Below are 57,671 nucleotides of genomic sequence, written 5' to 3' on the forward strand. Positions count from 1 at the left end.
TTGCTCCTTTCCCTTCTTCTCCTTTCGGAATAGCTACCTTTCCTAAATTTTCTTTATTTTCGATTAAAATAGGAAGATTCATGTAGCAAATTAGAGGGTCCATTCCCGAACTTTTTCCGTGGAAATAACTTTCCATTTCACCAAAAACAGCTTTAATGTTTTTAAGATTTTCTTTAGAAATAGTTTCCGGATTGTGTTTTGTGAAACAGTATTTTTCGAAAATAGCAGCAACCAAAGCTCCTGAACTTCCCACACCATAACCTTGTGGAATGTTTGAATCGAAGAAAAGTCTGTTTTCTATATCTTTTTTGAAACGCTCAACATCCAATTTAAAATTCTCAGGAAGAACTAAATTAGTAAGAAAGTCGGCATATTTGTGTAAATGTTGGTTCGATTTTTTCTCAAACTCAGATTGAGAATCTGAAGTTGAAAACTTCAAAGTACCTTTATAAAAACTGTAGGGAACTACTAAACCTTGACCGTCTTCGATCATTCCGTATTCTCCAAACAGGATTATTTTAGCGTAAAATAAAGGGTTCGTCATTTTGTGTTGCAAATGTTATTGCAAATTTACTATAATTCTAGAGAATATTAACAAATTTTAAGCCAATCTACCGTTTTATATTTTAGATTTCAAAAATCTAATCAATATTGCACCCGCTGCAAAAAACGCAGACATCGTGATAAACGCATACTGCATATTGTGAAATTTCTGAATAAATACACTAAAAATAAGCATTCCGCAAATGATAGCAATCTTTTCTAAAACATCATAAAAACTAAAATATGTAGTATTTTCCATAGAGTTTTCAGGTAAAAGTTTAGAGTATGTAGATCTAGACATTGCCTGAAGACCGCCCATTACCAAACCTATTAAAGCTGCTAAACCGTAAAATTGTAACTGTAAATTCGGGTTTTCTTTGTTTAAAGAATAGGCAGAAAGACAACAAACAATCCAAATAATAACAGCGATTGTAATCACGTTTTTGTTTCCTATCTTTTTAGATAATTTTGAGAACAAAAATGCTCCGAAAATTGCAATGATCTGAATCACTAAAATCGTAATAATCAACTTATATTTATCTGCTTCTTTCGGGAAAATTACCGTACTTCCAAACGGAACCGCCATTAAGAAAATAGTTTGCATTCCTACACTATAAAAGAAAAAACTCGATAAGAAAAATTTCAATCCGCGGTCTGCAAAAAGCTTTCTTCCTACGCTAAACAATTCTTTGAAACTTTCTTTTGCAATATCATTATAGAAACTAATATTATCTTTTAAAACCTCGAAGAAACCGCCTTGCTCCTCATGTTTTTTAAAGATGTTTTTGTAGTTTAAAAGTACTAAATCTTTTGGAAGTTTTTCTTTAACATCACCAAATTGAGGCAGGTGTTTGAAAGTATATTGTGAAAAACCAAACCACCAAGCTCCTGTTAATAAAAAACTAATTCTGGTTAAAATCTTTTTAATGTCAGGGTCTTTAGTAATTCCCTGTATTAAAAAAAGACAAATAATCAGAAGGACTACAGAACCAATGTATCCGTAAATAAATCCTTTGGCAGATAAAGAATCCTGTTTATCAGGAGTGGCAATATCCGGTAAAAATGAGTTGTAAAAAACTAAACTTCCCCAGAAACCGACACTCGCTGTAATGCTGAAAAGTAATCCTAGAAATACAGTATTCATTCCTGTAAACATGGCTAATCCCATACAAGAAGTTGCACCCAGATAACAGAAAAATTGCAGAAATGATTTTTTATTGCCAATAGTATCTGCTAGAGAAGATAAAACCGGCGATAAGAGAACTACCAAGAAAAATGATATTGCGTATGAAAAGCTAAGCACTGCATCTGGTTCGTATGTCTCACCGAAAACCGTAATCATATTCCTAATCGGAACTTCCTGAAACTCTTTAGCCTCTGGTATATATACTTTTTTGTTGCTAGCTGTTGTAAGACCTGTATAATAAATTGGGAAAATTGCCGAAGTTATTACCAACGAGTATACCGAATTTGCCCAGTCGTACACCGCCCAAGCTTTCATAATTTTGGGGTTATTTTTTATATGCTGAGTCGGTTGAATATCTGTTTGCGACATTTTTTAATAATATTAGTTTCACAAAAATAGAAAAACCGCTGAATATTCGGAGGTTTTTATTTTTTTAGGATCGAATTTTATTGATTTGTTAAAGTGAAATAGACTTTGAAAAGTATTTTTGATGTAAAGGTTACGCTCCTACGGAGCTTCCTAAGAACTGCGAAATATCCGGTTACAAAGTTTTAGCTCCTACAGAGCTTTAAATCATCAAATTGGTGCTAAAGATTTATAAATAAAAAATCCGGAAACATGAAGCTTCCGGATTTTAAAGATTTATCTAAAAAACAATATTTTACATGTTTTCAATAACGATTGCAGAAGCTCCGCCACCACCGTTACAGATTGCTGCAGCACCGTATTTACCGTTATTTTGCTTCAAAACGTTAATCAAAGTAACAATAATTCTAGAACCAGAACTTCCAAGTGGATGTCCTAAAGCAACTGCTCCACCATTTACATTTACTTTCGCTGCATCTAGACCTAAAATTTTATTATTCGCTAAACCAACTACTGAGAACGCTTCATTAAATTCAAAAAAGTCGATATCTGAAACTTCTAAGCCAGCCTTTTTAAGAGCAATTGGTAACGCTTTTGCAGGAGCTGTTGTAAAGTTTTCTGGCTCTTGCGCCGCATCTGCGTAAGAAACGATTTTAGCCAAAGGTTTTAAACCTAATTCTTCCATTTTTTCTTTAGAAACAAGAATCAATGCAGAAGCACCATCATTTAAAGTTGATGCATTTGCAGCCGTTACTGTACCTTCTTCTTTTTTGAAAACTGTTGGAAGAGTTGGCAATCTATCAAAGTTTACTGCTTTATATTCTTCATCTTCAGCGAAAATTACTGGCTCTCCTTTTCTTTGAGGAATAGAAACAGGAACTATTTCATCGGCAAATTTCCCTTCGCTCCAAGCTTTTGCTGATCTTTTATAAGATTCAATCGCAAAATTATCCTGTTCTTCTCTTGTAATATTGTAATCTGTAGCACATTTTTCTGCGCAAACTCCCATGTGAACTTTGTTGTAAACATCTGTAAGACCGTCTAAAACCATCCCATCTTGCATTTTTACATCACCAAGTTTCGTTGCATTTCTTGCGTTGTAATAATGTGGAACCATAGACATATTTTCCATACCTCCTGCAACAATTACATCCATATCTCCAGCTTTGATGGATTGTGCAGCCATCATTACCGCTTTCATTCCTGAAGCACAAACTTTATTAATTGTAGTAGAAGGTGTTTCGTTTGATAAACCCGCTCCCATCGCAACTTGTCTTGCCGGAGCTTGACCTTCACCTGCCTGTAAAACGTTCCCCATGTAAATTTCCTGAACGTTTTTAGGGTCTAAATTAATTTTATCTAAAGCTCCTTTTACTGCAGTAGCACCCAATTTGGTAGCTGGAACGGTTGATAAACTTCCCATAAAACTTCCCATTGGAGTTCTAACGGCAGAAACGATGAATACCTCTTTCATATTTTTTAATTTTTTATATTTTTAATTTTATTTAAATGATTACTTCCTTCTTTTTACAAAAAGCATTATTAAAGCTCCTAGAAACTCAATAATCCAGCCCCATTGTAATTGTACTGTTCCTGCCAAAGCTTTTGTCCAAGAACTGAAAGGCAAAAAACTGAAGTACTGCAACGCTTGATATTTTACTGCAAACAGCGTAAAAACAAACAGAATAAGCAGAAAAACAGCAAATGTATTGACTAATTTCGAGCGATTATTAAGCATTCCAAACAGGGCAAAACCACAAAATAACCAACAGAAAATAGCCAAAGAATGGTCGAGTTGCCAATAGTTCCAATTTCCAATCACAGGAATGTGCACAAGAGGCAAAAAACTTCCCACAACGACAAGAACCAATCCTAAAAGCTGTAAATTTTTCATTCTTTTAAATACATTTTAAAACGAATCTCCGATTGCCAAAATACAAAAAAAAACATACTTTTTATAAGTATGTTTTAAAATCATTTAATTGATAATGATGATGTTATTTAGATAAAAACAAGGTTTAAAAATTATCAAATAATTAACATTAAATTAATTTTATTGAATTTTTAAAAAGTAAGACTTACTAATTCCAAACCAATTTGTAGTCCATATTTCTTCGTAAGCATCGCATCATTATTAAAAGTTGGCGTAAAATCTTTTTGAATATACAATGCAACAGCTCCATAACCGATTCCAAATTTACCTCCGAAAATAAAGTCATTCAAACCTTTCGTTACCGTCTCTCTTTCAACAATTCTTTTTGAATACTCTGTAGAATATTTATTATAAATAGTACTACCAACTCTTACACCGCCATACAAACCGCCTAAGATGTAAAATTGAGTCTGCCTATTATCAACATATTTCACGCCTTCATATTCGGTATATTTACGGTTAAGAACCCATCTTAACTCAACCGGAAGCATAATATAGGTGCTATAAAGGCTTCTACTTTTCAAACTTCCTTTTGTAAAATCTTGGATAAATAAACTATGGTTATCTTGAGCAAAGACTTTCCCATATTTTGGGGCAAAATTATCCGATCGCATACCAATTCCTATTCTGTAAAAAAGAGGACTCGTGAAATTTCCCAATTGATTTTCATATCTTAAAGCAAAATTCGCAGCATTATATACTCTACTTTTCACATCAGAATCCTTGCTATTAAATCTAAATGGTTCATCTTTAGAGGTTAAACCAGCACTTAAGAAGGCCATCGATAATTTTACAGAATGTAAATAATCTTTGGGCAATTTTACTCTTCTACCTGAAAATCCGATTTTTCCAGAATGTGGCTCAAATGTAAACCTGTACTTAGCATCAGGATTTAAAACCAAGTCTTTAACCATTTCTTTGGTAGCATCTTCTAAAACACCTTTTTCGTTTTCTATCTTTTCATTAATGGTTTTTTCATACTTTTCAGCAATTTCAGTTTTCCTTTTGTGCTTTTCATCGGAAGCTGTTTTTCCTTTAAAATCTTCATCCAATTTATCCAGCTCAATATTCATTTTCCTTTTTTCAGAGAAAATGATGCTGTCTATTTTTCTGCTGTATTGATACACTTCTGAATGCGCTGTTTTATGCTCTTGCCCAAAAGCCCAAAGAGAAAAAAATAAGGCAGAAAACAAGGTAATTTTCTTTTTCATGATAATTATTATTAAGTCGTAGTTTTATATTCTGTCTAAAATTTCAAACAGTTTTTATATTTTTTTTCGTGATTATTTTGATGATTATTTTGAAGCTGTTGAATCGGAATACACCGTTACTCCTAAAATATTTAATAAATGCGGTCGCCTAATTTTTAGCTTTGAAACATCCAAAACACCAAACTGTTTATCGCTTCTCGCCTCTTCTCTCGTTTTATCGAATTCTCGCCCTAATAGCAATTCATTAGCACTGATGTATGAAACTTTTTTACGTTCTGGCGTTTGCGTTTTTACAGCCGAAACTTCGTTTGTTTGAGCGTAAACTGGAGCAATCTGTTCGATTTTAATTTCTTTCTGTTTTAAATCTAAATCAACCTCACTTACATTACTTGTTTCTTTCAGTTTTCTATTCGAAACATTATTTTTTGAGACTTTATCATCTTTTAAGTCGGAAATAGCAATTATTTTTTCGGGAGACTCAACAACTAAATTATGAATAGAATCTTTTTCAAAAGTCATTTCAGATTGCTTTCCAGAATGAGAAACAACCGTTTTTGTAGCAGTTGAAGGTTGATTCGAATTCAAATAAAACAAACCGGAAATAGATGCCAACAAAATGACAACTGCTGCATACTTCCACCAAATAAAAGGTCGTTTTCTGGATGTTTCTACAGAAGAATCCAAACCATCTTCAATCTGACTCCAAAGATGTATTGAAGGATTTATTTCGAGCTTTTCGTACTCAGTTTTTAATTGTTTCTGTATGTTTTTGTCCATTTTCTTTAGCTTTTAAATAATCAGCAATCCATTTTTTTGCTTTACTGAGTTGGCTCTTACTTGTTCCTTCAGAAATATTTAGAATTTCTGCAATTTCCTGATGTTTCCGTTCTTCAAACACGTATAAATTAAAAATTAAACGATAGCCAGTTGGCATTTCAGAAAATATTTCTTCTATATTAATGTTTGTTATATTTCCCGCTTCTTCATCCACGTAATCATCAGCAATTTCAATATCTGCGTAAAGAATATTTTTGTTTTTCCGCACGAAACTAATCGAATCATTCACTACAATTTTCCTCAACCAAAACGGAAATGCTTTCCATTCTTTACAGTCATTAATTTTATTAAAACACTTTAGAAAAGCATTCATCAAAACATCTTCTGCATCGTGAATATTATTGGTGTAAGAATGTGCAATTGCAAGCATTTTCGCCGAAAACATTTCATAAAGTGCCTTCTGTGCTTTACGGTCTTGTTTTTTTGCCAGCTTAAAATTCTCTTCTAATTGCTTCATTGATTAGTTTCTATAGTAAAGACAACCGAATGTAGAAATAGTTGCCTGAATGGATAAAAAAAATTGCACTTTTTATAAAAAAGTGCAATTTACTACTATATAAGAAAAATGTCTATTGAGCGAAAGAATATCTTGGCCCTCCTGATTGGAAGACAGCAAGCATTCTGCTTTTTTGGTCTGCAGAGAACATAAACATTGCTCTGTCGTCTACATAATCCATATAATTCATGGTCATTTCTACAGGAGATCCTGAACATGTACTGTAATGAGGATAAGCCGGAGCTCCGTAATTAGCTGTGTTGTGAGAAGGAGTATCATTACAATAGTCGTTTCCGCAAGTTGTATCTCCCCAAATATGACGAAGGTTCATCCAGTGACCTACTTCGTGAGTTGCAGTTCTTCCCAAATTAAATGGATAGGTTGCAGTACCTGTATTTCCAAAATATTTAGAATCTATTACAACACCATCTGTTGCCGTAGAACCTCCAGGAAACTGTGCATACCCCAAAATACCACCACCAATAGTACAAACCCAAAGATTAAGCTTTGTAGTAGGCGATGTAGGATCTAGCCCACCCTGTTTTGTTTTTTTCATGGCATCTCTGGTTCCCCAAGATGTCTTACTTGTAGATTTTCTATTCACCTGATCTAAAACAAACCTTATCCCCACATTTGCTTTCACTCCCGCAAATAATGTCGGAACACTGCTATAATCGCTGTTTGTAGCATTAAAATCTGCATTTAAAACATCAATTTGCGATTGAATTTGAGCCTGAGAGATATTTTCCGACGTTGTTTTATATAATACATTTACTACGACTGGTATTTCGATAACTCCATTAACCAATCTTGATTCAAAATTTTCAAGAAGTTTTCTTTGTGTAAAAGCTTCGATATCTGCCATTCTTTGTGCAAGTGCAGGATCTTCTGACATCTGATTTTTCAAAACTTCATCGGCAGCACATTTTCTTGCTCCCGAAACGTTTGAAATTTCATTTTCAGGAAGCTGTGTTTGCATTTTTTCGTCAGATTCACAACCTATAAAAATAGCACTTGCTATTCCTAGCATAAAAATTGATTTTTTCATAGTAATTCCATATTAATTAACATTAAACACTTGTTTATTTTCAAAGAAATAACAAATCTTTAACAAATATAATAATTCTACCTTATCATCAAACACTTTATTAAAAAAAAATTAAATAAAACTTAACAAAACTTTAAAATTAGCATACAACTATATAATTAACAATATCATACTACATTTAAGACAAAAAAAATACACTTCAAAAATGAAGTGTATTTATATTTTTTAACTTAATTAATTCTAATGCTGAATTTCTTTCAACTCATTTGGGTCGTGTTTGTGTTTGAAGAAAATACCAAAAAGAATGGTAATAATCAATGCATACCCTGCAAAATACAGCCATATTTCATGCCACATTTTATCTCCATTTGGAAGTGTAAAATAGTTTTGAATTACCCATCCACTCAATAAACTTCCGCCCATAGCACCAAAACCGTTGGTCATCATCATAAATAATCCCTGTGCTGAAGAACGTATCTTGAAGTCTGTATTCGTCTCAACAAATAGCGATCCCGAAATGTTAAAGAAATCGAAAGCCATCCCATAAACAATACATGATAAAATAATAAGAACCAAACCAAATCCATCCGGAACACCATATGCGAAGAATCCAAATCTTAAAACCCATGCAAACATTGAAATGAGCATCACGTTTTTAATACCAAATTTTTTAAGAAAAAATGGTATTGCAAGGATAAATAAAGTTTCGGATACTTGCGAAATAGACATAATTAAAGTAGATCTTTTCACAACAATACTTTCTGCGTACTGTTCCATTTTTCCAAAATCTGAAAGAAATGCATCACCATACATATTGGTAAGCTGTAATGCCGCCCCTAAAAACATAGAAAAGATAAAAAACAAAGCCATTTTACCATTCCCGAATAATGAAAGAGAGTTTAAACCCAATTTTTCTAATACGGTTGCATTTTTTGAAATTGTATTCTGCGGAGGACATTTAGGTAAAGTAAATGCATAAATCCCTAAAACAATAGCGAAAACCGCCGCAATATAGAACTGATTTCCTGATTCTTTATTACCAGTAAGATTGGTAATCCACATCGCAATAATAAACCCTACAGTACCCCAAACTCTAATGGGTGGAAAAACCTTCACCACATCATAATTATTGTTTTTAAGCACATAATAAGCAATTGAATTGGATAAAGAAATTGTGGGCATGTAAAAAAACATGGCAATTAGCATAATCCAAAAAAACTGGTTAGGATCCGCAATTTGAGGAAGGAAAAAAAGAGTTATTCCGTAAAGGATATGCAAAATACCGTAAAGTTTTTCTGCATTCATCCAGCGGTCTGCAATAATACCTGTTAAAGCAGGCATAATAACCGAAGATATCCCTAAAGTTGAAAACACGGCGCCAAACTCTGCACCGCCCCACTTTTTCGTTCCAAACCAATACACCCCGATGGTAATGAGCCATGCTCCCCAAACAAAAAACTGCAGAAAACTGAGTACCGTTAAGCGTAATTTTAAATTCATCTGTAATATAATAGTCTTAATCTATTTTCTTTTTTCTTCTGTTGATTTCTTCCTGAACTTCCAAAGCCGTGTCAAAATCTTCTTCTTTTACCGCATCATCAAGAAGTTTTTGAAGATCTTCCATGGTAAGCGATTTCAGATTATCTTCTTCTGAAATTGTTTCGGAAAATGGCTGATCTTCCTTAGAAACCTCTTCAAGTTCCAGCAAAATACCTGCTTCATTTAGTACTTGCTGAGTTGTAAAAATTGGCGCATCAAATCTTACCGCCATTGCAACAGCATCTGAAGTACGTGCATCCAGAATTAATTCTTCTTGGGTTTCTTTATTTTTGAAATTGATGTTGGAAAAAAATACACCGTCTACAATTTGATAAATGATTACTGAAACCAACTCGAAATTGGCAGAAACGATGAATTTGGTAAACAAGTCGTGAGTAAGCGGTCTTGGCGGATGAATATCTTTCTCTAAACCAAGAGAAATGGATTGCGCTTCAAAATTCCCAATTACAACGGGTAATTTAATGTGTGTTTCTTCATGTTCCAAAAGCAATGCGTAGGCTCCAGATTGAGTCTGGCTGTACGATATTCCGCGTATGATGAGCTGTTTATAATCCATAGCTACAAAGATAAATTAATTTTTTGTTGTAGAATTTACTTTAAGACAAAAATAAAAGCCCAAAAATGGGCTTTTATATGTAGATTGTGAATTAATTATGTTAGCAATTTTACTTTACTGATGAGTTTTATACATGAAAAAACGTCTAAGTAAAGCCAATTGAGCGTTAACAATTCACTATTTTTTATCCTTTGATAGCTTTAATTTTCTCTGTTAATGCCGGAATAATTTCAAAAGCATCACCAACAACACCGTAATCTGCAGATTTGAAGAAAGGTGCTTCTGCATCATTATTAATTACCACGATCGTTTTAGATGAATTTACACCCGCCAAATGCTGAATTGCTCCAGAGATACCGATTGCTACATAAAGATTAGGTGCAATTGCTTTTCCAGTTTGTCCAACGTGCTCTGTATGCGGTCTCCAACCAATATCTGAAACCGGTTTAGAACAAGCTGTTGCAGCTCCTAAAACGTTTGCTAACTCTTCAACCATTCCCCAGTTTTCAGGACCTTTCATCCCTCTACCTGCAGAAACAACTACTTCAGCTTCTTTCAAATCTAGTTTACCAGAGCTTTGCTCGTGAGAAATTACTTTCGTATCATCATTAGCAACAGAAAGGTTTTTCACTTCTTCAGAACCAGAAACTGCATTTTCTTTCACACCAAAAGCGTTTTGAGAAACTGTTAAAATAACTCCAGTTCCTTCTGCTTTAGCATGCATGAAGCCTTTTCCAGAGAAAGCTTTTCTTTTTACCTGTACCGGAGAAAGACTTTCTGGTGCTTCCAAAACGTTTGTAATTAGAGAATGACCGTTCATAACAGCCAACATTGGCGCTACTGAAGACGCATCTGTTGTATGAGGAAAAACGATGATATTTCCGTTTGCAACTTCGCTTAACGCTTGTGCGTAAGCTTTTGCTGAGAAACTTTTTAGACCTTCGTCTTTAATGTTGATTACGTTAGTTGCTCCATATTTATATAACAAATCTGAAGCATCTGTAGGGTTTACAGAGATTGCAGTAACGGTATCTCCCGCCTTATCTGCTACTGCTTTTGCGTAAGAAACTGCCTCAAAAGCTGCTTTTTTGTAAACTCCGTTTATATTTTCTGCGTATACGAATACTGACATAATTTTGAATTTAAGATTTAAAGTTCAAAATTCAAGGTTATTTTTTGAATTTTGAATATTGAATTTTGAATAATTAAATAACTTTAGCTTCTTCGTGAAGTAATCTTACCAATTCGTCTAAGTTATCCGGAGAAACCATTTTCACAGCAGCTCTTGGTGGTACAGAATCGTAAGAAACTCCTTGAACTTTTACTTCAGAAGAAGTTGGTTCTACCACTTGCAATGGTTTTGTTCTTGCAGACATAATCCCTCTCATGTTCGGAATAATTAAATCTTTCTCGTCTACCAAACCTTTTTGCCCCGCAATTACAGCAGGAAGTTTTACAGAGATGGTTTCTTTACCTCCTTCAATTTCTCTCACTGCAGTAGCTTCGCTACCGTTTACATCTAAACCTACAGAAGCATTTACAAAAGGCTGGTTCAATAATTGAGCAACCATCCCTGGAACAGAACCACCGTTATAATCGATAGATTCTTTACCACAAAGTACCAAATCGTACCCTCCATTCTGCGCAACAGAAGCAATTTCTTTCGCTGTAGAATAGCTATCTTTTGGATCTAAATTTACTCTCACAGCATCATTAGCTCCAATTGCCAACGCTTTTCTGATTACCGGCTCTGTCGCCACATCTCCAACGTTAATAACCGTTACTGTTGCTCCTTGAGACTCTTGCAATTTGATTGCTTTTGTTAAAGCAAACTCATCAAGCGGATTAATTACCCACTGAATACCGTTTTTGTCGAATGCAGATTTATCTGCTGTAAAGTTGATCTTTGATGTAGTATCTGGAACACTACTGATGCAAACTAATATTTTCATATCTTGTTGTATAAATTTTTATTTGCTTACAAACCTTTCGGAATGTATTATTTTATATTTTCTGAGATGCTGTTTCTCCTTTAAAATCCACAGCGGTTTTTACCTTTGTTTACTTTGCTAATATAAATAAAAAATATATTATGCATGCATAACACTTATTTTTTTGCTATTCAATACATTAGAACCATTTATTTGCCTGGTTGTGAAGCCCTGAATTCAATTTTACTAGGTAAAACTCTTGGATTCATTTTTAAAACATCTAAAACCAAATTCCCCATATCTTCTGGCTGAATCTTCCAAGCATCTTTTTCCGAAGGAATATTTCCGTTAAAATGTGTAGCCACAGAACCCGGCATTATCACAGTAGATTTAATATTATATTTTCTCAAATCAATCATCGCTGCTTGCGTAAAGCCAACAACACCAAATTTAGATGCATTGTAGCCCGTTCCATTTTCGAAGAAATTAGCTCCTGCCAAACTTGAAATTGTAATGTAATATCCTTCCGACTTCTTCAACTCTTCAACAGATGCTTTTAAAGTATAAAAAACACCTGTAAGATTGGTTTCAATCATATCGTTCCATTCTTCCGCAGACAGTTCATCAACTGGTTTAAAAATCCCTAAACCCGCATTCGCAATAACAAAATCTAGCCTTCCGAACTTTTCTACGATATATTTTACTGCTTCATTTTCGCTTTCCAAACTTCTTACATCAGAAACAATTCCTAAAACATTTGCCGAAACTTTTTTTAAAGCTTCTTCAGCTCTTTCCACATCATCTCTTTTTCTCCCCGAAAATGCCACCGACACTCCATTTTGAAGTAAAATTTCTGCAATTCCCAACCCAATTCCTTTCGTACCTCCTGTAATATAAGCTACTTTACCTTGTATCATTATGTAAAATTTTAATTTCTCTAAAATACAAAAAACGCCCCGAATGGAGCGTTTCTATATGAAAAACACTTGTCATTTATTATTTTTTGATGAATTTGTGCGTCGTCTTACCTTCTTCTGTTTCCAACATCAGTAAATATTGTCCTGAAGGTAGTTTTCGCACATCTAACTTATTGTCTTTAAGGTTAATTTTTAAACTTTTTCCCGCTGTATCAAAAACTTCCGCTTTTAGTATTTTTTGATCGGTTTTAAAACTTAAAAAATCATCGGTAGGATTTGGATAAAGCGACACTGAAACTGCTTTAGCCTGCGCTTCGCTTACGCTTAACGTTGGTCTATCAACAGAAAAAGTATCTATTCCAATCAAATCCGAATTATTTCCCGACGGACCACCGTCAGTAACATAATATCTAAAGGCAAACTTTACGGGAACTGCAGTCGTACCCACTCCTGCAATTGTAAATTGATATTTTGTCCACACTTTAGGATAAACAAATCCTGTAGTCAATGCAGGATTTACCGTTACACCTACATTGGTAAAACTTCCCACTCCAGAAGAACCACCACTTGGAACTACTGTAGTTGCTGCGGTGCTATATCTAAATTCAAGACGATCTGGATAATCCTGAGTTCCGTCGGTTCCTTTTCTAGTGTAAAAGCTAACAATATCTCCATCTTTTACGTTTACAACGGGAGTTATGAGCCAATTACTAATAATTCCTGCGCCGGTTGTGCTATTAAAATTTACCAAAGCAAAAGAATTATTTCCTCCTGCATGACCAACAGGAACTGTTGTTGTGTTCCCGCTTCCAAAAATAGCGTTCGTTAAAGGGGTTGTGTAATTAGCCTTCGTCCACACACTTGTTCCTGCGGGAGAACTTTGGTTGGTTAAAGTCCAATCTGTGGCAAAAGCCGCATCAAAACCGTATGAATAGACATTAATAGTTTGTGAGTTTGCAAAAAATGCAGAAAAAAATGAGGATAATAGTAGAAGTTTTTTCATTTGGATGTATTTTAGTTTTCTAAAATTACAAATAATATTTTAAAAATCAACACCTTACACTCTTAAAAAATAAAAAAAAATCGCCGAGTAGACGATTTTTAAATTTGTGCTATTATTTTTTGATGAATTTCTCAGTTGTTTTTCCTTCTTTCGTTTCAATATTAATTAAATAATTTCCAGAAGGCAAAGAACTTACATCCACTTTATTTCCTTCCAGTTTTACATTAATTTTTCTACCATTAAAGTCATAAACAGAAACGTTTTCTACTTTTGAATTAGATTTAATATTTAAATAATTAGAAACAGGATTCGGATATATTTCAAAATAATCTTTCGCCAATAAACTTTCGTCTTTAGTTGATAATAGATTATTATTAGAATAAGAAAGATTAAAATCATCAAGCGCCCAATTATAAGCAACCGTATTTCCTGAGGCATTAATATTATAGGTACGATATTGGCCAACATCTAAACCTGTAATGAGAGTGTATCCTGTTGGAGGGGTAGAGAAAGTATAACTTTCTTGTGGTGTATACCAATTCATTACACCTGTGGTCATATCATAAGCCATACCTACTGAAACCCAAGTATTTGCAGGGTATGGAGTTGTTCCTAAAGTTTTGATTCCAAAAAAACCTCTAGTACCTGCATTCATTAAAGCTCCTCCTGCTGTAATTGTTTTAGTTGCAACATTATAGATTAGACTCACGATTACTCCAGGTGTAGATGCATCATCAAATAGAGTAATATAAATTGATCCTGTTCCGTTTGCTGAACCAGTGTAAAAACTACATGTTGCTTTAATAATATTATTTCCTGTTGTTGCGTTTACACCAACCACTTTAACTACTGAATGATTATTTGGATCGCTTGTAGCCACATAGCTTGATCCAGCTGTTATTTTTAAAGAATTACCATGCGTTGCATCAATTGTTGCTATTTGATAATCAGAAGCAACTCCATTTAGCAAATAATAACCACCTTGCCCTGCAGCTCCTCCAGTGAAGTTTGTACCTACATTTCCAGCAGTTAAGCTATTAAAATTTTGGCTATCGATAACTTGTCCATAAGCCCCTCCAAACGAAAGAACAGTCAAAAAGAATAAAAACTTTTTCATACCTATTTTTTATTTTAGTTTCCATAAATATAATAATTATCAATCAATTTAAAAACATAATTATAAAAAAAATGAAAAATCCTCAAGAAACAAATCTTGAGGACAATTATATGATAAAAACAACTCTTTTTTTTTTACTTTACATAGTTTTCGAAGAAAAGTGGGATACTTTCAATTCCTTTATAGAAGTTGAACAATCCGTAATGTTCGTTTGGAGAGTGTATCGCATCAGAGTCTAAACCAAAGCCCATCAAAACAGATTTTGCACCTAAAACCTGCTCAAACATTGCCGTAATTGGGATACTACCTCCTCCTCTGTACGGAAGAACTTCTTTTCCAAAAGCGGTTTCCATAGCGGTTTTTGCTGCTAAAAACTCTTTAGTTTCTGTTGGTAAAACGTAAGGCATTCCTCCATGATGTGGCGTAATTTTTACTTTTACATTTTCAGGGGCGATTTTCTTGAAATATGCCGTGAATTTTTCAGTAATCTCTTCCGGAGTTTGATAAGGAACCAATCTCATTGAAATTTTAGCTGAAGCTTTTGAAGGAATCACCGTTTTTGCACCTTCTCCTGTGTAGCCACCCCAAATTCCGTTGCAGTCTAATGTTGGGCGAATTGATGTTCTTTCTAAAGTCGTGTAACCTTTTTCACCTTCAACACCATTTAAACCGATTGATTTTTTGAATTCTTCTGGGTTGTCTTTCAATTTATTCATTTCAGCTCTTTCTTCGTCTGAAACTACGTCTACATTATCGTAGAAACCATCGATAGTGATTCTTCCATCATCATCAATCAATTTTGCAATCATTCTAGAAAGCACATGAATAGGATTTGGAACCGCACCTCCATACAAACCTGAGTGAAGATCACGATTTGGCCCCTCTATTTCAACTTCTACATAACTTAAACCTCTTAAACCAGTAGTTACAGTAGGTTGCTCATTGCTGTAAATATGCGTATCAGAAATCAAAATACAGTCACAAGACAGTTTTTCTTTGTTTTCATTTACCCAAGCTCCTAAGCTTACAGAGCCTACTTCTTCTTCACCTTCCAAAATAAACTTAACATTACAAGGAAGAGCATTTGTATGCATCATCGCTTCAAAAGCCTTTAAATGCATAAAAAACTGACCTTTATCATCCGCAGAACCTCTTGCAAAAATCGCACCTTCCGGATGTAAATCTGTTTTTTCGATATAAGGCTCAAAAGGAGGTCTTCTCCACAATTCGATAGGATCTGCAGGTTGTACATCATAATGACCATAAACCAACACCGTTGGAAGCTCAGAACTGATGATTTTTTCACCAAAAACAATAGGGTAACCCGCAGTTTGGCAAATTTCCACATTATCTGCTCCCGCAGTTTTTAGATGTGAAGCCACAACATCTGCACATTTAAGTACATCGTCTTTGTAAGCGGGATCTGCTGATATTGAGGGGATTCTAAGTAATTCAAACAACTCATCAACGAAGCGAAGCTTGTTTTCGTTAATGTATTTTAAAGTCTCTTGCATTATATTTATTTATTTTGCTAAAAGTAAAAAATTTGATTTTCAGGAACAAAGAAAACAACATATTTTTCTTTCACCTTAAACGAAAATATCCCGCATTACTGCAGGACATTTTAGTATTTTTTCTAACCGTTTAGTGCTCAGCTGGAGCTGCATGCTCTTCTGCTGCTGGCTTTTCAGTAGTTACGCTGTCTGTTTTCGAAGCATCTACAGAATGCGCAGCTGTTTCTTCGTGATGAGCAGGTGCCGCTGCATGACCGTGAGCTTCTGCTCCACCTTGGTGATCATCAGAATATCTTTCTACACCTTCTTCAAGTTTAAGTGTATTTTTGTTTCCTCCGGCCTGAATTTTCTTACAGCTTACTGCTACTGTTGCAATCGCCAAAGCTACCACTAATTTTTTCATATACAGATTTATATTATTAATAATGCAAACTGAAAACTGATGTTGCAAATTCTTACAAGCTGATGTTTTCAGGTCTAATTTTTTATTGTGTCAAAAGTAAGAAATATTGCATTTTTTGGCAAAAATTTTATACTGATTTTAAAATTATTTTTCCTTTTTTGGATTGTGTAAAAATAAGATACGCTTCCCCACCATCTTTCAACTGGTATTTTTTTCTTATTTCTTCTGGTTTTAAAGGGTAATTTTTAGAAATAATATTGTATTGTTCTTTTTTCTTAATAGACTTTGAATCAACAACTTCCATATTTGAAATTCTTCCAGGAAAATCATTATTTTTTTCTGAAGAAGTATAAATATGAGTATTGGGATGAAGTTTTTTTAAACTAAATTTTTCCCCAATTAAATTAAAAATACCTGCTTTCAAAACAGCGTTATTCGGTATATAAATATACTTTTCAGGCTCACCAAAGTCAGAAATTGCATGTTCTTCTTCCCCAAAATGATATTGCAAGCTATTTTCCCCGCTTTCAAGATTCACACAATTACAAATGATTTTTGATGATTTTTCTTTAGAAAGGTAAACCACAATTTCTTTCACATCATTTTTCACCGCAATAATATCAATCTGAAAAACATTTTTAAGAACAGAAACAAGGTATTTTAAATCAATTAAAGGCGAAAGTTTAATCATCACCTTTTCCGAAATTGATAATAATTGCTCCTGAATTTCTAAAATATTCGGTGAAAGGTCTTCCAAAAGGAAAACTTTCTTCTTTTGTTCGTCGCGTCGTGCAGGATCAAGATAAACTACATCAAATTGTTCTTGATTATTTTGCAAAAAACTTTCAAGCTCTTGATTCATAAACCTTGCTTTTCGACCAAGAATTTCCCAGTTGTTTTCTACAATTTTCAGTAAATCAGCGTTTCTTTCAACTAAAGTGATGTCGTCAAAATTTTTAGACAAAAAATAAGCATCAATTCCAAAACCAGAGGTTAAATCAACGAATTTTTTCCCTTTTAAAAGATTCGATTTATATTCTGCCGTTTTATCTGATGAAGACTGTTCCAAATTCAACTGTGGTGGAAAAACAATCCCTTCTTTCATCAAAAACGGAAACTTTTTTTGTGCAACCTGTTTTCCTTTTATTTGCTGCACAATTTCCTGCATCGAAACCTCTTGAAAAGGCGATTTTTTCAATAACAAAGAATGCAAATCTGCGGTAAGATTTGCATTGATGTAGTTTTGGATTTCTTTATTTTTATGCCACGAATGCACGAATAATTCTTTATTAATTTTTATGCAATTATTCTTTTATGATTTGATCTTGAGTTTGCTGGGAGGCTCTATTCAAACATTTCCGCCCAACGAACAGGTTTTATTTCTGTTGCGCTGTACAGTTCTTCTGTGTTTTTTTTCGCGTCTAATTTTGGATATAAGTTTACGCCAATTAGCTTTATTTTACCTTCTTCTACCCATTTTTGCTCTGCAATGGCATGTTCAAAAATAGCTTTTTGAATTTCTCCTTGCTGTACAGATTGTAAATACCCTCCTTTTTCTTCAATTTCAAGGAAACTTGCCCAAGATTTTTCAGCGATTTGTTGTGTAATATTTTCTACGAAATAACTTCCGTTTGAAGCATCTTCAAAAACATTAATGATACTTTCATACGCCAAAACAATTTGCTGTTTGAAAGAAATTTCTTCAGAATTATCGGTGCTTTTTTCAACCAAATAATTATTGCTGTAAACTGCGTCTGCACCGCCAATCATAGCTGCAGCAAGCTCTAAAGTAGAACGAATCAGGTTATTTTCACTATCAGAAACAGATTTATTTCTCAATGAAGTTTCAGAGAAAATATAAGGCGTAAGAGTAATGTCAAATTCTTTTGAAAACTGGTTAAAAAGGAGTTTAAAAGCTCTTATTTTAGCCATTTCAAAGAAATAATTTCCTCCGATAGCTATTTTAAAAATTAATTTGTCTAAAATTTCTGCTCCATAATTTTCGGTAAGCTCCTTTGTTTTCGCCAAAGCTACCGCAAGTTGCTGAGAAATAGAAGCTCCCGCATTTTGATGCAAAGAAACGTCTACACAAATATTTCTTTTATATTGCTTCGACAAAAGTTCTTTTACCAACTGGTCGTTTATCGTACCATTTTTCTCATCAAAAACATCAATTAAAGAGAAATATTGGTCGTTTTCACTCGGACTGATATGTCCTGCCAAATCTACATTATCAATAAAAATGGTTTTCTGCTCCAGGTTTTCAACATTTTCATCCAAAAGAAACGCAAAAACATCATCTTCTAAACTTTCATGATATTTTGCCACCAAATGTGTACTTTCTTCAATTTTTGGAAGATTTACCAAAGGTTTTTGAACCGAAGTGTAAAACGGTTGCACTTCTATTCCTTCCAAATTTTCTTTTTGCAGGATAGAATTAATATCATCTGTTTTAAGCTGTTTTTTAACTAAATTTTCCCAGCTTGAATAAGTTTCTGTAATTGACATAAGTAATGAGTAATGGGTAATTAGCAATAAATTTTCTAGATTTATTTTAACATTGACGGCGAAGCTATTTAAGTATTCACAATTACCAAAAAATTATTTTTTAGCAACATTTGAGCTGTCTGCCACGAGAATAAAAATTTCTTCATTCGGTTTCTTCATAAAGTAATTTTCACGGGCATATTTTTCTTTCTCGTCTTTATTATTCATGAGTTTTTTGTAGAATTTATCGTTCTTTTCGTACTCAGATTTATAATAATTAAGCTGTTCTTCGTATTTATCGATTTCTCCGTTAATCTCATGGATTACCAAAAACGAAGTTTTATCAAAAAAAATCATCCAAACAAGGAAAAGACAGACCGTAATCGTGTATTTATTGAGAACATATTTCCTCAATAATTTCAACGATTCAGACTGTGGTTGTATCTCCTTGATTAAATTATTTTCTTTCATTTTTCTTAATGTTTTCTAAGAGAATTCTTAATAACAGTGGTTAAAAAATCGATGGCAACAGAGTTTTGTCTCATGTTTGGAATAATTAAATCTGCTTCATTTTTTGAAGGTTCAATAAATTCCTGATGCATCGGTTTTAAAGTCGTTTGGTAACGGTGTAGAACTTCGTTCAAATCTCTTCCTCTTTCTTGGGTATCTCTACGGATTCTTCGGATTAATCTTTCGTCTGAATCTGCATGTACAAATACTTTAAGGTCGAATTCTTTCAGCAATTCTTTATTGGTTAACACTAAAATTCCTTCTACTACCAAAACGTTTTTAGGTTCTACAGTAACGTGATCTCCGGTTCTTCCGTGGGTTACAAAGCTGTAAATAGGCTGTTCTATCGCCTGATTGTTTTTTAACGCTTTTACGTGCTCAATCAACAAATCAAAATCAATAGACTTTGGATGATCATAGTTTAACGCTTCTCTTTCAGCTAAAGTTAGATTGTGATTATCGTGATAATAATTATCTTGGGAAAGAATGTTCATTCCCTCAATATCAAGTTGTTGAATAATCTTATCAACAACAGTAGTTTTGCCGGAACCTGTGCCTCCTGCAATTCCTATTACAAGCATTTTTTCTTTATTTATGATTTTACAAATATAGTATTTATGATGGAAGTTTAAACCCGCAAGTTTGATGTTTTTTACATCTTAAAAAAAGATGAAGCAGATTCTGTATTGCGAGGAGCCACGAAGTGGCGACTTAATAAAGAATCGGATGCAGTCCGATTTGAATTTTTGGGTAAAAAAACTCCGACAAGAATGTCGGAGTTCATATTTAAACAATTTCGCTGGTTAATTCCCTTGAAATCAATTTCTCATGCATCGGTTTTAACACATCCATTGAGCCTGTTTTTACAGTACATTTACCTTTAAAATGAACCAAAATGGTGCATTGTTCAGCTTGTTCTAGTGTGTGTTTGCAAATTTCGATTAACGCATCAATTACATAATCGAAAGTATGAATATCATCATTATGAAGTACCAATTTATAAACATCATCGGTTTCTTCAAGCACCAAAACATCTTCTTCGTATTGTCGTTTTGGATCTTCGTAATCTTTTATAGTATGATTAAAAGGCATTTTCTTTATTTAAACTTCACCAATTTTATCTGCAAGTTCGTTCACATCTTCATTCACCTTGTAGACCAATTCTACAAGTTCAACGCTTTTGTTATTCATTTTGAGAATTTTACCACGGTAAAACTCTAATTCAAACTCTTCATTTTCTTCAGGAATATCGCTTAAAGCGTGTAAAATAAGACCTGCAAGAGTATTATATTCACTTTCTTCCGCCAAAGGAAGCTTTTTAGGTAAAAACTCGTTGATTTCATCTAAAGGCTGTGTCGCCTGAATCCAATACGTAACATCGTCTATTTTATCAACAATTTTATCTTCATCATCTTCTTCATCCTGAATTTCTCCAACTAATTCTTCTAAAATATCTTCAAGAGTGATAATTCCTTCTGTACCGCCAAATTCATCAATTACGATAGCCAAATGCTGCTTCTTTTGTTGGAAAGTTTTTAGAAGATCAGAAATTTTCTTACTTCCCACAACAAAAAATGTATCACGCATTAACTCTCTTAAATCATCGTGATTCAGCTCTCCTTTTCTTTTAACGTATTCTCTGATAATTTCTTTGGTGTAAAATACTCCAATTACGTTATCGATAGAATTTTCGTATACTGGAATTCGAGAATATCCGCTTTCCATGATTTCGTTGATAATATCGTTGATGTCGTCTTCAAAATCAATAGAAGTAATATTTTGCCTAGGAACCATAATTTGCTTCGCCGAATGATCGGTAAAATCGAAAGCATTTTTAATGATTTCATAGTTTTCTTCTTCAATCTCACCGCTATCTGCACTTTGTTTTACCAAAAGCTGAAGCTCTTCTGTAGAGTGAATCTCCTGTTCAGAAGCTGGGTGTATCTTTACAATTCTTAAGAACGTGTTCGACATTGAATTCATCAACCAAATAAATGGTTTAAAAACCGTATAAAACACTCTTAACGGAACTGCAGTTGCCATAGTTGTAGCTTCAGCTTTTCTAATTGCAATAGATTTCGGAATTAGCTCACCAAAAACGATATGCATAATGGTAATAATCAGGAAACTTAAAACCAGAGATATAGTTGTAACGGTAGATTCTGTTAGGTTTAAAGTTAAAGCATCCAAAAGATTATCGATAACGTGATGCATTGCGCTCTCACCTACCCATCCTAAAGCTAGAGAAGCCAAAGTAATACCAAGCTGTGTGGCAGAAAGATACTCATCTAGACGTTTAATGATGATTTCTGCTTGTTTAGCCATCGAATTTCCTTCGGCAGCTTTTAATTGAATTTGAGAGTAACGAACTTTAACTATAGAAAATTCTGCGGCTACAAAAAAGCCATTGAGTAATACAAGAAATAAGGCCAGCAAAAGCCTGACTATGTCCGAGTCCATTTAGAAATTAATAAAATTTATCTTGCAAAGATAGAGAAAATATAAATACGCAGGGCTATTGTTTCGGGTTTTAAGTTTAAGGTTTTGAGTTTTATAAAAGGCTAAAGCAATTATAAACAAAAAAGCACCGATACAATCGATGCTTTTGGTATATTTTGAATATTCTATTAAGAATTTTTCAAAGCTTCTGCTCCAGAAACGATTTCTAAGATTTCGTTTGTAATTGCAGCTTGTCTTGCTTTGTTGTAGAAGATTACAAGATCATTCTTCAAAGCTTGAGCGTTGTCTGTTGCTTTGTGCATCGCTGTCATTCTCGCACCGTGCTCAGAAGCTACAGAATCTAAAACTGCTTTAAACACCTGAGTTTTGATTGATTTCGGAATTAGGTTATCCAAAATTTCATTTCTGTTGGGTTCAAAGATATAATCTGTTTCTTCAGACTGATCAGCAGATTCAGGCATTGAGATTGGCAAAAGTTGCTCAGTGGTAACTTCCTGAGTTGCAGCGTTTACAAATTTATTATAAATTAAATAAACTTCATCAAACTTACCTTCTCTAAAGCTCTTCATTACAGCTTCTGTGATGTTGGCAACCGAATCAAAATTCAAATTATCAAAAACACTGCTTTCGTTTGAGTATACAGAGCGAGTTTTTCTAACTGCATCGTATGCTTTTTTACCAATAGTAAGAACCTCAATTTCGTAGTGAGCATTGTTTTGGAACTGAATGTTCAATTCTTTTACAATAGACGAGTTGAAAGCTCCTGCTAAACCTCTGTTTGAAGTTACAGCGATAAAAAGAACTCTCTTTACCTCTCTTTTCTGAGCATACACAGAAACTTGATCAGGATCAGAACTTGCATTAACGTTCTGAATGATTTCCTGAAGTTTTTCAGAATACGGTCTCAACATTACAATGGCATCCTGTGCTTTTTTTAGTTTCGCTGCCGAAACCATTTTCATTGCACGGGTAATCTGCATTGTAGATGAGATTGAGGATATTCTGCCTCGTATTTCTTTTAAGTTTGCCATTCTAAGGATTCAAAATTTTATATTCCGAATTCAAAATTCTGAAATCTTGAATTCGGAATTTTGAATTATTTATTAGTTATATTTAGAAGCTAAATCTGTAGCTGCTTGCTTAAGAACTCCTGTGATTTCGTTATCGATTTTTCCAGCTTTAATTGCAGCCATTGTATCTGGGTGCTTAGATCTTAGGAACTCGATATACTCGTGTTGGAATTCTTTAATTTTTCTGATAGGAACGTTTCTAAGAAGGTTTTCTGTACCTGCATAGATCATTGCCACTTGGCTATCCACAGGAAGTGGAGAGTTTACTGGTTGCTTCAATAATTCTACGTTTCTTTCTCCTTTAGAAATTACTGCTAAAGTAGAAGCATCCAGGTCTGAACCAAATTTAGCAAACGCTTCCAATTCTTTATATTGAGCCTGGTCTAATTTAAGAGTACCAGAAACTTTTTTCATAGACTTGATCTGAGCGTTACCTCCTACTCTCGATACAGAAATACCTACGTTGATCGCAGGACGAACCCCTGAGTTGAATAAATCAGACTCCAAGAAAATCTGTCCATCTGTAATAGAAATTACGTTTGTTGGGATATACGCAGAAACGTCACCTGCCTGAGTTTCGATAATTGGAAGTGCAGTTAAAGAACCACCACCTTTTACGATTGGCTTCAAAGACTCTGGTAAATCGTTCATTTGGCTAGCGATTTGATCATCAGCGATGATTTTCGCAGCTCTTTCCAATAGTCTTGAGTGAAGATAGAAAACATCTCCAGGATAAGCTTCACGACCCGGTGGTCTTCTCAATAGAAGAGAAAGCTCACGGTAAGCTACCGCTTGTTTAGATAAATCATCATAAACGATCAAAGCTGGTCTTCCGCTGTCTCTAAAGAACTCACCGATTGCAGCACCTGCCATTGCAGAATATACCTGCATTGGAACTGGATCTGATGCGTTAGCAGCAACAATTACTGTATATGCTAAAGCTCCTTTATCTGATAATGTTTTTACGATTTGTGCTACTGTAGACGCTTTTTGCCCGATAGCAACATATATACAATATACTGGTTTACCAGCATCAAAGAATTCTTTTTGGTTGATGATTGTATCGATCGCAACAGTAGTTTTACCAGTCTGTCTATCACCGATGATCAACTCTCTTTGCCCTCTTCCTACAGGAATCATAGAGTCGATTGCTACGATACCAGTTTGTAAAGGTTCAGTAACCGGCTGTCTGTAGATAACTCCCGGTGCTTTTCTTTCCAATGGCATTTCGTATAAATCTCCTGTGATAGGTCCTTTACCGTCGATAGGATTACCAAGAGTATCTACTACTCTACCCAACATACCTTCTCCTACTTTAATAGAAGAGATTCTGTTTGTTCTTTTTACTGTATCACCTTCTCTTACCAATTTACTTTCCCCAAGTAGAGCAACACCTACGTTGTCTTCTTCAAGGTTTAGTACGATACCTTCTACATCACTTGAAAATTTTACCAACTCACCGTATTGTACGTGTTCTAACCCGTATACACGAGCGATACCATCACCGATGGTAAGAACTGTACCTACTTCCTCAACGTTTGATTGAGTATCGAAGTTGGCCAATTGCTGTTTTAAGATCGCAGATACTTCTGCTGGATTTATTTCTGCCATTGTATGGTTGTTTTTTCTTCTTTAATTTAAATGAAAATCTTTTTTAATACTGTTCAGCTTAGCTTTTACAGATGCATCTATTTGCTGGTCTCCAACTCTTAAAATATAACCTCCTAAAATTTCAGGTTTGATGATATGTACAAGATCAGCGTTTGAATTTGCATTGATAAGATCAGTAGATTTAATAATCTGATCGATATTTTCTTTTGAAATCTGTGTTGCTGTAGTAAGAGTAATTCTCTGTACTCCATTGATGTCTTCAACTTTGTTGATGAATTCCTGCGCAATGTTTCTCAATTGGTTTTCACGACCGTGCTTAATTACCAAAGTAATAAGGTTTTGAGAGACTGGTGAAAGACTTTTGAAGATTTGAGAAGCTACTTCAGTTTTCTTTTTAGAATCAATATAAGGAGTAAGGAAGAATTTGTTTAAATCTTTAGATTCAGCCATCAACTTCACTACATCTTTCATTTCAGAAAACACAGCATTGGTTTGCCCTGATTCGTTGGTGAAATCAAGTAAACCTTGTGCGTATCTTTTAGCTACTTTAGAGGTAAGCATTTTTAGTTAAGATTTGATTTGTTTAAATAATTCTGAACCAATTCGTTTTGAGCTTCGCTGTTATCAAGCTTCTGCTTCAAGATAGATTCTGCGATGTTTACAGACAAAGTACCGATTGTAGCTTTAATATCTGCCATTGCAGCATTTTTCTCTGCAGCGATTGTTTGTTTTGCAGCTTCAATTAGTTTATCTCCTTCAGACTTCGCAGCGTCTTTAGCTTCAGCAACGATTCTGTCTTTAATTTCTCTGGCTTCTTTCAAGATAGCGTCTCTTTCGATCTTAGCTTCACGCATAATTCTTTCGTTATCCGCTTTAAGATCTTCCATTTCTTTTTTAGCTAGTTTAGCTTGATTAAGCGCATCCTGAATATTATCTTCTCTTGTTTTTACTGCTGCCAAGATTGGTGCCCAAGCAAAAGATTTAAGAAGAATAACAAGTAATAAAAATACTACTGCTGTCCAGAATATATTACCAATTGAAGGAGTTAATAAGTCCATTGTAAATCAATTATTGTTTTTTGTTTCTTTTTTTAACTTTTTTAAAAGAATTCTACAGACCAACCGTCTGCAGAATTCTGTTTGTTTACTATCCGTTTCCTAGTAACGCTACTACGATACCGAATAGACCAGCACCCTCGATAAGAGCTGCTGCGATAATCATTGCAGTTTGGATTTTTCCTGATTGCTCTGGTTGTCTTGCAATACCTTCCATTGCGCTACCACCAATTTTACCAATACCTAATCCTACACCTAGAACTGCTAAACCAGCTCCGATTGCTGCGATACTACCTGTCATAATATTATAATTTAAAAAGTTGTTTTGTTTAATTTCTGATTAATGATCGTGGTGAGGCTCTTCTACAGCCGAACCAATAAATAAAGCTGTCAACATCGTAAAGATATACGCTTGTAAAGCTGCTACCAATACTTCCAATACATAAATGAATAATGATAAACCTAATGATACCGGCGTAATCATGTATGTTTTCATGATGAAGATCAAAGCGATCAAAGACATGATAATGATGTGTCCCGCTGTCATGTTCGCAAAAAGACGAATCATCAATGCGAAAGGTTTAGTAATAATTCCTAATAACTCTACTGGTACTAAAATAATGTACACTAAAATTTTACCAGCGAAAGGCATGTTTTTCCCTAGTGGATCAAACATGTGCATCCAATATGTTTTTCTACCACTTACATTTACAATAATTAAAGTAAATACCGATAAAACCATTGTGAAAGCAATGTTACCTGTTGTATTTGCAGATCCTGGGAACAAACCTAAGATATTCAAAACCCAGATGAACAAGAACAATGTAACCAAATAAGGAACATATTTTCTATATCTTACAGAACCAATGTTTTGTAAAGCAATTTCGTCTCTTACAAAAACTACGATTGGCTCGATGAATTTCGCGATTCCAGAAGGAACTTGAGATTTTTTATAGCTAGCTGCAGAAGCAAAACCAATTAATAAAAGAATAATTGCTGCTACAAACATTTGCGCCACTACTTTTGTGATAGAAAAATCTAATGGCTGGTTGTTTGTTGGGTGACCTTCGTGCATTTCAAGATCTCCCGCAGCGTTTGTAGAGTAAATTTTATTGTGGTGAACTTTATAAAAGCTACCATCAACTTCAGCAACCGCCTCTTCTTCATGCTTTTCGTTCATGAATTTCTCAGAGCTGAACACTTTTAAACCATTATCCCAAAGAATTACAGGTAAAGAAATCCCTACCGAATTGTGACCTTCACCCCAAAGATGCCAGTTGTGGCTGTCCTGAATGTGGTGCATAATAAAAGGAACCGGATTGTACTTTTCATCCTTTGAAGCTTCCGCAGTACCTTCGTGCGTTTCTGCAAATGAAAAGCAAAAAACAAAAAGATAGAGGGCGATTAACAGTTTTTTAAAACTCATGACTAGATTCTATTTCTAAAATTTTTGCAAAAATATAAATTTTTATTCGATTTTTAGCAATTCTGCAATTTAAATATGATATGATATTAATCTTGTTTTTTTACCATTTTCAAAACAAATACCACCTCTACCGCAAGGTATATCCAATACAAGATAAAATACGGAACAATATGCAACCTGAATTCTTTCTGAAAAACAGCAACATATCCCATTGCGAAAAATTTAAAAACCACAAAGCCCAGGAAAATAAATCCTATCACATCTTTTTTGCCTGTAGCAAAAACAATCAGAATTGTAAGTAAACTGATTAATGTCACTACAAACATCAAGACATGAATTTTGTAATCAAGCGCTACAACACCATTTTCTGCCAATTGCCACTGTAAACCGAATAATACAGCCGAAATCAGTAAAAATAATGCGAGACCTTTTAAAACAATCAATACTTTTCCCATGGGTTGCAAAACTATTAAAATTTATTAGAACCTTCGAATTTCATCAAAAAATTAAAAATGATTTTTTACAGAACGACATTAAAATTCACACTCAATTAAAATCTATATATATAATAAGGTATGCTAAAGCCTTTGTTAAAAGGCTAATCATAAAATAACAAGTAAAAAAAGTCAATTTGTTTTCCTCGAAATTTCATCCATTAAAGCAATAATTTTTTCAAAACATTTTAAATATCAATCATCTCAAGGTTATTAGATTTAAAATTATTATTTTTGCAGACCATATAATATAGATAACGTATGTTTAATAGTTTACAGGATAAATTAGACAAAGCCCTTCATAATATTTCCGGAAGAGGAAAAATCACGGAAATTAACGTTGCAGAAACCGTAAAAGAAATTCGTAGAGCATTGGTAGATGCCGATGTTAACTATAAAGTTGCAAAAGACCTTACCAAAAGAGTTCAGGATAAAGCTCTAGGAGAAAACGTTCTTACATCGCTTACTCCAGGACAGTTGATGACGAAAATCGTTCACGACGAGTTGGTAGATTTAATGGGAGGATCTCAAGAAGGAATCAATCTTTCAGGGAAACCATCTGTTATTTTAATTGCCGGTCTTCAAGGTTCTGGTAAGACTACTTTCTCAGGAAAATTGGCTAGTTACCTAAAAACTAAAAGAAATAAAAAGCCATTATTGGTAGCATGTGACGTATATCGTCCTGCAGCGATTGATCAGTTAAAAGTTTTAGGAGGTCAAATTGGCGTTCCAGTTTTCACGGAAGATGGTTCAATGAATCCTTCAAGCATCGCTCAAAACGCTATTAATTTTGCTAAATCTAACGGTCACGATGTTGTAATTGTGGATACTGCAGGTCGTTTGGCGATTGATGAGGAAATGATGAACGAAATTAAAACCGTTCACACCACTATTGTTCCAAACGAAACTTTATTCGTAGTAGATTCAATGACGGGGCAAGATGCTGTAAATACTGCAAAAGCTTTCAACGATACATTGAATTTTGACGGAGTTGTCCTTACAAAATTAGACGGTGATACTCGTGGTGGAGCCGCTTTAACGATTCGTTCAGTGGTTGAAAAACCAATCAAATTTATCTCTACAGGAGAGAAAATGGAAGCTTTAGACCTTTTCTACCCAGAAAGGATGGCAGACAGAATCTTGGGAATGGGAGACGTTGTTTCCTTAGTAGAAAGAGCTCAGGAGCAGTTTGATGAAGAAGAAGCGAAAAAACTTCACAAAAGAATCGCTAAAAACGAGTTTGGTTTTGATGATTTCTTAAAGCAAATTAATCAAATCAAAAAAATGGGTAACATGAAAGATTTGATGGGAATGATTCCTGGAGTTGGAAAAGCCATTAAAGATGTTGAGATTAGCGACGATGCCTTCAAACACATCGAAGCTATTATCTACTCTATGACTCCGGAAGAAAGAAGAAGACCTTCTATTATCAACACGCAAAGAAAAAGCAGAATTGCAAAAGGAGCTGGAAGAAAAATTGAAGACGTAAATGCATTAATGAAACAGTTTGACCAAATGGGAAAAATGATGAAAATGATGCAAGGTCCACAAGGAAAGCAAATGATGCAGATGATGAGCAAAATGCCAAATATCCCAGGAATGGGCGGAATGTTTGGAAAATAATTAATCTAATTGCGACAAAATACAAACTCTCAGAAATTTCTGAGAGTTTTTTTTGTGTTTTTAAAAATCTTATAATTGCTGAGAATCTTTTGTACTGATCTAGCCCCCAAAAAAAATCCTGAGACGAAATCTCAGGATTTAATAATAATTTGTGCTTTACTAATTATTTAGATTTAGCAAAAACATATTTTACTCCGAAAGTTACTGAAGATAAGTTAAGACCGAAGTTGTAGTTATTTACAGCTTCACCATCTTTTGGCTTATAATTGTTATAACCAAACTCACCAATTGTAGCTTCGATAGTCCAGTTTTTGTTTAAGAAATAATCTAAACCTGGTTTTACTGTTACACCTACTGCAGTGTATTTAGCTTCAGTAGAAACAGAAGAAGTTACCGTAGTATTTCCGTTTGTGCTTACTGCTGAAACTTCAGCTTCTTCTTTACCAAACTTCATTGGAACTGCAAGCTGACCGAAGAAATATAATTTATCAGACAAAGTCCAATATTTTCTTGCGAAAGGCTCAACAACAAATGCTGGTTGTTTTACCACAGCAGTTGTAACCGTAGTTACATTACCTGATGTTACAGTATTGATGTCTGTACTTTTAGAAGTTTGATAACCAACACCAACACCTACTGCGAAGTTATTTGCTACGAAATATCCAGCTCTTGGCAATACATTAAATTCTTCTTCTTTATTGTTTCCGTTGAATTTTTCCTCTTGAGAGTACCCAACTGAACCTGATAAGTAAACTGTTCCTTTAGCAATCTGAGCATTAGATAATCCAAAAAGCGCGATTGCACCCGCCATCATTAATTTTTTCATTTTAATATAATTTTATACTTTCTTGGTGCAAATTTATAGTGACATTTTTCAATATCAAAATTTGTTAACATGATTGATGTCACGCATGAATATTGAGTTTTACAGGGAAAAATCTTATAGTAAACAAGTGTTTAAATTTTCAACAAAAAATTCCAAAAAAAATTCCGATTTTGCAACCAGAATTTTTGTAATATTAATTTTATATGAATTTTACTTTAAAAAGAAGTTAACACCTAAGTTAATAGCACCAAAATTTGAATCAATTCTTCTGTTTCCGTACCAATCTGGTCTTTCACTTCCAATATTTTGGTATCCTAAATATAATTCTGCTTTAGGAAGCTGGAAACCAACTTTTGGATATACATACAAACCGCTATTAATACCGTCTTTTACAGAAATCGCACCTCCAAGATCCAATCCTACAAATAAAGGAATTTTATCAAATTTATATTTTCCAGAAGCAGCCAACGGAATAAATCCGAAGTCGTCCCAATTATTTTTTCCGAAGAAATGTGAGTAACCAGAAGCAATACCAATATCAAGACCTTTCGTAATATTCCACATATACGCAGCATCAAACCCCATTGTAAATGCAGAGATATCCGAAGCATCTCCTACCGGCGCACCAATGTGACCTCCAATTTTAAAACCTTCCTGTGCCTGAGCAACACCTCCGAATAAGGCAAATGCACCCAATAAAATCAACTTTTTCATTTCGTTTAAATTTTAGTTATTATTTGTTGGCTACCATACTACAAAAGCAATGCCGTAAAAATTACTGCATAAAAAAGCAGGGTTAAAACCCTGCTTAAAAAGATGATTATTTTCTAAATATTAAAATTTAATTGCGTAGCCAATGTTAATTGAACTCAGCTCTGTTCCTTCTTTACTAATCCCTTTGTAACCTGCATAAACCGTATGCTTTTCTGCAAAAGTATATCCAGCTTTTGGTTGATAATAAAATCCTCCACCATCAGCATCGCCTGTAAGAAAAGCATATCCTAAATCCGCTCCAAGATTGAATCCTCCATCAAAATTATACTGAGCTGTTGCTGCTAATGGAATTGAACCAATATTGAATTTATAAGTTTGGGAAGGTATATTAACACCCATATAGTTTATTCCAGCTACTGTTATTTCTTTTCCAAAATAATATGAGTAACCAGTTGTTGCACCGATTTCAAAATTATCAGAAATTGGCCACATATATGCAACATCTACACCAGCATTGAATGAATAATTATCATCAAACGGCAATCCTACATGAGCACCAATTTTAAATCCTTTTTCTTGAGCATGCATTAATGCTGTAGTTCCCATCATCGCAAAAGAGGCGATAAGTAATAGTTTTTTCATTGTTAATAGATTTTTTTTTCCGAAGGCTAATATAACACATTTTAAAGATTATCCAAATTTTTCTTTACTTTTTCATGAAAAAAGCATTCTACATTAATAAAAAAACTCTATTTAAGCCAGAATTAACAGCAAAAAATAGAGTTTTTATATTTATTTGATAAAAAGTTAAAATTATTCTCTCAACTTTTTCTCTTCATCGTTGTAAGCTAAAATAATTTTCTTCACTACAGGATGTCTTACAACATCCTCCTCTGTAAGATGTACGAAACCAATTTCTTTTACTTCTTTCAAAATACGCATGGCTTCACGCAATCCAGATTGCTGTTTGGGAGGAAGATCGACCTGACTTGGATCTCCTGTAATGATAAATTTAGCATTCATCCCCATTCTGGTAAGGAACATTTTCATCTGTGAATGCGTTGTATTTTGAGCTTCATCTAAAATCACAAAAGCGTCATCCAAAGTTCTTCCTCTCATAAATGCTAAAGGCGCTACTTCAATGACTTTCTTTTCGATAAAACCTTCTAATTTTTCATGCGGAATCATATCTCGCAACGCGTCATAAAGGGGCTGCAAATAAGGATCAAGTTTTTCTTTCAAATCTCCCGGAAGAAATCCTAAACTCTCCCCTGCTTCTACAGCTGGTCTTGTAAGGATAATTCTTTTCACCTCTTTATTTCGAAGAGCTCTTGCTGCCAAAGCCACACTGGTGTACGTTTTCCCTGTTCCTGCAGGTCCAATCGCAAAAACCATATCTTTTTTCTCGGTTTCTTTTACCAGTTTTTTAAGATTGGTTGTTTTAGCTTTAATAACTTTTCCATTTACACCTTTTACGATAATATCTTGGTCGAAAACCAATTGCTTCTCGTTTTCGTCTTTTATATTAAGGATATTTTCTACATCCTTTAGCTCAATGTAATTATTATTAGAGATAAATCTTACGATATCATCAAGTTTATTTTTCAGAATATCTAAAACCTCTTGATTTCCCATAGCAAAAATAAAATGATCTCTTCCAGTGATCTTTAAAGTAGGAAATGTAGATTTTATCAAGTTGAAATATTGGTTATTAACCCCGTAGAAGATCTTTACATCAACATCTTCCAAATCATACGTCAGTTCAAACATGCAAGTAGTTTATTTTAGATTTTTTAAAGTTAAATTATTTTTTCTGAAATTTTCTAAATACTTTTCCACAATTTCGGTTCATTTTTTTTAATTTTTAAATATCTTTGTGTTTTGCATTCCACGCTTTTCAATGTCTATCATTACACTTACATCAGATTTTGGCACTTTAGATTACAGAGTTGCTGCTATTAAAGGCAGCATCCTCTCGCTGAACCGTGAAGTAATTATTACAGACGTTACTCACAGCATTCAGGCTTTTAACCTTGTACAAACCGCTCATATCGTGAGAAATTCGTATAAGTATTTCCCGAAAGGAAGCATACATATTGTGGCTACAGATAGTTTTTATCATAAATCTCGAAAAAACATTCTTTACAAAGCAGATGGTTCTTACTTTATTGCGGCAGATAATGGTGTTTTAAGCCTCATTTTTTTCGATATCAAACCAGAAGCCATTTATGAGATTACACTCAATAACAGATTCGACGACGTGGTAAATTTTACATCTACCGATGTTTTTGTTCCTGTCGCTGTACATTTAGCCAATGGAGGATTACCGGAAGTAATTGGTAGGAAAATAACAACAGCAAAACAACTCTCTTTCCCAAAACCTGTTTACAATGAATCTGAGAAAATAATTGTAGGCGAAGTTACTTACATTGATAATTTCGGAAATATAATCTCAAATATCGGCAAAGAGTATTTTGAAACGATTGCGCGCGGACAAGAGAACTTCACCATTAAATTTAGGAATTTAAGTTTATCAAAAATCTTTGCTACACACACAGAAGTTGTGTCTGATTGGGAGCGAGAAACTGAATTCCATGGGCAATCTGCAGCAATTTTTAATGACAGTGATTTACTGGAACTTACCATTTACAAAGGCAGCAAAAAAAACGGAGCCAAAAGCCTTTTTGGGCTAAATGTAGGTGAAAAGATTTTCATTCAATTTTCATAAAATTATACATTTCGTAAAAAAACCGATTTTTTTTATATATTTGTCAAAATCTAAAAATTAAAAATGGCAGAGTATAAATTATTACTTCCTTCAATGGGGGAAGGTGTTATGGAAGCTACGGTAATCACTTGGTTGTACAACGAAGGCGATACTGTAAAAGAAGATGATTCTGTAGTAGAAATTGCAACTGATAAGGTAGATTCAGACGTTCCGACACCAGTTTCGGGGAAAATTGTAAAAATCCTTAAGCAAAAAGACGAAGTTGCAAAAGTTGGTGAAGCCATCGCCATTTTAGAAATTGAAGGAGAAGGCGGAAACACAGCTTCGGAAGAAACAAAAACTGAAACTTCTACAGCTACTCCAGATGCTGAGACTCTACAAACTATTGAAGAACCTTTAAAAGTAGCAGCTTCTACAGAGTTTTCGGGAGACATTTACCTTTCACCTTTGGTAAAATCTATCGCTCAGGAAGAAAACATTTCTGAAGCAGAGCTTAAAACCATCAAAGGAAGCGGTCTAGAAGGAAGAATTACAAAAGAAGATATTTTAGCATACGTTAAAAGCAGAGGAAACCAACCAGCTCCACAAGCGGTTGCAGTGCAACAAACGGCTCCTGCAACTCCAGCGGCGCCAGTTTCTGCTCCTGCAGCAACGATTCCTACTTCAGCAGGTGATGAAATCATTCCAATGGATAGAATGAGAAAAATTATCGCTGAAAATATGGTGAAAGCAAAACAAATTGCTCCTCACGTAACTTCTTTCATCGAAACAGACGTTACCAACGTTGTAAAATGGAGAGCTAAGCATAAATCTCTTTTCGAAAAACGTGAAGGTGAAAAACTTACTTTCATGCCTATTTTCGTAAGAGCGGTAGTAAAAGCGATTCAAGATTTCCCAATGATTAATGTTTCTATTAATGGTGAAAACATCATCAAGAAGAAAAACATCAACATTGGTATGGCAACAGCTTTACCAGACGGAAACCTTATCGTTCCTGTTATTAAAAATGCAGACCAACTTTCTCTTTCTGGTTTAGCAAAAGCAATTAACGACTTAGCGTACAGAGCAAGAAATAAAAAATTAAGACCTGAAGATACACAAGGGGCAACATACACTATTTCAAATGTAGGAAGCTTCGGAAACTTAATGGGAACACCAATTATTCCGCAGCCGCAAGTTGCTATTTTAGCAATTGGAGCGATTGTGAAAAAACCTGCAGTTCTTGAAACTCCAGATGGCGATGTAATTGCTATCAGAAACTTAATGTTTATGTCGCATTCTTACGACCACAGAGTTGTAGACGGTTCTTTGGGAGGAATGATGTTGAAACACGTTCACGATTACCTAGAAAACTGGGATATGAACACGGAAATATAAGTAATAAGCAATGAGTAATCAGTAATTTTTACTTGCTGCTATTTTAAATATAGACCTTCGAATTTTTTTTCGAAGGTTTTTTTTGTTTTATCAATTCGAAAATATTTAGTCATAAATTAATACTTAAATTTTATTTTCAATAATTTTTAATGTAAATTTGACGTATGTTGAAAATTTTCACGTACTTCAGAAGAACTCTCAAAAAATCATTCGACAATATCCGAAACGAACAATTGAAGTATAATTTACTTCAAGCGATTCCTTTTTGGATTGGCTCGGTAATCACAGGTTTCTTTGCCGTGATGTATGCAAAAATTTTCTCGTGGGGAGAAAACCTACTCCATTTTATCCTCGATTGGCACGATTGGATGATTTTCATTATTGCACCCATTGGTTTTGTACTTTCGTGGTGGTTGGTAAAAGAATTTGCACCCAACGCAAAAGGCAGCGGAATCCCTCAAGTAATGGCATCTGTAGAACTCGCCAATCCGAAAGAACATAAGCTGATAAAAGGTTTTTTAAGCATAAAAATTATTTTTTTCAAAATTATTTCTTCTGTAATTTTAGTAATTGGTGGTGGAGCCGTTGGTAGAGAAGGTCCAACAATTCAAATTGCGGGTTCGGTTTTCAGAAAAGTAAATGAATATCTTCCCGATTGGTGGCCAAAAATCTCTAAGAAAAACATGATTATGACAGGAGCTGCAGCCGGTTTAGCAGCGGCTTTCAACACACCACTTGGAGGAATTGTGTTTGCGGTGGAAGAATTATCAAAAACGCATATTAACTACTTTAAAACAGCTTTATTTACGGCCGTAATTATTGCAGGTTTAACAGCGCAAACTTTGGCTGGTTCTTATTTATATTTAGGCTATCCTAAAACCAACGATGTTTCGCTCATGGTGATGTTTCCGATTATTTTGGTGGCGGCAATTGCGGGAATTTTTGCGAGTCAACTTTCTGTTGTAATGCTTAGAATAAATAAATGGAAAAGTAAAAAACTAAAATCTAACAAAGCCAACATCTTATTTTTGGTAGTTTGCGCTTTGTTTATCGCTTCCATATCATTTTTTATCAGCAGAGAAATTCTTGGTTCTGGTAAAGAAATTATGGAAAGAATTCTCTTCACCGAAGAAAAACATGAATCTTGGTACATCCCTATTTTAAGAATGATGGGACCAGCTTTGTCGTTTACTTCTGGCGGTGCAGGTGGAATTTTTGCTCCAGCTCTTACCGCCGGAGCAAGTATTGGTTCAGTAATTTCAGGAGTTATTGACCTTTCTAATAACGAAACCAACGTGGTTGTTTTAGCAGGAATGGTTGCTTTTTTAACAGGAATTACGAGAGCTCCGTTTACATCGGCAATCATCGTTTTGGAAATGACCGACAGACATTCTTTAATCTTCCATTTGATGTTAGCAGGAATGATTTCTTCTATCGCATCACTTTTGGTAAGCAGACATTCTCTTTATGATGTTCTAAAAGTGAATTTCTTGCATGAAATAAGAAACGACAAAAAAAATTATGATTAATCCCTTTTAAGAATAAACTGCAAATCTTTCATCGCAAAAAGAACGTCATCTGCCGCCTGGAAATCGGTAAATTTAATCACCAATTTATCTACTTCTGTTGCAGATTTTTTGAATCTTTTGGTTACAATATTAAGGTAATACACATCTTTTCTAGGAGAAAGATCATGAAACTTAATCACATTGTGGAAATCCCACTCATCGCCGTCGTCTGTTACTTTTCCTTTTTTATTTACAGAATTTATTTTTAAATTATCTCCGATAAACTGAGCAGAAAGTCTTTCATTATTATTATCTCTGTCGATTCCAAATTCATTAATTTTGCTAATGATAAAATCTTTTGCAGCGTCTGCAGTTGGATATTTTCCTAAAGTTTCTTCTGTCTTATCGTTGAAAATTATTTTATAAATCTCAGCTTTATCTACAACATAGGTTGGTCCATCTAGATTATCAAATTTTTTGTAGGAAATTTTCCATTGTCCGACCTCTGTAATTTTGGCATCAAGCGAAGTTCCGTTTTTCTTAATGATTTGATCTTGTGCATTTACAAGTAAAGTTGCGAAGCTGAAAGCCAAAAATAAAGTATTTCTCACGGGTTTAAGTTTTTAATTAAAAGCTAAAATACAAAAAACAACGGTTGAGAAAAGATAAAACTTGCATATCCAATAAATAATTTCTACTTTTGCACCTCGAAATAATTAACAAATTCATTTAACATTATGAACAATTACGAAACTGTTTTCATTTTAACTCCCGTTCTATCTGAAGCTCAGGTGGAGGAAGCAGTGAACAAGTATGTAGATCTTATCAAAGAAAAGAACTGCGAAATCGTTGCTAAAGAAAACTGGGGATTAAAAAAATTAGCTTATCCAATTCAATTGAAAAAGAATGGATTCTATACTTTAATCGAATTTAAAGGAGAAGGTTCTGTAGTAGCTGATCTAGAATTAGCATTCAAAAGAGACGAGAGAGTTATCCGTTACCTTACTACAAAACTAGACAAGCACGCTGTAGACTACGCTGTAACTAGAAGAGCTAAAGTAAAAGCGGCTAAAGCTTAATTTATTTATTAACCCAATTTTTAAAAGACAAAGACATGGCAATTGACGATATGGCTAAACAAGCCTCTGCTGGTGGAGAATCAGAAGTAAAATTCCTTACACCACTTGATATCAATACAAAATCTGAAAAGAAATATTGTAGATTCAAAAAATTCGGAATTAAGCACGTAGATTACAAAGATGCTGATTTCTTATTACAGTTCGTAAACGAACAAGGTAAAATTTTACCAAGAAGATACACAGGTACTTCTTTAAAATATCAAAGAAAAGTTTCTGCTGCTATCAAAAGAGCAAGACACCTTGCTTTACTACCTTACGTAGCTGACTTATTGAAATAAGACAAAAAATTGCAATTAGCCATTAGCTTCTCGCTTTTGGCTTTTTGTTGCTGAATTAATTAATTAAATTCTAACGAAGTAATGAGCAAACCGGAACTCAAAACCCGGAACTCGGCACTCTAAAACGGACAACAACAATGAACATTATTCTTAAAAAAGACGTAGAAAACTTAGGTCTTGAATTCGACATCGTAAGCGTAAAACCAGGTTATGCAAGAAACTTCTTGATTCCTCAAGGTTTTGCTCTTTTAGCTACTCCAAAAAACATTGCAGCTCTTGAAGCTACTTTGGAAGCTAGAAAAGAAGAAGAAGCTAAATTAATCGCTGCTGCAAACGCTGTAGTTGAGCAATTGAAGAAAACTTCTATCTCTATTCCTGCTAAAGTTGGTACTGGTGATAAATTATTCGGTTCTATCAACAATATCGATTTAGCTGAAGCTCTAGGTAAAGCTGGTGTATCTGTAGATAAAAAATACATCAAAATCCCTGGAAACACAATCAAAAGAACTGGTAAATTCACTGCTTTGGTTAGACTTCACAGAAATGTTGAGTACAACTACGAGTTTGATATCGTTTCTGATGCTCCAGTTGAAGCTCCTGCTAAAAAAGAGGAAGCTAAAACTGAAGAAGCTTAATCAAAAGGTAAATTACCAAAAGATTATACAGCCATCTCTATTGAGGTGGCTTTTTTTATGTAAAGGCACAAAATTTTCATTAGCTTTAGAAATAAAAATTATGCAGATTCACGAAATTGTAAAACTTCAACGAAGTTTTTTCCTGACGCAACTTACTAAAGATATAGAGTTCAGAATAGTACAGCTAGAAAAATTTAAAGAGTTAATTATTGAAAATCAAAATTTGCTGTACGAAGCAATAGCATTAGATTTTGGAAAATCTAGTTTTGAAACTTTTACCACCGAAATTTCTTTTATACTGAATGACATAAATTTTTACATAAAAAACATTCATTCTTTATCCAAAAATAAAAAAGTGGGTACGAATCTTGCGAATCAACTTGGATCAAGCAAAATTTATTACGAACCCTTAGGAAATGTATTGGTTATTGGAGCCTGGAACTATCCTTACCAACTCTCCTTCTCTCCTGCTATTGCCGCAATTGCAGCCGGTAACTGCTGCATTATTAAGCCTAGTGAAATTGCAGAAAATACAATGATTGCAATTGCGAATCTGATTAACGAAAACTTCCCAAAAGAATATCTTCACGTTTACAAAGGCGGAATTGAAGAGACTACTGAAATTTTAAAAGAAAGATTCGACAAGATTTTCTTTACAGGAAGCACAAAAGTTGGGAAAATAGTCTACAAAGCTGCTGCAGAACATCTTACTCCCGTTACTTTAGAATTAGGTGGAAAATCGCCCGTTATCGTAACCAAAAATGCCGATATTGATGTGGCTGCCAAAAGAATTGTTTGGGGAAAATTTTTGAATGCAGGACAAACATGCGTCGCCCCCGATTATATTTTAGTAGATGAAAAAATTAAAAATTCTTTTTTAGAAAAACTTACTTTTCATATCAAAAAATTCAAATATGAAAAAGGTTCAGAACAATATACTCAAATCATTAACGAGAGAAATTTTGACCGCCTAATTTCGTTAATTAATCCTGAAAAAACATATTACGGAGGAAATTCAGACCGACAAAACCGATGGATAGAACCTACAATTCTTCATCATGTAAATTGGAATGACACGATCATGCAAGAAGAGATTTTTGGGCCAATTCTGCCTGTTTTAGAATTTAAAAATTATAATGATGCTTTGCATGAAGTGATGATTCGGGAAAAACCTTTAGCTGCGTATTTATTTACCAACAACCCTGAAGAAAAAGAAAGATTTGTAAGCACCATTTCTTTTGGCGGCGGTTGCATTAATGATGTTATAATGCATCTCAGCAACGAAAATCTTCCTTTTGGTGGCGTTGGAAACTCAGGAATGGGAAATTACCACGGCAAATTCGGTTTTAAAACTTTTTCGCATGAAAAAGCCATTTTAGAAAGAAAAAACTGGGGAGAACCAGATTTGAAATACCCACCTTACACAGATTCTAAAAAGAAATGGATTAAAAGATTATTATAAAAGCAAAAGCCGGAACGATGTTCCGGCTTTTTTTCTTTTCAATTTTTTTATTAAGAGAAACCTCCAAAATATTGCTAAAATTTAAAATCCATTACGATTTTGGCTTCCATTCGTTGAAGAAAGTCTTTACTTTTTCAAGGCCATATCCTTTTCCTTCTTCCAGAACAGCGCTATCTTGCGTATGAATTTGCTTTCCGTTTTTATCTAAAACAATAAATACAGGATAACCATATTTTGCTCCTGGATTACCATATTTCGCAAAAACTTTTTCATTTTTATTTTCCGGAGAATAATTCAAATGATAATACAAATAGTTTTTATCTACAATCGTTTTCAATTCAGGTGTTGTCTGTACGTATTGATTGAATCTTAAACACCAAATACACCAGTTTCCACCGGCTTGTAATATGATATTTTTATTCTCTTTTTTAGCTTTTGCAATTAGGTTTTCGATGTCTTTTTCAGCATTTGCATTCGCATCGTAAGGTTTGGGAAGCTTTGCTTTTTCTTCTGCTGCTGCTTTTTTCTTTGCTTCAGCATCCAATTCTTTGTGCTCAGTTTTTATAAGCAAAGATTTATCTTTTTCTTGTTTCTCAACTTTTATATCGCTTTGAGCAAACATTAAGCTTCCTGTAAAAAGTAATCCTAAAGCTGCAACTAGTTTTATTTTCTTTTTCATATTAATTAAGATTAAAAAATGTCAGCGAAGTTAAATAATTATGTGAAAACAGTGTACATTTTAATCAATTTTTAATCCATAATTGCCATCAAAAAATACAATGTACTTTTTTAATTCTTACCTTTGCATACTTTATGAACTTCCTCATCAAAATACTATATCTCATATCGAAGCTTCCTTTGAAGGTTCTGTATATTTTTTCCGATATTATTTTCTTCCTAAACCACTATTTTATCGGGTACAGGAAAAAAGTAATAACTGAAAATCTTAAAAATTCTTTCCCTAATAAAACCGATGCCGAGATTGCTAAGATCCGCAAAGACTTTTATCGTAATTTTTCTGATTATCTTGCAGAAACAGTAAAATCTTTCAGCATTACTGAAACAGAAACAAGGGTAAGAATGCAACACATCAACCAACAACTTTTTCACGATGCAAAAGCAGAAGGGAAAAATATTATTCTCTTGGCGGGACACGTTTTCAATTGGGAATGGATGAATGCTTTGGCGAAAATTATACCTCAAGCGCATTGTCATCCTGTTTACCGAAAAGTAAACAGCAGCTTCTGGGAAAACCAAATGAAAAAAGTAAGAAACAAATTCGGAAACGAAGCCATTGAAGCCAAAGAAGTAATCATCAACATCTTTAGGACGCAAAATAATGGCGATTCTGCTTATATGTTTGTTGCAGACCAAACTCCTCATGTTGCCCACGTAAACTACGGACTTGAATTTTTGAACCAACGAACACCAGCTTTTATCGGTTATGATAAATTGGCAACAAGAATGGACCTTGTTTTCATTTATTGTGAGCTTAAAAAGGTAAAACGTGGATATTATCAAACAAATTATATCCGAATTTATCCCGATGGCGAAAAATTTACAGAACATGAAGTGGTAAGAAAGTTCCATAAACTTCTTGAAAACACCATCAATAAACATCCAGACAATTATCTGTGGTCACACAGAAAGTGGAAATATCAATCTGCGATCAAAAATTTCGATTCACAGAAATAATAAAACATGAAGCCAACAACAGCAGTAGTCATTTTAAACTGGAACGGTACACAATGGCTAGAAAAATTCTTGCCTTCTGTGGTTACTCATTCTTCAGAAGCAAAAATCTACGTTATAGACAATCATTCTGATGATGATTCAGTCGTTTTTTTACAAAAGAATTTCCCTACTATAAAAATTGTTCAAAACGATAAAAACTATGGTTTTGCAGGAGGTTACAATGTTGGATTACGAAAAATTGAGGCAGAATATTATTGTCTTTTAAATTCAGACGTAGAAGTTACCGAAAACTGGATTTTGCCGGTTATTGAGCTTTTTGAAGCTCACCCTGAAATTGCAGCAATTCAACCAAAGATACTTTCTTATCATCAAAAAGATTCTTTTGAATTTGCCGGTGCGGCAGGAGGGTTAATCGATAATTTAGGCTATCCATATTGTAGAGGAAGAGTTTTTGACGATGTGGAAAAAGATCTCGGACAATACGACGACGAAAAAGAAATTTTTTGGGCTTCAGGATGTTGTTTATTTATTCGTTCTCAAGATTTTTGGCAACAAAAAGGTTTTGATGAAAGATTTTTTGCACACCAAGAAGAAATTGACCTTTGTTGGAGATTAATCAATTCTGGCCGAAAAATATTTTATACAGGAAAGTCTAAAGTTTATCACGTGGGTGGTGGAACTTTAAACAAGCAAAGCGCACAGAAAACCTATTTAAACATCCGAAACAATCTTTCGATGATGCTTAAAAACCTTCCATTTCCCAAGTTGATTGCAATAATATTTTTAAGATTAATTCTAGACGGAGCTGCTTCTCTATATTTCGGTTACAAAAATGGATTTTCACATTTTTGGGCTGTTGGAAGTGGACATTTCGGTTTTTATGCTCAACTTCCAGGAACTTGGAAACGCAGGCAAAAAAATCAAAAAAAGGAGTACTATCAATCTAAATGGTTAATTTTTAAACATTTTTTGTAAAATGAATCTCGTTTTTGACACCTTTTATTTTGAAGAAAATAAAGCCAACACCATTTGTTTAGCCTTTGAAAACTGGGAAGACGAAAATCCGAAGCATCAGTTTTCGGAGATAAAAGATGGCGTTTGTGAATATATTCCAGGAGAATTTTATAAAAGAGAATTACCTTGCATTCTAAGTCTTTTAGACAAAATTAAAAGCGAAATTATCGAAATTTCAACCATCATCATTGATGGTTTTGTTTATCTTGATGATGATAAAAAAGCAGGTCTTGGAAAACATTTATACGATAGTCTTGATGAGAAAATTCCGGTAATTGGTGTTGCTAAAACAAATTTCGCAACCGTTCAAAAAGAGAAAAAAGAATTAAAAAGAGGCACAAGCGAAACTCCTTTATACATTTCCAGCGTTGGAATTGACGTTGAAACCGCGACAGATTTAATAAAAAAAATGCATGGAAATTATAGAATCCCTACTCTTTTAAAAAAAGTTGATACCTTGACAAGACAATACTAAATTTGATATTATAGCTATCAAAAAATTTAAACATAAAACGTTAAACATTAAACAACCGAATGGATTTTTGCGCAATAGATTTTGAAACCGCTACTTTTGATAGAAACTCTGCTTGTGAAGTAGGAATTTGTGTGGTGCAAGATTCTCAGGTTGTCGAAACAAAAACGTGGCTCATAAAACCACCGAGCTTCCCCTATTTTAGTCAGCGAAATATCGATGTACATGGCATTCTTCCTTCTGATGTAAAAGATGCGCCAACCTTTGATGAAATCTGGTACGAAATTGAAGAAATGATGTACGGAACTTTAATGATTGCTCATAATGCGGCTTTCGACGCAGGAGTTTTGCGCGCATGTCTTAATCATTACGGAATTTTCACACCGAATATTAATTATTTATGCAGCATTCAACTCGCAAAAAAATCCTGGAATTACCTTCCAAAATATGGTCTGAAACATCTTGCAGAGTATCATGATTTAACCTTTAACCATCACCGAGCAGGAGATGACGCCGAAGTGTGTGCAAAAATTTCTCTTTTAGCCTTCGAAAAGCTTTTCATAAGCACAAACGATGAAGTTTTGCAATTGATGGACAAAAAGATTAAAAAATTGTAGAAATTAAACTTTTAAGAACAATTTAGTAAGCGTATTTCTTCCAAAACTTCAATCATTTTCCACATTTTGGAAAAACATTAGTTGCACAAAACTTCAGACAACAGGTTAAATTTCGGAATATCAATTTCGAAATTCTCATCTAAATCAAGGTTTTTTACAAGGTATTTTCCACTCATATTTCCCACACCGCTTCTCAGCATTACATTAGAAAAATAAGTAAAAGTTTCACCAGGTTTAAGCTCAGGAGTAAGCCCTATTACACCATCACCCATCACTTCTGTATACCCGAAACCCACGTCGAATATAAGCCATTTTCTTTTAAGAATTTTGATGGAATAATCGCCGCTATTTTCGATAATGATATTGTATTTAAAAACGTATCTGCTTTCAGACGGATACGAATTTTTTGTATCGTACTCGGGAACAACGGAAACTTTAATATTGGAAGTAGTTTTTGAAAACATCACAATAATTTTTTTTTACAATTTTAAAATACAAAAATCCCGCCTTTTTTTAGACGGGATTTGTAAAGTTTTATTTTTAACTAAAATATTAATTAAAGACCAAGACCTTTTCTCTCGTCTCCGCCTAATAAGACTTCAACTGGGTTGTCAATACCTTCTTTTACGGCAACAAGGAATCCTACAGATTCTTTACCGTCAATAATTCTATGGTCATAAGACATTGCCACATACATCATAGGTCTAATTACCACTTGCCCATCCACAGCAACTGGTCTTTGGATAATATTGTGCATTCCTAAGATTGCAGATTGTGGAGGGTTGATGATTGGAGTAGACAACATTGATCCGAAAGTACCACCATTAGTAATTGTGAAGGTACCACCAGTCATTTCATCAACAGTAATTTTACCGTCTCTTACTTTGATTGCTAAATCTTTGATGCTTCCTTCAACGTTTGCGAAAGACATATTTTCAGCATTTCTCAACACAGGAACCATTAATCCTTTAGGACCTGAAACGGCAATTGAAATATCGCAGAAATCGTAATTTACTTTGAAATCACCATCGATAGAAGCGTTTACGTCTGGATACATTTGAAGAGCTCTAGTAACCGCTTTCGTGAAGAAAGACATGAAACCAAGACCTACTCCATGTTTCTGAGCAAACTCATCTTTATATAATTTTCTTAATCTGAAGATTTCAGACATATCAACTTCGTTGAAAGTCGTCAACATTGCAGTTTCGTTCTTTACAGAAACTAATCTTTGAGCGATTTTTCTTCTAAGAACTGAAAGTTTTGTAGTTGTAGTAGATCTAGAACCTGTAGCTGTAAGAGAGTTTCCTCCAAAAGCAGGTACAGCAGCTAATTCTGCATCAGATTTAGAAATTCTTCCGTCTCTTCCAGAACCTGAAACTTGAGAAGCATCGATTCCTTTTTCGTCAAGAATTTTCTTTGCAGCCGGAGAAGGAGTTCCTGTAGCATAAGTTTGAGGAGCAGCAGGAGCAGCTTTTGGAGCTTCAGTTTTTGCAGGTTCAGCCGCTTTTGGAGCCTCTTCCTGTTTTGGAGCTTCAGCAGCAGGAGCAGCGCTTCCGGCAGGTTTAGCAGCATCCATATCGATTAAACATACTACCTGACCTACTTGTACCACATCACCTTCTTCTGCTTTCAAAGTGATAATACCACTCTGCTCTGCAGGTAATTCAAGAGTCGCCTTGTCTGAATCTACTTCAGCAATTGGCTGGTCTTTTTCTACATAATCACCGTCTTTTACAAGCCAAGTTGCAATTTCAACTTCCGTGATTGATTCTCCCGGTGAAGGAACTTTCATTTCTAAAACTGACATATCTTATTTTTTATTTTTAATAATTAATTATTTTTTGGAATTAAGCCGTTACCGGTCTTTTTGCAGGAGTATCTTCCCTATCGAAAACTCTGTTGATAACTCCGTTTTGGTTTTTCTCAAACATCTTATGGCTACCTGGAGCTGGAGCACCACTTGGAACCGGCGCTACCACTTGAATTCCGGTATCTCTAAAGTTTCTAAGGATATAAGACCAAGCTCCCATATTTTCTGGCTCTTCTTGTGCCCAAACAATGCTTTTTGCGTTGCTATATTTAGCGAAAACTGCATCAATAGCATCTTGCTGAAGCGGATACAACTGCTCGAATCTCACCAAAGCAATATTCTCTGCATTAAGCTCTTCTTTCTTCGCTAAAAGCTCATAATACAATTTACCTGTACAAAGAACCAATTTTTCAACTTTTGCAGCATCTGCAGTAGCATCGTCTATGATTGGCTGGAAGCTTCCCGTAGCGAAATCTTCAAGTGGAGAAACCACTCTAGGATGTCTTAATAATGATTTTGGGCTCATTACAATTAATGGTTTTCTGAAAGACCACTTCAGCTGTCTTCTCAACAAATGGAAGTAGTTTGCAGGCGAAGTAATATTCGCAACAACCATATTTTCGTTTGCACAAAGCGTAAGGAATCTTTCTAATCTTGCTGAAGAGTGTTCTGCACCTTGTCCCTCAGAACCGTGTGGCAACAACATTACCAAACCATCCTGAATTTTCCATTTTTCTTCTGCAGCAGCCAAATATTGGTCTACAATAATCTGAGCTCCGTTTACGAAATCTCCAAACTGTGCCTCCCAAATCGTTAAAGTATTTGGTGATGCCATTGCATATCCATAATCGAATCCTAAAACACCATATTCAGAAAGGTGAGAGTTGAAAACATCAAATCTGCTTTCAGAAACCTGTCTTAATGGAACATATTCTTCTTCTGTATCTTCAGTTTTTACTACTGCATGACGGTGAGAGAAAGTACCTCTTTCTACATCTTCACCAGAAATTCTTACGTTGTGACCTTCTGTTAAAAGTGTTGCATAAGCTAACCATTCTCCTAAAGCCCAGTCTAAAGAATTACCTTCGATAGCTTTTAATCTGTTTTCAAAAAGTCTTGTAATTTTATTCAAGAATTTTTTATCTGCAGGAAGAGTCGACATTTTAATTGCCAATTCTTTAAGCTTCTCGATGTTATATTTTGTATCTACTGGAGTTTGAACTGCACCTCTTTTAGCTAAAGGAAGATTAGTCCAGTCTTCTGCCATGAAGATATCCATTACGTTTTTCTCGATTTCTTTAGAAGCATCAAAGTCTTTATCTAAAAGTTCTTTAAACTGCACTTCCATTTTTTTAAGAACCTCGTCAGAAATTACGCTATCTTGGATAAGCTTGTTTTTATAAATTTCTCTTGGGTTCGGGTGTTTAGAAATTGTTTTATAAAGGTTTGGCTGAGTAAATCTTGGCTCATCACCTTCATTGTGACCATATTTTCTGTACCCTAAAAGGTCAATATACACGTCTTTACCAAATTTAGCTCTGAAATCTGCTGCAAAGTGAATTGCATGTACAACAGCTTCCGCATCATCTGCATTTACGTGCATTACAGGAGATTCTGTTACTTTAGCAATATCTGTACAGTAAGTAGATGATCTTGCGTCTAAATAGTTTGTAGTAAACGAAACTTGGTTGTTTACTACGATATGAACAGTACCACCAGTTTTGTAACCTTCCAAAGTCATCATCTGAGCAACTTCATAAGCAATACCTTGTCCTGCTAAAGCACCATCACCATGAATAACGATTGGTAAAATTTTAGAATAATCTCCTTTAAATTTATCGTCTACTTTTGCGCGGCAAATACCTTCTACTAAAGCAGCCACGGTTTCTAAGTGAGATGGGTTTGGAGTTAAATTAATTGAAACTTCTTCTCCAGACGCCGTTTTTATTTTTTTCGATGAACCCAAGTGATATTTTACATCTCCAGAGAATACATCTTCTTCGAATTCTTTCCCTTCAAATTCTGAGAAAATCTGTTTGTAAGATTTCCCAAAAATGTTTGATAACACATTCAGTCTTCCTCTGTGAGCCATCCCTAGAACCACCTCATCAACACCTAATTGAGAAGATCTTGAAATTAATTGATCTAATGCAGGAATTAAAGTTTCACCTCCTTCAAGAGAGAATCTTTTTTGCCCAACAAATTTTGTATGAAGATAGTTTTCGAAAGCAACTGCTTGATTTAATTTAGATAAAATCTCAGTTTTTTCGTTAGCTGAAAGACTTGGATGATTTTCGTTTACCTGAATCCACTGTTTAATGAAATCTTTTTCTGCAACGTTGTTGATGTGCATATATTCAACCCCAATAGAATCGCAGTAGATATTTTCAAGATGCTTGATGATGTCTCTAAGACTTGCTGCACCTTTCATTCCTGTTTCTACAGCACAGTTGAACTGTGTATCAAGATCTGCATTACTCAATCCAAAATTTTCTAGATCCAAAGTTGGCTCATGATGCCTTCTTTCTCTTACCGGATTGGTTTTTGTGAAAAGATGACCTCTCGTTCTGTACGCTTCAATAAGATTTACTACCTTAAATTCTTTCTTGATATGCTCCGGAACTTCACCACCAGCAACCGCCTGCGAAACCTGTTGTACAGGAGCCGATGGAGCTTGTGTAGTTGTATATTGAACAAAATCTTCGTCGCCGTAGTTCTCTAAAGCAAAATCAAAACCTTGGAAGAAAGCTTTCCATGATGGTTCTAAAGAATCGGGATATTTTAAGTATTGTTGGTAAAGATCCTCAATTAACTGAGAATGAGCTGCGTTTAGGAATGAAAATCTGTCCATTATTACAGTATATCTGTTATTAAAATTTATTATACGATTTAATCTCCAAATTTAACAAAAAAATGCGAGGTGAAATGTTAGAAAAAGATTAAAAAATGAAAAGAAAAATATGATTTTTGACATTTTATTTAAAAACTGTTAAAGAAATCTTCACATTGATGTCTTGATTCTCAATGGGTGGCTCTATAAATGTATGAGAAACATCACCATATCTAAACTCATCTTTTTTCGCTTTTTGAACCAATTGTTGGATTGCCTTTACAGAACCCGCAAAATTTCCTTTGTAGTACATGATATATTTTTCGGCTCCATTAATGGTTCGGAAACTAAAGTTATTATCAGAAATCCCTTCCTTTTTACTGATAGGAATTCCCACAAAATAAGAAAGTTCTTTATCTTTAAAATTATCCGGGTCTGCAATCATCATGGGAAAACCAAACTCGTCGTCTTTTTTTCCTAAATCTATGGTAACAAAGTTGTAGACTTTATTATAGTTCATCAACAGGTTTTTGTGCAGTGCGTCTTTTTTATTAGAAGCACTTACGTTAATCCCTAAAAGCATCTGGCTTTCATCTTTTTCAATCATAATGCTATCGTATTTAATAGAAGCAAGTTGATTGTCTTTTTCCACCTTATTTCCAAGAACATTTTTAAGATTTACCATGCTTTTATCAATATTTTCAGTAAATCGGTCTTCTGTCCAAAAATTTTGAACACGTGTCCAAACTGGAAGTTTAGGAGTGTGAACCATCCATTTAATATGTGTTTTACTTTCAGAAACTTTACTGAATTTCACATCGATAATGGTAGGATTTTCATTTTTGCCTTCAAAAAGTTGATATCGTAAACCTTTATTCTGAGCAGCAAATCGAATGAACATTTCGCCATCTGTATCTTTCATTTCGTCTTTATAACTTATGGCACTCCCTTCTCCTTCGTAAGGCGAATAATAGGATATCTTAATAGTTTTTGAGCTCGAATAAAAATTATTCCAACGGGTAAAGCTCTGTAAATTATCAAACTGAGAATACACTTTTTCTAATGGGTAATCTACATCTCTTTCGATGGTAAAATCTTTGTTTTCATCAACAAAAAAATACATTGAAGCTGTGTAAGCTCCCAACAAAACAAGAGCAAAAATGAAGAAATATTTCAGTAAACGCATGATGCAAAATTAAGACAATTAAAAAGAGTGACCAATATGTTGATCACTCTATATTTCTATGTTGGAAGTTTAAAAAAACAATGATGAATGTCTGAATTTAGAACTGTGCTGAAACAAGTTTTAAACAACCAACTTTCATCCTCAGACTTCCGATTCATTATCCTATATGAGTTCCGGGTTTTAAAACAGCACCTTTTTTCACGACTACAATTCCGTCTTGAACAGAATGTGTACCGTAATCTCCGTCTGGAATGTGTTTTCCTCCAATAATCCTCACATTATCTCCGATATAGCAGTTTTTATCAATAATTGCTCTTTCAATATAGCAGTATTTACCAATTCCCATGTTAGGTAAACCTTTACTGTCATTGCTTACAATCTCTGCTGTATTTTGATAGAAATCAGAACCCATAATATAAGAATTAACAATGGTACTTCCTTTATCAATTCTGGTACGGTTTCCAATAAGAGAATTCTCAATTTTATCAGCCATAATGATGCATCCATCTCCAAAAACAGCTTTACTTACATAAGAACCATTAATTTTTGATGGCGGAAGCATTCTCGCTCTCGTAAAAATGGGCGATGAAGAGAAAAGGTTAAATTGTGGAAAATCTTGGCAAAGATCTAAATTCGCTTCGTAGAAAGATTCAATGGTTCCAATATCCGTCCAATATCCTTCATATTGATAGCTCAACGTGGTGTATTTCCCAATAGAATTAGGAATAATATCTTTTCCAAAATCGTCTCCTGCTCCTTCTTCAAACATTTTTTTCAAAATATTCTTTGTGAAAATATAAATCCCCATTGAAGCAAGGTATTCTTTTCCTTTATGTTTATTTTCTTCAGAGACTTCAGATTGAAGCCCATCCAACATATCATACCCAGGCTTTTCTACGAAAGAAGTAATATTACCTTCGTCATCAGATTTTAAAATCCCAAAACCTGTCGCATCTTTTGCATTCACCGGAATAGTTGCAATGGTTACATCTCCTTTTTGTTTGATGTGATAATCCAACATTTCCTGAAAATCCATTTGATAAAGTTGATCTCCCGATAAAATTAAAATATATTCATAATCATATTTTTCAAGATGCTTCATCGATTGTCTTACCGCATCGGCAGTACCTTGATACCAGTTTTCATTTTCTACATTTTGCTCTGCCGCCAAAATATCTACAAAACCTTTACTGAAAATATCAAAATGAAAAGAATTTTTAATATGCGAATTAAGCGACGCTGAATTGAACTGAGTAAGAACAAGAATCTTGTTCATCCCAGAATTTAGACAGTTAGAGATAGGAATATCTACCAACCTGTATTTGCCTGCGATTGGAACAGCAGGTTTTGATCTCGTGTACGTAAGTGGAAACAATCTTGTTCCTCTGCCACCTCCTAGAACGATCGATATGACATTTGGATTCATAAATTAAATGCGGCTTTTCACCTTTTTGTTTTATTTGTTATTATTTTTTTATTCTAGTAAGCAAATTATTAAAATTCATTCAAATAAAAAATCAATTCTCTGAATAAATTCAATTAAAATCACTCTTTTTTCTTATTTCTTATACAATTCAATGTATTTTTCGGCAGATTTTTCCCAAGCAAAATCAAAACTCATATTCGCCTTGATTAAGTTTTCCATTATATCTTTCTTATAATAAATGCTAAGACATCTGTGCATTGCGTGCAAAACATCGTCTACACCTGCATACGTAAAGTTAATCCCCGCTCCGCCAGTAGAAATATCCTGTACCGTATCTCGCAAACCACCTGTATATCTCACCACAGGAATGGTTCCGTATCGCATCGCATACATTTGATTAAGACCGCAAGGTTCAACTCGCGAAGGCATCAACAAAAAATCTGCCGAAGCATAGATTTTATGAGAAAGATATTCTTTGTAACCCAGATCTAAAGCGAAATTGCTGAAAGTGTGGTTCAGTTCTAAAAGACGATTTTCTATGTGCGTATTCCCAGAACCGAGAATCATAATATTTAAACCTCCATAATTTTGCTGAATACTTCTCCAAACTACATCAGGTAATAAATCTGCTCCTTTTTCTGTGGCAAATCTACCGATAAACCCAAACAAAGGAAGATCAGGATTCAAACCATATTCTTTACAAAGTTTCTCTTTATTCTGCCTTTTCTTTTCAATTACATCTTTAATGCTAAAATTAAAATCCAACATTGGATCTGTTTTAGGATTCCAAACTTCGGTATCAATTCCGTTGATGATTCCGTATGCTTTGTAATGCTCGTCTCTCACCAAACCTTCAAGACCTCTAAAACTTTCGAAAAGCTCCTGTAAATATCCTTCAGAAACGGCAGTAAAAGCATTTGCACATTTTATCATCGAAGCTAATGGATTAATAACACCATCCCAATCCAACAACCCCCATTTGTATTGATCGAAGGCTGGAAAATAATTTGCCATTCCCCAACTCATCAAACCTTGATATTCTCCGTTGTGAATGGTTCCTATTGTTTTTACCCCTTTTAAAAAGCTAAATTCAGGGCAATATTCTATCATAAAAGGAACTAAACCTGTATGATAGTCATGACAATGAAGTACATCCGGACGAATTTGCATCGCCGTTAACCAATGCAATAAACCGTGCTGAAAAGCCAAAAACTGAAAACTTTCATCTTGATATCCATAAGGATTATCGCGATCCAAAAGCCCAGGAATTCTCACCAAATACAGTTCAAAACCAAGAACATCGGTTCTTTCTTTTAAAATCTGTACTTGCAGCATATTTCCTCCTTGATGAATCCACCCATCAAAAACAATTTCAAAATCATGATCTCTCACAAAAGGTTTATTATACCAAGGCATTACAACTTTAGCATCAATTCCTTTTATTTTGTTTTGATATTTTGGCAACGCTCCAACAACGTCGGCAAGACCGCCAACTTTTGCAACCGGGTAACATTCTGTACTTAGGTGGAATATTTTCATTTCTTTTTGTTTTTTGATTGTGTTTTTGGCTGAGAAACAGCTTTTACAACTTTCGTTTTTTGAGGTTTAGTTTTAACCTTATTTTTTCTTAAAACAACTCCCGACAAAGCCGGAAGATTGATTGATATTGTATTATTTTTATTTTTAAATTGCTCTTCATCTTCACGGAAGATATTTGCTTTTACGCCACTTCCTGCATATTTTTCATCATCAGAATTAAAAATCACTTCCCATTTCGTATGCTCTTCAACACCAATTTTATAATCGATAACTCTTGGGGTAAGATTCAAAATCACCATTAAGGCATCGTGTTCTTCCTTTCCTTTTCTTAAATAGATAAATACAGAATTGTCTGAATCGTTGGCTTCCACCCATTCAAATCCAAAAGGATTAAACTGATTTTCGTAAAGCGCCGTTTCTGACGTGTATAAATGATTCAAATCTTTCACCGCTTCCTGCAAACCTTTATGAACAGGATATTGAAGCAAATGCCAATCTAAACTTTGGGTAAAATTCCACTCATTCGTTTGCCCAAATTCATCTCCCATGAAAAGAAGCTTCGCACCCGGATGTGTAAACATATATACATACAGCGCTCGAAGATTAGCAAATTTTTGCCATTCATCTCCTATCATTTTATAAATTAAACTCGCCTTTCCGTGCACAACTTCATCATGCGAAAGTGGCATCATGTAATTTTCATTATACATATACATCGAGGCAAACGTAAGCTTGTGATGATGATATTTTCTATGAATAGGATCTTCTTTGAAATACTTCAATGTATCATGCATCCAACCCATCATCCATTTCATTCCAAAACCTACTCCACCATCGTGAACAGGTTTGGTAAGCATCGGAAAGTCTGAGCTTTCTTCAGCAATCGTCATGATTGATTCACCAAATTCTTTATAAACAGCAGTATTAAATTCTTGTAAAAATTGTTTGGCTTCTAAATTTACGTTTCCACCGTAAATATTCGGTTCCCATTCGCCTTCGTTTCTAGAATAATCTAAATGAAGCATGGATGTAACGGCATCTACACGCAAACCATCCACATGGTAACGGTCGAGCCAAAACATAGCGTTCGAAATCAAGAAAGCTTTCACTTCATTTCTTCCGTAATTGAAAATATGTGACTTCCAATCTGGATGAAAACCTTTTCTTGGATCTTCATGTTCATATAAATAAGAACCATCAAATCTGTGCAAACCATTTGCATCACCCGGAAAATGCGACGGAACCCAATCTAAAATAACACCAATATTGTTTTTATGAAGTTCATTAATCAGAAACATTAAATCTTGTGGTGAGCCAAACCTTGATGTAGCCGCAAAGAAACCCGTAATTTGGTATCCCCAACTTGGATCATAAGGATATTCCATTACCGGCATAAATTCAACGTGGGTAAAACCCATTTCTTTTATATAAGGAATAAGTTTTTTGGCAATGTCGCGGTAGTTTAAAAAACGTTCAGGCTCGTTTTCGTTTCGAAGCCAAGAACCAAGATGCATTTCGTAAACAGAAATTGGAGCATTCAAACTATTGTTTTTCCAACGGTTTTGCATCCATTCTGTATCTTCCCAATCGTACCATGTAGTAGAAACCAAAGAAGCCGCCTGAATATTCTGCTCCCAACTTAGAGCATAAGGATCACTTTTTTCTAGAATTTCTCCTTTTGTAGTCTCAATAGCATATTTATAAAGAGTTCCCCAAGATAAACCTGCAATAAAGCCTTCCCAAATACCAGATTCGTCCCAACGCGGGTAAAGTACAGATTCTTTAGTATTCCAGTGATTAAAATTGCCAATTACAGAAACTTTTTTAGCAAAGGGTGCCCAAACTGAAAAATAGACACCTTTTACACCATCTTTTTCTACAGAGTGTGCGCCAAATTTTTCATAAAGCATATAATGTTTACCTTCCCTAAAAAGATACACATCATGATCGCTGAAAAGCGAATGATTTTTTACAGAATTCATCTATTATGTTTTTTTCTCCCTATACTTAAGATGTAATGCATCTTCCTGCCGACTAATCCCTACAAAGTTTGAGATTGTAGTAAATATATAAAAATTTATTATGCAAAACTTCATTCATCAAAATTTTTATCACGGAATATTGTTACACTTTAATAATCATACCAAACAGCTCCTGTCCAATTCAAAAAACGAGGTTTAATTTTTAATGTTTAAAAAACACAGAACACTTCTTCTTTCTGAAAAGTTTTTATATTTTTAAAGAAACAATTTTTTATATAAATGATATTTACTTTAAAAACACAGGAAAATGATGACAGACCCATTTACATTACAGGAAATTTTAACAGCTGGAATCCCAAAGATGTAAAATTCAGACTCTGGAAAAAAGAAGCCAATCTTTCAACCATAGAAATAAACGACAGCTTACTTCCTGATATTATCGAATATAAATTTACTAAAGGCGGTTGGGAAAATGTAGAATTAGATGAGTACGCCAACATTACCCCAAACCGAAGAATAGAAAAAAGCAAATCTATAACCAACGATACTGTAAACAAATGGCGTTACAATTGGGGTCCTTTCAAGAAAGAATTTTACCCAATCGCAGAAATTATTTCTGAAAAATTTTACATTCCGCAACTCGATCGATACAGAAAAGTTTGGGCTTTACTTCCGCATGATTATTATACTTCAGACAAAAGTTATCCTGTACTTTATCTTCAAGATGCGCAGAATCTTTTTAACGAAGGAAGCGCATACGGAAACTGGGAAATCGATAAAAAGCTTTCTATTTTAGCAGAATACGGAAGAGGCGACCTTATTGTAATTGCCATTGAGCACGGCAGTGAAGACCGAATTAAAGAATACATTTTCGATAATGACAGCGTTGCGAATGGTTCCGAAGGAAAAAAGTACATAAGATTTATCACCGATACATTAAAACCATACGTTGATGCTAATTACAGAACTAAAAAAGATCGCGATAACACAGGAATTGGCGGAAGTTCTTTAGGAGGATTAATAAGTATTTACAGTGGATTTCTTTATCCCGAAGTCTATTCAAAACTATTAATTTTTTCACCTAGTCTTTGGGTGGAACCAAACAATAATTTCCCCATGATGAATTTCAGAGTTCCTTTTAAAACTAAAATTTATCTCTACGGAGGCGAAAAAGAAGGCTCAAAAATGGTCAACAGAATTAATGTTTTTGAACAATATTTAAAACGCTGGGAAAAGAAAAACTTGTTTGATTTTGAATTCAAAACCAATATTAATCCCGATGGTGAACATAAAGAATTTTACTGGTCACAAGAGTTTCCAAGAGCGGTAGAATGGCTATTTTACAACAATACAGAAAATCCGGTAGAAGTAACACCACACCAAGATTAACCTTTTAATAAAAATTATAAAATGAATCTTCTTAATAAAAAAAACAAAAAATACACTCAAATTTTCCACCTCTTCACAGAAGAAAAATGGAAGAAAAATTCGAAAAAATTCAATAGCAATCTATCATTGGTTTTTAGCGGAAAGAAAAATGAAGTTCACCTGCAAACCACAGAAGACAGCCTCACTTTCTTCATTGGATTAGGAAATTCTTCGGCAGCTGATTTTGAATTTCAGCAAGTGGGGCAAAAGTTTTCTCAAACCCAAAAAGATAAAATTCAGGCTGTAGCTACTCAAATTATTTCTGATGATATTACTGAAAAACAATTCAGAGAGTTTTTCAAAGGCCTTTATTTAGGAACTTATTCTTATGCATCAGAAAAATCACATGTTTTATGGAATTCTAAAACAGAAATTCATTTTGAAAATTTCAGTCAGAAAAAATTAGACCAGATTAAAGAAATAACTGCCGCAATTTGCGAAGGTCAGTTCACCTGTATGGAATGGCTGAATAAACCTGCAAACTATAAAAAAACACCAGTTTTAGCTTCTTTCCTAAAAGATTTATCTAAAAAATACGACCTTAAATACACCTCTTTCAACAGGAAAAAATGTGAAGAATTAGGATTAGGCGCTTATTTAGCCGTAAACCAGGGAAGCGACCAAGACGCAGCATTTACCATTTTAGAATATAAAACCAAAGCAAAAAACGCCAAAACCATTGGCTTAGTAGGAAAATGTGTTACTTTCGACACAGGTGGAATTTCTATTAAAGGATCAGACAATATGCACTACATGAAGTCTGACATGGGAGGAGCAACTGCTGTAATCGGAACTATTATCTATGCCGCTGAAACGCAGATTCCTGTAAATATTATAGCTATCCTACCAATTACCGATAACGCGGTGTCTGAAAATGCATACCTTCCAAGTGATGTAATTAAAGCATACAATGGCAAAACCATAGAAGTTCTAAACACCGATGCAGAAGGAAGAATGACTTTAGCCGATGCACTGTCTTATCTTTCTAAAAATTATAAAACAGATGTACTTATTGATCTTGCCACTCTTACAGGAAGTAGTGTAAGAATGTTTGGAGATACTTGTGGCGCAATGTTTTCCAATAACGAAAGCCTGAAACAACTTTTAATTAAAAGCGGAGATAAAACAAACCAGAGACTTTGGAATCTTCCTCTTTGGGATATTTGGAAAGATGATTTCAAATCTGATGTCGCAGATGTAAAAAACATTTCTATGAAGCCAATCGGCGATTGTATTGTGGCAGCAAAGTTCCTTGAAGAATTTATTGAAAACCACCAAAACTGGGCACATTTAGATATTGCAGGTGTCGCATTCGGAAATACAGGATATTCAAAAGAAAAGGCAGCAACGGGATACGGAGTGCAATTATTGGTGGATTTAATTGAAAATTATCATTAAAAATTAGGTTTTTAAAAAACTTATTCATATAATTGATAAAGAATTTATAAAAACATACCGAATCTTTATTTTGTGTATCAAATTTATAAAGATCGGATTATTTTATTTCAAATAATCGACTGAATTAAAAAAAAACACTATATGGATAAGAAAACTATTGTCTGTATCTCCTGTTATTACAAGGGGTATGATTTCATGGATGAAATGCACAAACTTTGTAACAAAGTTATCCTTATTACTTCCGAAAATA

General features: G+C 34.3%; 58 protein-coding genes (2 of these 58 running past the window's edge). 15 read left to right on the top strand and 43 right to left on the bottom strand.

The features are described 5' to 3' along the window. The 30 genes from AC2A1D_RS01105 to AC2A1D_RS01250 form a co-directional block, all read right to left on the bottom strand. Positions 1–544, bottom strand: partial view of a mevalonate kinase family protein gene (locus tag AC2A1D_RS01105; protein ID WP_484041824.1) — the 5' portion only. The gene continues 389 nt to the left of window position 1, outside the view; the window shows 544 of its 933 coding nt (coding positions 1–544); the start codon lies at positions 542–544; its stop codon lies beyond the left edge, outside the window. A gap of 75 nt (positions 545–619) precedes the next feature. Further along, positions 620–2,098, bottom strand: coding sequence for an MFS transporter (locus tag AC2A1D_RS01110; RefSeq protein ID WP_484041825.1), 1,479 nt, complete (start codon positions 2,096–2,098; stop codon positions 620–622). 292 nt (positions 2,099–2,390) lie between these two features. Then, positions 2,391–3,569 carry an acetyl-CoA C-acyltransferase gene (locus tag AC2A1D_RS01115; RefSeq protein ID WP_484041826.1) on the bottom strand — a complete coding sequence of 393 codons (1,179 nt, stop codon included), beginning with the start codon at positions 3,567–3,569 and terminating at the stop codon, positions 2,391–2,393. A gap of 39 nt (positions 3,570–3,608) precedes the next feature. After that, positions 3,609–3,989: a hypothetical protein gene (locus tag AC2A1D_RS01120; RefSeq protein ID WP_484041827.1), complete on the bottom strand. Its 381-nt coding sequence runs from the start codon at positions 3,987–3,989 to the stop codon at positions 3,609–3,611. Between the two features lie 170 nt (positions 3,990–4,159). Further along, positions 4,160–5,239: a hypothetical protein gene (locus tag AC2A1D_RS01125; RefSeq protein WP_484041828.1), complete on the bottom strand. Its 1,080-nt coding sequence runs from the start codon at positions 5,237–5,239 to the stop codon at positions 4,160–4,162. Between the two features lie 84 nt (positions 5,240–5,323). Next, positions 5,324–6,016, bottom strand: a complete 693-nt coding sequence (locus AC2A1D_RS01130; RefSeq protein ID WP_484041829.1) for a hypothetical protein — start codon at positions 6,014–6,016, stop codon at positions 5,324–5,326. After that, on the bottom strand, positions 5,982–6,533 hold the full coding sequence (locus AC2A1D_RS01135) for an RNA polymerase sigma factor (RefSeq protein WP_484041830.1): 552 nt from the start codon (positions 6,531–6,533) through the stop codon (positions 5,982–5,984). The genes AC2A1D_RS01130 and AC2A1D_RS01135 overlap by 35 nt, the downstream gene beginning before the upstream one ends. Positions 6,534–6,645: 112 nt before the next feature. After that, positions 6,646–7,551, bottom strand: coding sequence for a zinc metalloprotease (locus AC2A1D_RS01140; RefSeq protein WP_484042322.1), 906 nt, complete (start codon positions 7,549–7,551; stop codon positions 6,646–6,648). A gap of 309 nt (positions 7,552–7,860) precedes the next feature. Further along, positions 7,861–9,120, bottom strand: coding sequence for a nucleoside permease (locus AC2A1D_RS01145; protein ID WP_484041831.1), 1,260 nt, complete (start codon positions 9,118–9,120; stop codon positions 7,861–7,863). 16 nt (positions 9,121–9,136) lie between these two features. Continuing rightward, a complete protein-coding gene (locus AC2A1D_RS01150) occupies positions 9,137–9,736 on the bottom strand; it encodes a bifunctional nuclease family protein (RefSeq protein ID WP_484041832.1) in 600 nt (199 codons plus the stop codon). Between the two features lie 184 nt (positions 9,737–9,920). Next, positions 9,921–10,868 carry an electron transfer flavoprotein subunit alpha/FixB family protein gene (locus tag AC2A1D_RS01155; protein WP_484041833.1) on the bottom strand — a complete coding sequence of 316 codons (948 nt, stop codon included), beginning with the start codon at positions 10,866–10,868 and terminating at the stop codon, positions 9,921–9,923. Between the two features lie 73 nt (positions 10,869–10,941). Continuing rightward, positions 10,942–11,688, bottom strand: coding sequence for an electron transfer flavoprotein subunit beta/FixA family protein (locus tag AC2A1D_RS01160; protein WP_484041834.1), 747 nt, complete (start codon positions 11,686–11,688; stop codon positions 10,942–10,944). Positions 11,689–11,876: 188 nt separating this feature from the next. Next, positions 11,877–12,584: an SDR family oxidoreductase gene (locus AC2A1D_RS01165; RefSeq protein WP_484041835.1), complete on the bottom strand. Its 708-nt coding sequence runs from the start codon at positions 12,582–12,584 to the stop codon at positions 11,877–11,879. Positions 12,585–12,663: 79 nt separating this feature from the next. Further along, positions 12,664–13,587: a choice-of-anchor J domain-containing protein gene (locus AC2A1D_RS01170; RefSeq protein WP_484041836.1), complete on the bottom strand. Its 924-nt coding sequence runs from the start codon at positions 13,585–13,587 to the stop codon at positions 12,664–12,666. Between the two features lie 112 nt (positions 13,588–13,699). Continuing rightward, complete coding sequence (locus tag AC2A1D_RS01175) at positions 13,700–14,704, bottom strand: T9SS type A sorting domain-containing protein (RefSeq protein WP_484041837.1); 1,005 nt, start codon at positions 14,702–14,704, stop codon at positions 13,700–13,702. Between the two features lie 134 nt (positions 14,705–14,838). Next, positions 14,839–16,218: a dipeptidase gene (locus AC2A1D_RS01180; RefSeq protein WP_484041838.1), complete on the bottom strand. Its 1,380-nt coding sequence runs from the start codon at positions 16,216–16,218 to the stop codon at positions 14,839–14,841. Positions 16,219–16,348: 130 nt separating this feature from the next. Next, complete coding sequence (locus tag AC2A1D_RS01185) at positions 16,349–16,621, bottom strand: hypothetical protein (RefSeq protein WP_484041839.1); 273 nt, start codon at positions 16,619–16,621, stop codon at positions 16,349–16,351. Between the two features lie 127 nt (positions 16,622–16,748). Next, positions 16,749–17,897, bottom strand: coding sequence for a class I SAM-dependent methyltransferase (locus tag AC2A1D_RS01190; RefSeq protein WP_484041840.1), 1,149 nt, complete (start codon positions 17,895–17,897; stop codon positions 16,749–16,751). Between the two features lie 68 nt (positions 17,898–17,965). Further along, positions 17,966–19,129: a methylmalonyl-CoA mutase family protein gene (locus tag AC2A1D_RS01195; protein ID WP_484041841.1), complete on the bottom strand. Its 1,164-nt coding sequence runs from the start codon at positions 19,127–19,129 to the stop codon at positions 17,966–17,968. Between the two features lie 93 nt (positions 19,130–19,222). Continuing rightward, the gene (locus AC2A1D_RS01200; RefSeq protein ID WP_484041842.1) at positions 19,223–19,579 is read right to left on the bottom strand and encodes an FtsB family cell division protein; all 357 of its coding nucleotides are present in this window, start codon (positions 19,577–19,579) and stop codon (positions 19,223–19,225) included. A gap of 5 nt (positions 19,580–19,584) precedes the next feature. Continuing rightward, positions 19,585–20,199: a uridine kinase gene (gene udk, locus AC2A1D_RS01205; RefSeq protein WP_484041843.1), complete on the bottom strand. Its 615-nt coding sequence runs from the start codon at positions 20,197–20,199 to the stop codon at positions 19,585–19,587. Between the two features lie 205 nt (positions 20,200–20,404). Continuing rightward, on the bottom strand, positions 20,405–20,710 hold the full coding sequence (locus AC2A1D_RS01210) for an ATP-dependent Clp protease adaptor ClpS (RefSeq protein ID WP_484041844.1): 306 nt from the start codon (positions 20,708–20,710) through the stop codon (positions 20,405–20,407). A 9-nt stretch (positions 20,711–20,719) separates the two neighbouring features. Next, positions 20,720–22,078, bottom strand: coding sequence for a hemolysin family protein (locus tag AC2A1D_RS01215; protein WP_484041845.1), 1,359 nt, complete (start codon positions 22,076–22,078; stop codon positions 20,720–20,722). A 167-nt stretch (positions 22,079–22,245) separates the two neighbouring features. Continuing rightward, positions 22,246–23,109 carry an ATP synthase F1 subunit gamma gene (atpG, locus tag AC2A1D_RS01220; RefSeq protein ID WP_484041846.1) on the bottom strand — a complete coding sequence of 288 codons (864 nt, stop codon included), beginning with the start codon at positions 23,107–23,109 and terminating at the stop codon, positions 22,246–22,248. A gap of 72 nt (positions 23,110–23,181) precedes the next feature. After that, positions 23,182–24,759 (bottom strand): F0F1 ATP synthase subunit alpha, encoded by a 1,578-nt coding sequence (atpA, locus tag AC2A1D_RS01225; RefSeq protein WP_484041847.1) that lies wholly within the window; start codon positions 24,757–24,759, stop codon positions 23,182–23,184. Between the two features lie 21 nt (positions 24,760–24,780). Next, the gene (gene atpH / locus AC2A1D_RS01230) at positions 24,781–25,320 is read right to left on the bottom strand and encodes an ATP synthase F1 subunit delta (RefSeq protein ID WP_484041848.1); all 540 of its coding nucleotides are present in this window, start codon (positions 25,318–25,320) and stop codon (positions 24,781–24,783) included. A 2-nt stretch (positions 25,321–25,322) separates the two neighbouring features. Next, positions 25,323–25,817, bottom strand: coding sequence for a F0F1 ATP synthase subunit B (locus tag AC2A1D_RS01235; RefSeq protein ID WP_484041849.1), 495 nt, complete (start codon positions 25,815–25,817; stop codon positions 25,323–25,325). Positions 25,818–25,905: 88 nt separating this feature from the next. Then, on the bottom strand, positions 25,906–26,115 hold the full coding sequence (atpE, locus tag AC2A1D_RS01240) for an ATP synthase F0 subunit C (protein WP_034675836.1): 210 nt from the start codon (positions 26,113–26,115) through the stop codon (positions 25,906–25,908). 39 nt (positions 26,116–26,154) lie between these two features. Further along, positions 26,155–27,240, bottom strand: a complete 1,086-nt coding sequence (atpB, locus tag AC2A1D_RS01245) for a F0F1 ATP synthase subunit A (RefSeq protein WP_484041850.1) — start codon at positions 27,238–27,240, stop codon at positions 26,155–26,157. 86 nt (positions 27,241–27,326) lie between these two features. After that, positions 27,327–27,695, bottom strand: coding sequence for a hypothetical protein (locus AC2A1D_RS01250; protein ID WP_484041851.1), 369 nt, complete (start codon positions 27,693–27,695; stop codon positions 27,327–27,329). Positions 27,696–27,995: 300 nt separating this feature from the next. Between AC2A1D_RS01250 and ffh the strand changes: the two genes are divergently transcribed. Continuing rightward, positions 27,996–29,357 carry a signal recognition particle protein gene (gene ffh, locus AC2A1D_RS01255; protein WP_484041852.1) on the top strand — a complete coding sequence of 454 codons (1,362 nt, stop codon included), beginning with the start codon at positions 27,996–27,998 and terminating at the stop codon, positions 29,355–29,357. Positions 29,358–29,520: 163 nt separating this feature from the next. Here ffh and AC2A1D_RS01260 read toward each other — a convergent pair whose 3' ends face one another. The 4 genes from AC2A1D_RS01260 to AC2A1D_RS01275 form a co-directional block, all read right to left on the bottom strand. Then, entirely contained in the window at positions 29,521–30,183 is a 663-nt protein-coding gene (locus AC2A1D_RS01260) for an outer membrane protein (protein WP_484041853.1), read from the bottom strand. A 210-nt stretch (positions 30,184–30,393) separates the two neighbouring features. Beyond that, positions 30,394–30,897: a hypothetical protein gene (locus AC2A1D_RS01265; RefSeq protein ID WP_484041854.1), complete on the bottom strand. Its 504-nt coding sequence runs from the start codon at positions 30,895–30,897 to the stop codon at positions 30,394–30,396. A 120-nt stretch (positions 30,898–31,017) separates the two neighbouring features. Further along, the gene (locus AC2A1D_RS01270; protein ID WP_484041855.1) at positions 31,018–31,539 is read right to left on the bottom strand and encodes an outer membrane beta-barrel protein; all 522 of its coding nucleotides are present in this window, start codon (positions 31,537–31,539) and stop codon (positions 31,018–31,020) included. Positions 31,540–31,710: 171 nt separating this feature from the next. Beyond that, positions 31,711–32,667, bottom strand: a complete 957-nt coding sequence (locus AC2A1D_RS01275; RefSeq protein WP_484041856.1) for a PhoH family protein — start codon at positions 32,665–32,667, stop codon at positions 31,711–31,713. A gap of 130 nt (positions 32,668–32,797) precedes the next feature. Here AC2A1D_RS01275 and AC2A1D_RS01280 point away from each other — a divergent pair, with 130 nt between their 5' ends. From AC2A1D_RS01280 to AC2A1D_RS01290, 3 genes are all read left to right on the top strand, one after another. Then, positions 32,798–33,625, top strand: coding sequence for an SAM hydrolase/SAM-dependent halogenase family protein (locus AC2A1D_RS01280; protein ID WP_484041857.1), 828 nt, complete (start codon positions 32,798–32,800; stop codon positions 33,623–33,625). Between the two features lie 63 nt (positions 33,626–33,688). After that, positions 33,689–35,002, top strand: a complete 1,314-nt coding sequence (locus AC2A1D_RS01285) for a dihydrolipoamide acetyltransferase family protein (RefSeq protein ID WP_484041858.1) — start codon at positions 33,689–33,691, stop codon at positions 35,000–35,002. Between the two features lie 164 nt (positions 35,003–35,166). Continuing rightward, the gene (locus tag AC2A1D_RS01290; protein WP_484041859.1) at positions 35,167–36,531 is read left to right on the top strand and encodes a chloride channel protein; all 1,365 of its coding nucleotides are present in this window, start codon (positions 35,167–35,169) and stop codon (positions 36,529–36,531) included. Here AC2A1D_RS01290 and AC2A1D_RS01295 read toward each other — a convergent pair. Continuing rightward, the gene (locus tag AC2A1D_RS01295) at positions 36,528–37,121 is read right to left on the bottom strand and encodes a hypothetical protein (protein ID WP_484041860.1); all 594 of its coding nucleotides are present in this window, start codon (positions 37,119–37,121) and stop codon (positions 36,528–36,530) included. The two genes, AC2A1D_RS01290 and AC2A1D_RS01295, sit on opposite strands and share 4 nt — an antisense overlap. A 126-nt stretch (positions 37,122–37,247) precedes the next feature. On the opposite strand from AC2A1D_RS01295, the gene rpsF reads away from it, so the two are divergent. From rpsF to AC2A1D_RS01315, 4 genes are all read left to right on the top strand, one after another. Beyond that, on the top strand, positions 37,248–37,589 hold the full coding sequence (rpsF, locus tag AC2A1D_RS01300) for a 30S ribosomal protein S6 (protein ID WP_066434819.1): 342 nt from the start codon (positions 37,248–37,250) through the stop codon (positions 37,587–37,589). 35 nt (positions 37,590–37,624) lie between these two features. Next, on the top strand, positions 37,625–37,927 hold the full coding sequence (gene rpsR / locus AC2A1D_RS01305; RefSeq protein ID WP_484041861.1) for a 30S ribosomal protein S18: 303 nt from the start codon (positions 37,625–37,627) through the stop codon (positions 37,925–37,927). Between the two features lie 137 nt (positions 37,928–38,064). Continuing rightward, entirely contained in the window at positions 38,065–38,562 is a 498-nt protein-coding gene (gene rplI, locus AC2A1D_RS01310; protein ID WP_484041862.1) for a 50S ribosomal protein L9, read from the top strand. 100 nt (positions 38,563–38,662) lie between these two features. Next, the gene (locus AC2A1D_RS01315; RefSeq protein WP_484041863.1) at positions 38,663–40,024 is read left to right on the top strand and encodes an aldehyde dehydrogenase; all 1,362 of its coding nucleotides are present in this window, start codon (positions 38,663–38,665) and stop codon (positions 40,022–40,024) included. A gap of 91 nt (positions 40,025–40,115) precedes the next feature. Here the strand turns inward: AC2A1D_RS01315 and AC2A1D_RS01320 are convergent, their stop codons facing one another. Beyond that, positions 40,116–40,703: a thioredoxin family protein gene (locus AC2A1D_RS01320; RefSeq protein WP_484041864.1), complete on the bottom strand. Its 588-nt coding sequence runs from the start codon at positions 40,701–40,703 to the stop codon at positions 40,116–40,118. Between the two features lie 134 nt (positions 40,704–40,837). On the opposite strand from AC2A1D_RS01320, the gene AC2A1D_RS01325 reads away from it, so the two are divergent. Genes AC2A1D_RS01325 through AC2A1D_RS01340 form a run of 4 tightly spaced genes read left to right on the top strand, consistent with a single transcriptional unit; the run spans position 40,838 to position 43,822 of the window. After that, a complete protein-coding gene (locus AC2A1D_RS01325) occupies positions 40,838–41,719 on the top strand; it encodes a lysophospholipid acyltransferase family protein (RefSeq protein ID WP_484041865.1) in 882 nt (293 codons plus the stop codon). A gap of 6 nt (positions 41,720–41,725) precedes the next feature. After that, on the top strand, positions 41,726–42,694 hold the full coding sequence (locus AC2A1D_RS01330; protein ID WP_484041866.1) for a glycosyltransferase family 2 protein: 969 nt from the start codon (positions 41,726–41,728) through the stop codon (positions 42,692–42,694). A 1-nt stretch (position 42,695) separates the two neighbouring features. Then, a complete protein-coding gene (locus AC2A1D_RS01335; protein ID WP_484041867.1) occupies positions 42,696–43,208 on the top strand; it encodes an endonuclease V in 513 nt (170 codons plus the stop codon). A gap of 59 nt (positions 43,209–43,267) precedes the next feature. Continuing rightward, a complete protein-coding gene (locus tag AC2A1D_RS01340) occupies positions 43,268–43,822 on the top strand; it encodes a 3'-5' exonuclease (protein WP_484041868.1) in 555 nt (184 codons plus the stop codon). A gap of 77 nt (positions 43,823–43,899) precedes the next feature. On the opposite strand, the gene apaG is transcribed toward AC2A1D_RS01340, so the two are convergent. From apaG to glgB, 7 genes are all read right to left on the bottom strand, one after another. Then, positions 43,900–44,286 carry a Co2+/Mg2+ efflux protein ApaG gene (gene apaG, locus AC2A1D_RS01345; protein WP_484041869.1) on the bottom strand — a complete coding sequence of 129 codons (387 nt, stop codon included), beginning with the start codon at positions 44,284–44,286 and terminating at the stop codon, positions 43,900–43,902. Between the two features lie 92 nt (positions 44,287–44,378). Next, the gene (odhB, locus tag AC2A1D_RS01350) at positions 44,379–45,629 is read right to left on the bottom strand and encodes a 2-oxoglutarate dehydrogenase complex dihydrolipoyllysine-residue succinyltransferase (RefSeq protein WP_484041870.1); all 1,251 of its coding nucleotides are present in this window, start codon (positions 45,627–45,629) and stop codon (positions 44,379–44,381) included. A gap of 40 nt (positions 45,630–45,669) precedes the next feature. Next, positions 45,670–48,483 carry a 2-oxoglutarate dehydrogenase E1 component gene (locus AC2A1D_RS01355; protein ID WP_484041871.1) on the bottom strand — a complete coding sequence of 938 codons (2,814 nt, stop codon included), beginning with the start codon at positions 48,481–48,483 and terminating at the stop codon, positions 45,670–45,672. A gap of 124 nt (positions 48,484–48,607) precedes the next feature. Then, positions 48,608–49,648, bottom strand: a complete 1,041-nt coding sequence (locus AC2A1D_RS01360) for an SRPBCC family protein (RefSeq protein WP_484041872.1) — start codon at positions 49,646–49,648, stop codon at positions 48,608–48,610. Positions 49,649–49,805: 157 nt separating this feature from the next. Further along, positions 49,806–51,074 (bottom strand): glucose-1-phosphate adenylyltransferase, encoded by a 1,269-nt coding sequence (locus AC2A1D_RS01365; protein ID WP_484041873.1) that lies wholly within the window; start codon positions 51,072–51,074, stop codon positions 49,806–49,808. A gap of 132 nt (positions 51,075–51,206) precedes the next feature. Continuing rightward, positions 51,207–52,613 carry a glycogen synthase gene (locus AC2A1D_RS01370; protein ID WP_484041874.1) on the bottom strand — a complete coding sequence of 469 codons (1,407 nt, stop codon included), beginning with the start codon at positions 52,611–52,613 and terminating at the stop codon, positions 51,207–51,209. Then, complete coding sequence (gene glgB, locus AC2A1D_RS01375; protein ID WP_484041875.1) at positions 52,610–54,595, bottom strand: 1,4-alpha-glucan branching protein GlgB; 1,986 nt, start codon at positions 54,593–54,595, stop codon at positions 52,610–52,612. The genes AC2A1D_RS01370 and glgB overlap by 4 nt, the downstream gene beginning before the upstream one ends. Before the next feature lie 279 nt (positions 54,596–54,874). On the opposite strand from glgB, the gene AC2A1D_RS01380 reads away from it, so the two are divergent. The 3 genes from AC2A1D_RS01380 to AC2A1D_RS01390 form a co-directional block, all read left to right on the top strand. Then, positions 54,875–55,984: an alpha/beta hydrolase gene (locus AC2A1D_RS01380; RefSeq protein ID WP_484041876.1), complete on the top strand. Its 1,110-nt coding sequence runs from the start codon at positions 54,875–54,877 to the stop codon at positions 55,982–55,984. A gap of 21 nt (positions 55,985–56,005) precedes the next feature. Beyond that, positions 56,006–57,421, top strand: coding sequence for a leucyl aminopeptidase family protein (locus tag AC2A1D_RS01385; protein ID WP_484041877.1), 1,416 nt, complete (start codon positions 56,006–56,008; stop codon positions 57,419–57,421). Positions 57,422–57,562: 141 nt separating this feature from the next. Further along, positions 57,563–57,671 carry the 5' portion of an ATP-grasp domain-containing protein gene (locus AC2A1D_RS01390; protein ID WP_484041878.1) on the top strand. Its footprint extends 1,103 nt past the window's final position, so the window shows 109 of its 1,212 coding nt (coding positions 1–109); the start codon lies at positions 57,563–57,565; its stop codon lies off the right edge, out of view.

The organism is Chryseobacterium sp. HNCC26DJ239 (assembly GCF_057180445.1).

Coding starts and splice junctions, on each gene's coding strand:
- AC2A1D_RS01110 (WP_484041825.1), bottom strand. CDS start 2,098: ATGTCGCAAACAGATATTCAACCGACTCAGCATATAAAAAATAACCCC.
- AC2A1D_RS01115 (WP_484041826.1), bottom strand. CDS start 3,569: ATGAAAGAGGTATTCATCGTTTCTGCCGTTAGAACTCCAATGGGAAGT.
- AC2A1D_RS01120 (WP_484041827.1), bottom strand. CDS start 3,989: ATGAAAAATTTACAGCTTTTAGGATTGGTTCTTGTCGTTGTGGGAAGT.
- AC2A1D_RS01125 (WP_484041828.1), bottom strand. CDS start 5,239: ATGAAAAAGAAAATTACCTTGTTTTCTGCCTTATTTTTTTCTCTTTGG.
- AC2A1D_RS01130 (WP_484041829.1), bottom strand. CDS start 6,016: ATGGACAAAAACATACAGAAACAATTAAAAACTGAGTACGAAAAGCTC.
- AC2A1D_RS01135 (WP_484041830.1), bottom strand. CDS start 6,533: ATGAAGCAATTAGAAGAGAATTTTAAGCTGGCAAAAAAACAAGACCGT.
- AC2A1D_RS01140 (WP_484042322.1), bottom strand. CDS start 7,551: ATGCAAACACAGCTTCCTGAAAATGAAATTTCAAACGTTTCGGGAGCA.
- AC2A1D_RS01145 (WP_484041831.1), bottom strand. CDS start 9,120: ATGAATTTAAAATTACGCTTAACGGTACTCAGTTTTCTGCAGTTTTTT.
- AC2A1D_RS01150 (WP_484041832.1), bottom strand. CDS start 9,736: ATGGATTATAAACAGCTCATCATACGCGGAATATCGTACAGCCAGACT.
- AC2A1D_RS01155 (WP_484041833.1), bottom strand. CDS start 10,868: ATGTCAGTATTCGTATACGCAGAAAATATAAACGGAGTTTACAAAAAA.
- AC2A1D_RS01160 (WP_484041834.1), bottom strand. CDS start 11,688: ATGAAAATATTAGTTTGCATCAGTAGTGTTCCAGATACTACATCAAAG.
- AC2A1D_RS01165 (WP_484041835.1), bottom strand. CDS start 12,584: ATGATACAAGGTAAAGTAGCTTATATTACAGGAGGTACGAAAGGAATT.
- AC2A1D_RS01170 (WP_484041836.1), bottom strand. CDS start 13,587: ATGAAAAAACTTCTACTATTATCCTCATTTTTTTCTGCATTTTTTGCA.
- AC2A1D_RS01175 (WP_484041837.1), bottom strand. CDS start 14,704: ATGAAAAAGTTTTTATTCTTTTTGACTGTTCTTTCGTTTGGAGGGGCT.
- AC2A1D_RS01180 (WP_484041838.1), bottom strand. CDS start 16,218: ATGCAAGAGACTTTAAAATACATTAACGAAAACAAGCTTCGCTTCGTT.
- AC2A1D_RS01185 (WP_484041839.1), bottom strand. CDS start 16,621: ATGAAAAAATTAGTGGTAGCTTTGGCGATTGCAACAGTAGCAGTAAGC.
- AC2A1D_RS01195 (WP_484041841.1), bottom strand. CDS start 19,129: ATGTCAATTACAGAAACTTATTCAAGCTGGGAAAATTTAGTTAAAAAA.
- AC2A1D_RS01200 (WP_484041842.1), bottom strand. CDS start 19,579: ATGAAAGAAAATAATTTAATCAAGGAGATACAACCACAGTCTGAATCG.
- udk (WP_484041843.1), bottom strand. CDS start 20,199: ATGCTTGTAATAGGAATTGCAGGAGGCACAGGTTCCGGCAAAACTACT.
- AC2A1D_RS01210 (WP_484041844.1), bottom strand. CDS start 20,710: ATGCCTTTTAATCATACTATAAAAGATTACGAAGATCCAAAACGACAA.
- AC2A1D_RS01215 (WP_484041845.1), bottom strand. CDS start 22,078: ATGGACTCGGACATAGTCAGGCTTTTGCTGGCCTTATTTCTTGTATTA.
- atpG (WP_484041846.1), bottom strand. CDS start 23,109: ATGGCAAACTTAAAAGAAATACGAGGCAGAATATCCTCAATCTCATCT.
- atpA (WP_484041847.1), bottom strand. CDS start 24,759: ATGGCAGAAATAAATCCAGCAGAAGTATCTGCGATCTTAAAACAGCAA.
- atpH (WP_484041848.1), bottom strand. CDS start 25,320: ATGCTTACCTCTAAAGTAGCTAAAAGATACGCACAAGGTTTACTTGAT.
- AC2A1D_RS01235 (WP_484041849.1), bottom strand. CDS start 25,817: ATGGACTTATTAACTCCTTCAATTGGTAATATATTCTGGACAGCAGTA.
- atpE (WP_034675836.1), bottom strand. CDS start 26,115: ATGACAGGTAGTATCGCAGCAATCGGAGCTGGTTTAGCAGTTCTAGGT.
- atpB (WP_484041850.1), bottom strand. CDS start 27,240: ATGAGTTTTAAAAAACTGTTAATCGCCCTCTATCTTTTTGTTTTTTGC.
- AC2A1D_RS01250 (WP_484041851.1), bottom strand. CDS start 27,695: ATGGGAAAAGTATTGATTGTTTTAAAAGGTCTCGCATTATTTTTACTG.
- ffh (WP_484041852.1), top strand. CDS start 27,996: ATGTTTAATAGTTTACAGGATAAATTAGACAAAGCCCTTCATAATATT.
- AC2A1D_RS01260 (WP_484041853.1), bottom strand. CDS start 30,183: ATGAAAAAATTAATGATGGCGGGTGCAATCGCGCTTTTTGGATTATCT.
- AC2A1D_RS01265 (WP_484041854.1), bottom strand. CDS start 30,897: ATGAAAAAGTTGATTTTATTGGGTGCATTTGCCTTATTCGGAGGTGTT.
- AC2A1D_RS01270 (WP_484041855.1), bottom strand. CDS start 31,539: ATGAAAAAACTATTACTTATCGCCTCTTTTGCGATGATGGGAACTACA.
- AC2A1D_RS01275 (WP_484041856.1), bottom strand. CDS start 32,667: ATGTTTGAACTGACGTATGATTTGGAAGATGTTGATGTAAAGATCTTC.
- AC2A1D_RS01280 (WP_484041857.1), top strand. CDS start 32,798: ATGTCTATCATTACACTTACATCAGATTTTGGCACTTTAGATTACAGA.
- AC2A1D_RS01285 (WP_484041858.1), top strand. CDS start 33,689: ATGGCAGAGTATAAATTATTACTTCCTTCAATGGGGGAAGGTGTTATG.
- AC2A1D_RS01290 (WP_484041859.1), top strand. CDS start 35,167: ATGTTGAAAATTTTCACGTACTTCAGAAGAACTCTCAAAAAATCATTC.
- rpsF (WP_066434819.1), top strand. CDS start 37,248: ATGAACAATTACGAAACTGTTTTCATTTTAACTCCCGTTCTATCTGAA.
- rpsR (WP_484041861.1), top strand. CDS start 37,625: ATGGCAATTGACGATATGGCTAAACAAGCCTCTGCTGGTGGAGAATCA.
- rplI (WP_484041862.1), top strand. CDS start 38,065: ATGAACATTATTCTTAAAAAAGACGTAGAAAACTTAGGTCTTGAATTC.
- AC2A1D_RS01315 (WP_484041863.1), top strand. CDS start 38,663: ATGCAGATTCACGAAATTGTAAAACTTCAACGAAGTTTTTTCCTGACG.
- AC2A1D_RS01320 (WP_484041864.1), bottom strand. CDS start 40,703: ATGAAAAAGAAAATAAAACTAGTTGCAGCTTTAGGATTACTTTTTACA.
- AC2A1D_RS01325 (WP_484041865.1), top strand. CDS start 40,838: ATGAACTTCCTCATCAAAATACTATATCTCATATCGAAGCTTCCTTTG.
- AC2A1D_RS01330 (WP_484041866.1), top strand. CDS start 41,726: ATGAAGCCAACAACAGCAGTAGTCATTTTAAACTGGAACGGTACACAA.
- AC2A1D_RS01335 (WP_484041867.1), top strand. CDS start 42,696: ATGAATCTCGTTTTTGACACCTTTTATTTTGAAGAAAATAAAGCCAAC.
- AC2A1D_RS01340 (WP_484041868.1), top strand. CDS start 43,268: ATGGATTTTTGCGCAATAGATTTTGAAACCGCTACTTTTGATAGAAAC.
- apaG (WP_484041869.1), bottom strand. CDS start 44,286: ATGTTTTCAAAAACTACTTCCAATATTAAAGTTTCCGTTGTTCCCGAG.
- odhB (WP_484041870.1), bottom strand. CDS start 45,629: ATGTCAGTTTTAGAAATGAAAGTTCCTTCACCGGGAGAATCAATCACG.
- AC2A1D_RS01355 (WP_484041871.1), bottom strand. CDS start 48,483: ATGGACAGATTTTCATTCCTAAACGCAGCTCATTCTCAGTTAATTGAG.
- AC2A1D_RS01360 (WP_484041872.1), bottom strand. CDS start 49,648: ATGCGTTTACTGAAATATTTCTTCATTTTTGCTCTTGTTTTGTTGGGA.
- AC2A1D_RS01365 (WP_484041873.1), bottom strand. CDS start 51,074: ATGAATCCAAATGTCATATCGATCGTTCTAGGAGGTGGCAGAGGAACA.
- AC2A1D_RS01370 (WP_484041874.1), bottom strand. CDS start 52,613: ATGAAAATATTCCACCTAAGTACAGAATGTTACCCGGTTGCAAAAGTT.
- glgB (WP_484041875.1), bottom strand. CDS start 54,595: ATGAATTCTGTAAAAAATCATTCGCTTTTCAGCGATCATGATGTGTAT.
- AC2A1D_RS01380 (WP_484041876.1), top strand. CDS start 54,875: ATGATATTTACTTTAAAAACACAGGAAAATGATGACAGACCCATTTAC.
- AC2A1D_RS01385 (WP_484041877.1), top strand. CDS start 56,006: ATGAATCTTCTTAATAAAAAAAACAAAAAATACACTCAAATTTTCCAC.